The sequence below is a fragment of the Streptomyces sp. NPDC090445 genome, assembly GCF_044769385.1.
Lineage (GTDB): Bacteria > Actinomycetota > Actinomycetes > Streptomycetales > Streptomycetaceae > Streptomyces.
The window spans coordinates 1-57,671 of record NZ_JBIVXV010000038.1 but is presented as its reverse complement, the minus strand read 5'-3'; the positions used below and the strand labels follow the sequence as shown (position 1 = coordinate 57,671).

General features: G+C 72.2%; 41 protein-coding genes and 1 pseudogene (1 of these 42 running past the window's edge). 21 read left to right on the top strand and 21 right to left on the bottom strand.

Annotation, left to right across the window (positions count from 1 at the left end):
- The 3 genes from ACIQUT_RS36590 to ACIQUT_RS36580 form a co-directional block, all read right to left on the bottom strand.
- A protein-coding gene (locus ACIQUT_RS36590) for a DUF1772 domain-containing protein (protein WP_403569568.1) crosses the window boundary here: on the bottom strand, positions 1 to 320 show its 5' portion. The gene continues 172 nt to the left of window position 1, outside the view; only the first 320 of its 492 coding nucleotides appear in the window; the start codon lies at positions 318 to 320; its stop codon lies beyond the left edge, outside the window.
- A gap of 71 nt (positions 321 to 391) precedes the next feature.
- Entirely contained in the window at positions 392 to 1,681 is a 1,290-nt protein-coding gene (locus ACIQUT_RS36585; protein ID WP_403569566.1) for an RNA polymerase sigma factor, read from the bottom strand.
- Positions 1,678 to 2,040, bottom strand: coding sequence for a YciI family protein (locus ACIQUT_RS36580; protein WP_179177064.1), 363 nt, complete (start codon positions 2,038 to 2,040; stop codon positions 1,678 to 1,680). The genes ACIQUT_RS36585 and ACIQUT_RS36580 overlap by 4 nt, the downstream gene beginning before the upstream one ends.
- A gap of 244 nt (positions 2,041 to 2,284) precedes the next feature.
- Between ACIQUT_RS36580 and ACIQUT_RS36575 the strand changes: the two genes are divergently transcribed.
- Positions 2,285 to 3,637, top strand: coding sequence for an AMP-binding protein (locus tag ACIQUT_RS36575; protein ID WP_403569564.1), 1,353 nt, complete (start codon positions 2,285 to 2,287; stop codon positions 3,635 to 3,637).
- A 173-nt stretch (positions 3,638 to 3,810) separates the two neighbouring features.
- On the opposite strand, the gene ACIQUT_RS36570 is transcribed toward ACIQUT_RS36575, so the two are convergent.
- The 4 genes from ACIQUT_RS36570 to ACIQUT_RS36555 form a co-directional block, all read right to left on the bottom strand.
- Positions 3,811 to 4,152, bottom strand: coding sequence for a winged helix-turn-helix domain-containing protein (locus ACIQUT_RS36570; RefSeq protein WP_403569562.1), 342 nt, complete (start codon positions 4,150 to 4,152; stop codon positions 3,811 to 3,813).
- Entirely contained in the window at positions 4,149 to 4,565 is a 417-nt protein-coding gene (locus ACIQUT_RS36565; protein ID WP_403569560.1) for a hypothetical protein, read from the bottom strand. Before ACIQUT_RS36565 ends, ACIQUT_RS36570 begins: the two co-directional genes overlap by 4 nt.
- Positions 4,566 to 4,786: 221 nt before the next feature.
- A complete protein-coding gene (locus ACIQUT_RS36560; protein WP_403569558.1) occupies positions 4,787 to 6,256 on the bottom strand; it encodes a peptidoglycan DD-metalloendopeptidase family protein in 1,470 nt (489 codons plus the stop codon).
- 130 nt (positions 6,257 to 6,386) lie between these two features.
- Positions 6,387 to 7,841: an FG-GAP-like repeat-containing protein gene (locus tag ACIQUT_RS36555; protein WP_403569557.1), complete on the bottom strand. Its 1,455-nt coding sequence runs from the start codon at positions 7,839 to 7,841 to the stop codon at positions 6,387 to 6,389.
- 1,157 nt (positions 7,842 to 8,998) lie between these two features.
- Here ACIQUT_RS36555 and ACIQUT_RS36550 point away from each other — a divergent pair.
- From ACIQUT_RS36550 to ACIQUT_RS36525, 6 genes are all read left to right on the top strand, one after another.
- Complete coding sequence (locus ACIQUT_RS36550) at positions 8,999 to 10,129, top strand: 3-oxoacyl-ACP synthase III family protein (protein WP_403569556.1); 1,131 nt, start codon at positions 8,999 to 9,001, stop codon at positions 10,127 to 10,129.
- Positions 10,130 to 10,135: 6 nt separating this feature from the next.
- Positions 10,136 to 11,029, top strand: a complete 894-nt coding sequence (locus ACIQUT_RS36545; RefSeq protein ID WP_403569554.1) for a hypothetical protein — start codon at positions 10,136 to 10,138, stop codon at positions 11,027 to 11,029.
- Between the two features lie 5 nt (positions 11,030 to 11,034).
- Positions 11,035 to 13,476, top strand: a complete 2,442-nt coding sequence (locus ACIQUT_RS36540) for an AMP-binding protein (protein ID WP_403569553.1) — start codon at positions 11,035 to 11,037, stop codon at positions 13,474 to 13,476.
- The gene (locus ACIQUT_RS36535; RefSeq protein WP_403569551.1) at positions 13,473 to 14,762 is read left to right on the top strand and encodes an NAD-dependent epimerase/dehydratase family protein; all 1,290 of its coding nucleotides are present in this window, start codon (positions 13,473 to 13,475) and stop codon (positions 14,760 to 14,762) included. Before ACIQUT_RS36540 ends, ACIQUT_RS36535 begins: the two co-directional genes overlap by 4 nt.
- A gap of 160 nt (positions 14,763 to 14,922) precedes the next feature.
- Positions 14,923 to 18,267: an amino acid adenylation domain-containing protein gene (locus tag ACIQUT_RS36530; protein WP_403569549.1), complete on the top strand. Its 3,345-nt coding sequence runs from the start codon at positions 14,923 to 14,925 to the stop codon at positions 18,265 to 18,267.
- Complete coding sequence (locus tag ACIQUT_RS36525; protein WP_403569548.1) at positions 18,264 to 18,974, top strand: formyltransferase family protein; 711 nt, start codon at positions 18,264 to 18,266, stop codon at positions 18,972 to 18,974. The genes ACIQUT_RS36530 and ACIQUT_RS36525 overlap by 4 nt, the downstream gene beginning before the upstream one ends.
- Positions 18,975 to 19,036: 62 nt before the next feature.
- Here ACIQUT_RS36525 and ACIQUT_RS36520 read toward each other — a convergent pair whose 3' ends face one another.
- Positions 19,037 to 19,255 carry a hypothetical protein gene (locus ACIQUT_RS36520; protein ID WP_403569546.1) on the bottom strand — a complete coding sequence of 73 codons (219 nt, stop codon included), beginning with the start codon at positions 19,253 to 19,255 and terminating at the stop codon, positions 19,037 to 19,039.
- A 334-nt stretch (positions 19,256 to 19,589) separates the two neighbouring features.
- Between ACIQUT_RS36520 and ACIQUT_RS36515 the strand changes: the two genes are divergently transcribed.
- The gene (locus ACIQUT_RS36515) at positions 19,590 to 23,930 is read left to right on the top strand and encodes a hypothetical protein (protein ID WP_403569544.1); all 4,341 of its coding nucleotides are present in this window, start codon (positions 19,590 to 19,592) and stop codon (positions 23,928 to 23,930) included.
- Positions 23,931 to 24,011: 81 nt separating this feature from the next.
- Here ACIQUT_RS36515 and ACIQUT_RS36510 read toward each other — a convergent pair whose 3' ends face one another.
- The 3 genes from ACIQUT_RS36510 to ACIQUT_RS36500 all read right to left on the bottom strand — a co-directional run bounded on the left by ACIQUT_RS36510 (position 24,012) and on the right by ACIQUT_RS36500 (position 26,879).
- Positions 24,012 to 25,400 carry a serine hydrolase domain-containing protein gene (locus ACIQUT_RS36510; protein ID WP_403569542.1) on the bottom strand — a complete coding sequence of 463 codons (1,389 nt, stop codon included), beginning with the start codon at positions 25,398 to 25,400 and terminating at the stop codon, positions 24,012 to 24,014.
- A 163-nt stretch (positions 25,401 to 25,563) separates the two neighbouring features.
- Positions 25,564 to 26,439 (bottom strand): NAD(P)H-binding protein, encoded by an 876-nt coding sequence (locus ACIQUT_RS36505; protein WP_403569541.1) that lies wholly within the window; start codon positions 26,437 to 26,439, stop codon positions 25,564 to 25,566.
- Entirely contained in the window at positions 26,436 to 26,879 is a 444-nt protein-coding gene (locus tag ACIQUT_RS36500) for a nuclear transport factor 2 family protein (protein ID WP_403569539.1), read from the bottom strand. Before ACIQUT_RS36500 ends, ACIQUT_RS36505 begins: the two co-directional genes overlap by 4 nt.
- Before the next feature lie 87 nt (positions 26,880 to 26,966).
- Here ACIQUT_RS36500 and ACIQUT_RS36495 point away from each other — a divergent pair, with 87 nt between their 5' ends.
- Positions 26,967 to 27,563 (top strand): TetR/AcrR family transcriptional regulator, encoded by a 597-nt coding sequence (locus ACIQUT_RS36495; protein WP_403569537.1) that lies wholly within the window; start codon positions 26,967 to 26,969, stop codon positions 27,561 to 27,563.
- Positions 27,564 to 27,683: 120 nt separating this feature from the next.
- Here ACIQUT_RS36495 and ACIQUT_RS36490 read toward each other — a convergent pair whose 3' ends face one another.
- On the bottom strand, positions 27,684 to 28,151 hold the full coding sequence (locus ACIQUT_RS36490; RefSeq protein WP_403569536.1) for a hypothetical protein: 468 nt from the start codon (positions 28,149 to 28,151) through the stop codon (positions 27,684 to 27,686).
- 167 nt (positions 28,152 to 28,318) lie between these two features.
- On the opposite strand from ACIQUT_RS36490, the gene ACIQUT_RS36485 reads away from it, so the two are divergent.
- The gene (locus ACIQUT_RS36485) at positions 28,319 to 29,002 is read left to right on the top strand and encodes a TetR/AcrR family transcriptional regulator (protein ID WP_403569535.1); all 684 of its coding nucleotides are present in this window, start codon (positions 28,319 to 28,321) and stop codon (positions 29,000 to 29,002) included.
- Positions 28,999 to 29,607, top strand: coding sequence for a DUF2867 domain-containing protein (locus ACIQUT_RS36480; protein ID WP_403569533.1), 609 nt, complete (start codon positions 28,999 to 29,001; stop codon positions 29,605 to 29,607). Before ACIQUT_RS36485 ends, ACIQUT_RS36480 begins: the two co-directional genes overlap by 4 nt.
- Before the next feature lie 44 nt (positions 29,608 to 29,651).
- Here ACIQUT_RS36480 and ACIQUT_RS36475 read toward each other — a convergent pair whose 3' ends face one another.
- On the bottom strand, positions 29,652 to 30,158 hold the full coding sequence (locus tag ACIQUT_RS36475; protein WP_403569578.1) for a carboxymuconolactone decarboxylase family protein: 507 nt from the start codon (positions 30,156 to 30,158) through the stop codon (positions 29,652 to 29,654).
- A 768-nt stretch (positions 30,159 to 30,926) separates the two neighbouring features.
- Between ACIQUT_RS36475 and ACIQUT_RS36470 the strand changes: the two genes are divergently transcribed.
- The 7 genes from ACIQUT_RS36470 (at position 30,927) to ACIQUT_RS36440 (ending at position 36,062) form a co-directional block, all read left to right on the top strand.
- A complete protein-coding gene (locus ACIQUT_RS36470) occupies positions 30,927 to 31,640 on the top strand; it encodes a twin-arginine translocation signal domain-containing protein (protein WP_403569532.1) in 714 nt (237 codons plus the stop codon).
- A gap of 209 nt (positions 31,641 to 31,849) precedes the next feature.
- Positions 31,850 to 32,527 carry a DUF2975 domain-containing protein gene (locus tag ACIQUT_RS36465; protein WP_403569530.1) on the top strand — a complete coding sequence of 226 codons (678 nt, stop codon included), beginning with the start codon at positions 31,850 to 31,852 and terminating at the stop codon, positions 32,525 to 32,527.
- Positions 32,527 to 32,832 carry a helix-turn-helix domain-containing protein gene (locus ACIQUT_RS36460; protein WP_403569529.1) on the top strand — a complete coding sequence of 102 codons (306 nt, stop codon included), beginning with the start codon at positions 32,527 to 32,529 and terminating at the stop codon, positions 32,830 to 32,832. Before ACIQUT_RS36465 ends, ACIQUT_RS36460 begins: the two co-directional genes overlap by 1 nt.
- A gap of 259 nt (positions 32,833 to 33,091) precedes the next feature.
- Positions 33,092 to 33,688 (top strand): helix-turn-helix domain-containing protein, encoded by a 597-nt coding sequence (locus ACIQUT_RS36455; protein WP_403569527.1) that lies wholly within the window; start codon positions 33,092 to 33,094, stop codon positions 33,686 to 33,688.
- A gap of 33 nt (positions 33,689 to 33,721) precedes the next feature.
- On the top strand, positions 33,722 to 34,654 hold the full coding sequence (locus tag ACIQUT_RS36450) for an SDR family oxidoreductase (RefSeq protein ID WP_403569577.1): 933 nt from the start codon (positions 33,722 to 33,724) through the stop codon (positions 34,652 to 34,654).
- Positions 34,655 to 34,857: 203 nt separating this feature from the next.
- Positions 34,858 to 35,232: a VOC family protein gene (locus tag ACIQUT_RS36445; RefSeq protein ID WP_403569525.1), complete on the top strand. Its 375-nt coding sequence runs from the start codon at positions 34,858 to 34,860 to the stop codon at positions 35,230 to 35,232.
- Positions 35,229 to 36,062 (top strand): thioesterase II family protein, encoded by an 834-nt coding sequence (locus ACIQUT_RS36440; protein ID WP_403569524.1) that lies wholly within the window; start codon positions 35,229 to 35,231, stop codon positions 36,060 to 36,062. The genes ACIQUT_RS36445 and ACIQUT_RS36440 overlap by 4 nt, the downstream gene beginning before the upstream one ends.
- Before the next feature lie 130 nt (positions 36,063 to 36,192).
- Here the strand turns inward: ACIQUT_RS36440 and ACIQUT_RS36435 are convergent, their stop codons facing one another.
- The 5 genes from ACIQUT_RS36435 to ACIQUT_RS36415 form a co-directional block, all read right to left on the bottom strand.
- Entirely contained in the window at positions 36,193 to 36,438 is a 246-nt protein-coding gene (locus tag ACIQUT_RS36435) for a hypothetical protein (protein ID WP_403569522.1), read from the bottom strand.
- Positions 36,435 to 37,187: a TNT domain-containing protein gene (locus ACIQUT_RS36430; RefSeq protein WP_403569520.1), complete on the bottom strand. Its 753-nt coding sequence runs from the start codon at positions 37,185 to 37,187 to the stop codon at positions 36,435 to 36,437. Before ACIQUT_RS36430 ends, ACIQUT_RS36435 begins: the two co-directional genes overlap by 4 nt.
- Before the next feature lie 115 nt (positions 37,188 to 37,302).
- The gene (locus ACIQUT_RS36425; RefSeq protein ID WP_403569518.1) at positions 37,303 to 38,499 is read right to left on the bottom strand and encodes a lysostaphin resistance A-like protein; all 1,197 of its coding nucleotides are present in this window, start codon (positions 38,497 to 38,499) and stop codon (positions 37,303 to 37,305) included.
- Between the two features lie 79 nt (positions 38,500 to 38,578).
- The gene (locus ACIQUT_RS36420; RefSeq protein WP_403569516.1) at positions 38,579 to 39,196 is read right to left on the bottom strand and encodes a hypothetical protein; all 618 of its coding nucleotides are present in this window, start codon (positions 39,194 to 39,196) and stop codon (positions 38,579 to 38,581) included.
- Positions 39,197 to 39,333: 137 nt separating this feature from the next.
- Positions 39,334 to 43,434, bottom strand: a complete 4,101-nt coding sequence (locus ACIQUT_RS36415) for a ricin-type beta-trefoil lectin domain protein (protein WP_403569515.1) — start codon at positions 43,432 to 43,434, stop codon at positions 39,334 to 39,336.
- A 996-nt stretch (positions 43,435 to 44,430) separates the two neighbouring features.
- Here ACIQUT_RS36415 and ACIQUT_RS36410 point away from each other — a divergent pair.
- On the top strand, positions 44,431 to 51,351 hold the full coding sequence (locus ACIQUT_RS36410; protein ID WP_403569513.1) for an RHS repeat-associated core domain-containing protein: 6,921 nt from the start codon (positions 44,431 to 44,433) through the stop codon (positions 51,349 to 51,351).
- Between the two features lie 674 nt (positions 51,352 to 52,025).
- On the opposite strand, the gene ACIQUT_RS36405 is transcribed toward ACIQUT_RS36410, so the two are convergent.
- The 3 genes and pseudogenes from ACIQUT_RS36405 to ACIQUT_RS36395 all read right to left on the bottom strand — a co-directional run bounded on the left by ACIQUT_RS36405 (position 52,026) and on the right by ACIQUT_RS36395 (position 55,142).
- On the bottom strand, positions 52,026 to 53,306 hold the full coding sequence (locus ACIQUT_RS36405; RefSeq protein ID WP_403569512.1) for a tyrosine-type recombinase/integrase: 1,281 nt from the start codon (positions 53,304 to 53,306) through the stop codon (positions 52,026 to 52,028).
- Between the two features lie 28 nt (positions 53,307 to 53,334).
- Positions 53,335 to 53,400 (bottom strand): annotated as a pseudogene (locus ACIQUT_RS36400) (DNA-binding protein); the annotation flags it as partial.
- A gap of 35 nt (positions 53,401 to 53,435) precedes the next feature.
- Positions 53,436 to 55,142 carry a replication initiator gene (locus ACIQUT_RS36395; RefSeq protein WP_403569510.1) on the bottom strand — a complete coding sequence of 569 codons (1,707 nt, stop codon included), beginning with the start codon at positions 55,140 to 55,142 and terminating at the stop codon, positions 53,436 to 53,438.
- A gap of 307 nt (positions 55,143 to 55,449) precedes the next feature.
- Between ACIQUT_RS36395 and ACIQUT_RS36390 the strand changes: the two genes are divergently transcribed.
- On the top strand, positions 55,450 to 55,890 hold the full coding sequence (locus tag ACIQUT_RS36390) for a winged helix-turn-helix domain-containing protein (RefSeq protein ID WP_403569508.1): 441 nt from the start codon (positions 55,450 to 55,452) through the stop codon (positions 55,888 to 55,890).
- A 1,174-nt stretch (positions 55,891 to 57,064) separates the two neighbouring features.
- On the top strand, positions 57,065 to 57,277 hold the full coding sequence (locus tag ACIQUT_RS36385; protein ID WP_403569506.1) for a hypothetical protein: 213 nt from the start codon (positions 57,065 to 57,067) through the stop codon (positions 57,275 to 57,277).
- The last annotated feature ends 394 nt before the right edge of the window (positions 57,278 to 57,671 follow it).

Genomic DNA, 57,671 nt, shown 5'->3' with positions numbered 1-57,671 from the left:
ACGCGGGCGGTGACGCCGAGGGCCAGGACGTACGCGACGAGGGCGGCCGTCAGCGGGATGCCCGCCCCGGACCAGCCGCGGCCGTCGGCGAGGTGCAGGGTCAGGGCGAGACCGGTGGACAGCAGGGCGCCGAGGAACACGAGCAGGAACAGGCCGTTGATGATGGCCGTGTTGATGCGCTGCATGACCTGGATCAGGGTCCGGTCGTCCGAGCGTTTCAGGGCGGGCATCACTGCGGTGTCGAAGGCGAAGAACAGGCCCGCCATCAGGCCCGTCGTGACCGTCGCGGCGATGAGCGAGGCGAGTCCTGCGGATTCCACGTTCGCTTCCCCCTGGTGGTGGTCGAATCGTCGGCAGCCGATGACAGCCGATGACAGCCGATCGTTTCACGTCAACCGGCGCCACCGGTACGGTTTTCCGCGCGCCGCGCACGCTCGGTGAGATGGCGGCGCTCGGGGGCGCCGGCGGTGCGGCGGGCCGCGGCGCGGAAGGCGTCCGCGGCGGCCGGGTGCTCGCCCAGCAGTTCCAGCAGGTGGCCGCGGGTCGCGAGCAGCCGGTGGTGGCCCGCCATGCGCTTGTCCTGCTCCAGCCGCGCCAGCAGGTCGAGCCCGGCCGCCGGGCCGTGGACGGCGCCGACGGCGACCGCCCGGTTGAGGGTGACCATCGGGTTCGGGCCGAACCGCTCCAGCAGCTCGTACAGGGCGAGGATCTGCGGCCAGTCGGTCGCGTCGGCGTCCTCGGCCTCGGCGTGCACGGCGGCGATCGCCGCCTGCACCTGGTACGGGCCCGGCTCGCCGCGCGGCAGCGTACGGGCGACCAGGTCCAGGCCCTCGGCGGTCAGGGCACGGTCCCAGCGGCCGCGGTCCTGCTCGGCGAGCGGTACGAGCTCGCCGTGCGGGCCGGTGCGGGCCGGGCGGCGGGCGTCGGTGAGCAGCATCAGGGCGAGCAGGCCGGCCGTCTCGGCGTCGCCGGGCAGCAGGCGGTGCAGCATCCGGGTCAGCCGGATCGCCTCCGCGGACAGCTCCGGGGCCGTCAGCTCGGGGCCGCCGGTCGCCGTGTAGCCCTCGTTGAAGACCAGGTACAGCACGTGCCGCACCTCGGCGAGCCGCTCGGCGCGCTCCGCGCCCTGCGGCAGGACGAGGGCGGTCGCGGACGCCTTGACCGTCTGCTTGGCCCGGCTGATCCTCTGCGCCATCGTCGCCTCGGGCACCAGGAACGCGGCCGCGATCTGCGCGGTGGTCAGGCCGCCCACCGCGCGCAGCGTCAGGGCGATCCGGCTCGCGGGCGACAGGTCGCGGTGGCAGCACAGGAAGAGCAGGGCCAGAGAGTCGTCCCGGTCCGCGACGGGATCGGCGTCGGCGGCGGGCGCGAGCAGGGCCGCCTGCGGGGTGGACAGGGCGAGCGCGTCCTCGCGGCGCCGGCGGGCCGACTCGCTGCGCACCTCGTCCACCAGGCGGCGGGAGGCCACGGTGACCAGCCAGCCGCGCGGGTTGTCCGGCAGGCCGGTCTGCGGCCAGCGCGTGGCCGCGGCGAGCAGCGCCTCCTGCACGGCGTCCTCGCAGGCGTCGAAGGCGCTGCGGCCGTGGCGGCGGACGAGGGCCCCGAGGACCTGCGGCGCCAGCTCGCGCAGCAGGTCCCCGGTCCCGCGGGACAGGTCGGGCCGGTCGGGCAGGCCGGTCACAGGTCTGCCGCGGCCTCGTGCAGGACCGGCCACAGCTCCACCGGCTCCACGTCGGCGAACGGCATGTCCGCGGCGATCCGCTGGGCCTCCTCCAGGCTCTCGCAGTCGAGCAGGTAGAAGCTGGCCACGTACTCCTTGGTCTCCAGGTACGGGCCGTCGGTGACCGCGGGGGCGCCGTTCTCGCGGCGTACGAGCTGCGCGGCGGCCGCGTCCGCGAGGCCGTACGCGCCGATCAGGTGGCCGCTCTCGCGGTACTTCCGGTTGAACGCGTCCTGCTTGGCGATCGCCTCGGGCCAGGCCTCGGCGGGGAAGGAGTCCCACTTGGCCTGGTTGCCGTAGATCATCGCGACGTACTTCATGGTCGGGTGTCCTTCCCGTCGTGCGCGCCCCTTCGGCGTGCTCTCACCCTTCGGTCGGAGCGGGCTGCGGGGCCTCGACATCCGTCGGCGGATTTCTCCGGAGTTTTTTCTGCGGGGCCGCCGGGCCGCCCCGGCAGTGATCAACTTATGGCCGGGAGACGCCCGCGGCCACCCCCGGGCGCCTTAGCCTGGGCTCCTGGACCGCTGGATGAGGGTGACGTGACGTGATCGCAGGAGGCTGGGCGTGCTGACCGCGCTGGACGGGGTGTACGGGGACCGCAAGGACGCGGTGGCCGTCGCGGGGCGGACCGCCTCGTACGAGGAACTGCTCGGCGCGGCCCGGGCGGTGGCCGCCGACGTGGCCGGCGCGCCGGCGTTCGCGGTGACCGCGACGGCATCGCTGGAGACGGTGGCCGCGGTGGTCGGCGGGCTGCTGGCGGGGGTGCCGTTCGTACCGCTGCCGCCGGACGCGGGGCCCGCGGAGCGGGACCACATCCTGCGGGACTCCGGGGCGGTCCCGGTCGACGTGGACTTCGCGCGCCGGTCCTCGGGTTCGGCGGCGCACGCGGGCTCCGGCGGCGCGCCCGGGGATCCGGCGCTCGTGCTGTACACCTCCGGGACCACGGGCGCGCCCAAGGGCGTCGTCCTGACCGGCGAGGCGATCGCCGCCGACCTGGACGCCCTCGCCGAGGCCTGGCAGTGGAGCGGGGAGGACACCCTCGTGCACGGGCTGCCGCTGTTCCACGTGCACGGGCTGGTGCTCGGCGTGCTCGGGGCCCTGCGGACCGGCAGCCGCCTCGTGCACACCGGGCGGCCGACGCCCGAGGCGTACGCGGCGGCCGGCGGGAGCCTGTACTTCGGGGTGCCGACGGTGTGGTCCCGTATCGCGGCCGAACCGCAGGCGGCTGCCGCCCTGTCGGGGGCGCGGCTGCTGGTGTCGGGCAGCGCGGCCCTGCCGGCGCCGGTCTTCCGGGACCTGGAGCGGCTGACCGGGCTGCGGCCCGTGGAACGCTACGGGATGACCGAGACGCTGATCACGGTGAGCGGGCGGGCCGGCGGCGAGGTGCGGCCCGGGACGGTCGGCACGCCGCTGCCGGGCATCCGCACCCGTATCGCGGCCGAGCCGGGCGCGGAGATCGGGGAACTCCAGCTGACCGGGCCGACGTTGTTCCAGGGGTACCTGGGTCGTCCGGAGGCGACGGCGGCGGCGTACACGGAGGACGGCTGGTTCCGTACCGGTGACATCGCGGCCGTCGACGAGGCGGACGGGGTGCACCGGATCGTGGGCCGGGCCTCCATCGACATGATCAAGTCGGGGGGCTACCGGATCGGCGCGGGGGAGATCGAGAACGCGCTGCTGGACCACCCGCGGGTGCGCGAGGCGGCGGTGGTGGGTGTCCCGGACGCGGACCTGGGGCAGCGGATCGTCGCGTTCGTCGTCGCGGAGGGCGTGACGGGGGCCGAGTTGACGGACTTCGTCGCCGCGCACCTGTCCGTCCACAAGCGGCCCCGCGAGGTGCGGTTCGTCGCGTCGCTGCCGCGCAACGCCATGGGCAAGCCGCAGAAGAAGCTGCTGCTGGCGGGGGAGACGGAGTAGGAGGCGGTACCGGGGGCGGGCCGTCCCGCCCCCGGCGCGGGGTCTGCTGCCGGTTCAACCCCGAACGAGGCCGGGCCCAAGCGCTCCGCCGGAAGTCCGGTCGTGGAACCGCGGGCCGGCGGGGGCCGGTCGCGCAGTTTCCCGCGCCCCCGCAGGGGCGCGGTACCGGGCGGTCAGTGCAAGGGGCCCGCGATCGCCGTCAGTGCGGCGATGTGGCGCCGGTACGCGGCCGCGCCGTCCTCGGTCAGACGCAGCCACGTCCGCGGGCGGCGGCCCACATGCCCCTTCTCGACGGCCACCCAGCCGGCTTCCTCCAGGCGCGTGACCTGCTTCGACAGCGCGGAGTCCGTGATCTCCACGAGGTCCCGCACGTAACCGAACTCGGCCTTCTCCACACCGGCGAGAGCCGCGACGATCGACAGGCGCACGGCCGACCCCAGGAGCGGTTCGAGTGCGTGTCGCGGATGGGGGCTCTGCCCTGTGGCCGCCGCCCCCGCCCGGGCTTCCGGAGTCATACGGCTCGTGCCTCCCGCCAGGCCGTCACGGCTGCCGGTGCTGCGCACGCGAGCGCGGCCACGGCAGCGAACGCGACGCTGTCCCTGAAGACGGTGAGACCGGCGGCGAGGACCGAGAGGTAGACGACCGTCCAGACGCCGATCACCTTGAGGTGCCTGCCTCCGAAGCCGTGCGGGACCACGGGCTGCCGCGTGGCGAACACGGACAGCCCCATGACCACGAGCGCGTTCGCCAGCGTGCTGACGACCGTCCCCGTCGGTCCCTGCCACAGCAGCACGGCGGGAACCACGATGAGCTGCCACGCGGCGAATACCCACAAGTAGGCGTTGTACCAGCCGCTGCGGCCCTTCGCCGTCGCCTCGATCCGTGCGATCCCCTGCAACGCCGTTGCCGCGTCGGTCTGTTCGGACATGGCTCCCCCTTACGTGGTCGCCGGGCATCCCTGACCTGCCTGCCCGGCATCTACTTTCCACTTTAGCAAGTACTTCCCGGATGGGTAGAGGGAAACGGCAGTGGCCTGCCCCCGGAGGGACAGGCCACTGCTCACCACTGCTCAGCACGTCTCAGTACTTCTCGGTACCTCTCAGTACTTCTCGGTACTTCTCGGTACTGCTCACGCGGTCGGATCCGCGACTACCAGCCGCCGGTGCCGATCTCCTTGCGCTCGCCCAGGCCCGAGCCGGTGCCCGGGTAGAGGAAGAGCTTGCCGGTGGAGTTCTGGACCGCGACCAGGTCGTCCGACGGGCTGTTGTTGAACAGGTCGCCGCCGATCAGGTCGGACATGCCGTTCCAGCCGCCCGAGCCGATCTCGATGCGCGGGCTCAGGTAGCCCCTGTCGCCGGGGTAGAGGAAGAGCTTGCCGCTCGACTTCTCGACCGCGACGAGGTCCTGGCGGCCGCTGTTGTTCAGGTCCATGCCGGTCAGGTTGGACATGCCGTTCCAGCCGCCGGAGCCGATCTCCTTGCGGGCGCCCAGGCCCGAGCCGGTGCCCGGGTAGAGGAACAGCTTGCCCGTCGACTTCTCCACCGCCGCGAGGTCGGCGACGCCGTCGCCGTTGAGGTTGAGCGCGGTCAGGTTCGACATGCCGTTCCAGCCGCCCGCGCCGATCAGGACGCGCTCGGAGCCGCCCGCGATGGTCGAGTTGTCGTTGCCCTTGTAGAGCCACAGCTTGCCGGTGGACTCCTCGACGGCGACCAGGTCGTCCTTGCCGTCCTTGTTGAAGTCGCCGCCGGTCAGGTTCGACATGCCGTTCCAGCCGGCGGAGCCGATCAGGACGCGGGACGAGCCGCTGGCGATGGTGCCGTTGCCGTTGCCCTTGTACATCCACAGCTTGCCGGTCGCGGTCTCCACCGCGATGACGTCGACGACGTTGTCGCCGTTGAGGTCTGCGGACGCCAGGTCGTTCATGCCCTTGTCGCTGGGCTCCACCGGGTCGCCGGGGCCCTCGGGCTTCTTGTCCGGGGTCGTCGTCGCGCAGTTCTTGCTCTTCAGGCTCCCGTCCGGGGTGAAGCGGGTGCCGTTGAAGGCGGTGCGCTGGTAGTCGCCGTAGTACCGCTGCTCGTAGTGCAGGTGCGGGCCGCTGGATCCGCCGGTGCTGCCCACGATGCCGATCTGCTGGCCGGTGGTCACCCGCTGGCCCTCGCGGACGTTGAAGCCGTTGAGGTGCGCGTACAGGGTGCTCCAGCCGTCGCCGTGGTCGATGACGACGAACTTGCCGTAGCTCCTCGCGCCCTTGTCCTTGATGTGCGCGACGCCGCCGGCGCTGGCCACCACGGGGGAGTTCACCGTGGATCCGCCCTGCGTCCAGTCGATGGCGTGGGGGGAGGGGCTGTGGTACGAACGGGAGTCGCCGTACCAGGTCTCGCCGCACTTGAACGGCATCTGGAACGTGGGACGGCCGAGGGACGCGGCGGCCGCCATCGGCGTGGCGCCGTACTCGCCCGGCAGGCCCATGTCCTCCAGGGTCAGGGCGGGGAGTTCACCGTGCAGGTCCGTCTCGTCCGCGGCGTGCGCGCCGCCCATGGACAGCGTGGTGGCGGCGATGGTGGCGCAGAGCATTCCGGTGGCGATCCGAACGCGCTTCGACATGAACTTCTTGATCATGATGACAGTTCCAAACCGGCACAAGGGTGCCAAAAATGGTCAGTTGAGGTGTGGGGAGGGGAGGGCCAGGAAGGCGGGGAGGGGGCCGGGGGCGGGGGCTTCACGCCCCCGGCACCCCTCCTGCGGGCTGCTACCAGCCGCCCGAGCCGATCACCTTGCGGTCCCCGAGGCCCGACCCCGTGCCGGGGTAGAGGTAGAGCTTGCCGGTGGACTTCTCGACGCCCACCAGGTCGTCGTAGGCGTTGGAGGTGAAGTCGCCGCCGATGAGGTCGTTCATGCCGTTCCAGCCGGCGGAGCCGATCTCCTTGCGGGTCTCCAGCCCGGAGCCGTTGCTCTTGTAGAAGAAGAGCTTTCCGCTGGAGGACTCGGCGCCGACCACGTCCGTCTTGCCGTCGTTGTCGACGTCCATGCCGACCAGGTCGTGCATGCCGTTCCAGCCGCCCGAGCCGATCAGCACACGGGTGCTGCCGCCGCTGATCGCGCCGGTGCCGTTGCCCTTGTAGAGCCACAGCTTGCCGGTGGACTGCTCGACGCCCACCACGTCGGCCTTGCCGTCGCCGGTGAAGTCGCCGCCGATGAGGTCGTGCATGCCGTTCCAGCCGCCGGAGCCGATCTCCTTGCGGGCGCCCAGGCCCGACCCGGTGCCCGGGTAGAGGTAGAGCTTGCCGGTGGACTCCTGGGTGGCGACGATGTCGTCCTTGCCGTCCTTGTTGAAGTCGGCGGCAGCCAGGTTGGACATGCCGTTCCAGCCGCCCGAACCGATCTCGACGCGGGCCGAGCCGGCGGCGATCGTGCCGTTGCTGTTGCCCTTGTAGAGCCACAGCTTGCCGGTGGAGGCCTCCACGCCCACGACGTCGTCGACGGCGTCCCCGTTGATGTTGGCGGCGACCAGGTCCGTCATACCTGCGGACGGCTGCGGCTTGGGCGCCGCGTCGTCGACGATGTTCTTGTAGCGGACCGGGTAGTACGGGCCGTAGCCCGGGTAGTACGGGTAGTCGTAGATCCGGTGGTGCACGCCGCTCGGCGTGAAGTCGAAGCCCCAGTACTTGGTGTGGTCGCCGTTGGCCCACCGCTCGAAGAGGACGACGTGGCCGCCCGCGCCCCCGTCGTTGTCGAGCAGGGCGTCGCCCGCCTTGAGGTCCGACTTGCCGATCCTGTAGACGACGCCGCGCGGCTCGAAGGTGTCCGTGGTCAGCGAGGAGTCCAGGTCCCAGGCCATCGAGACGTAGCCGGAGCAGTCGGTGCGGTAACCGCCGTGACGGCCGCCCCAGTCGTAGTCGAGGCCGATGCCGACCCAGCTCTTGGCCCGCTCGATGACGGTCTCGCGGGATATCTTCGTGGACGCACCGGCCGCCGCGAAGGGCGTTCCCCTCATCTCGGTGCTGACGGGCGCCTCGGCGCCCTGGCCGGTGCTTCCGAAGTCGGGGTTCGGGGCGTCGGTCACGGGGGCGTCGCCCGTCGCGGCCGGGGGCGCCGGGTCGGCGACCGCGGTGCCGTTGACCGCGACGATGGTGCCGCTCGCGGCGGCGATGGCGAGCAGGGCGGCGATTCCGGTGCGGCGGAAGGACTTTCCGTTGCGGGACATGGGTGTACTCCGGTTCGTGGGTGAAGGGTTCGTGGGGCCGGGAGCCGGCAGGGGCTCGACCGGCGGTCACGGATGTCGCGGATGTCGCGGGTGGTGCAGGTGGTTCGGGTGGCGGCGCGGCGGTGTGCCGCGGTCGCGGAGTGTCGGTGTGCTGCGGGCGGTGCCGCGGGCATTCCGGTGGACGTTGCCGTGGACGTTGCCGTGGGCGGACGCGGTCGGACGGCTGCCCTGCAGGTACAGCGGTCCGGGTGACGCGTGGCGCGGTGCGCGGTGCGCCGTGCGTGGCGCGTGAAGCTCGGGCGGCGGTGGGGCTTCGGGCCGCTCCGGATATGAGCGGGTGTCAGCCTGCGGGCGGGGCCGGGGCGTCGGGGGAGGTGGTCCGCGGGGTTCCGGTACGCATGACGGTCGTGGTTCCTTTCGAACAGGTTGTGTCGGCTGTGGCTACCCGTCTGACGTCCGTACGTACGACCGGACTGCCCTGAACACGTCCCGCGGTGACGTCCCAGAAGGCTTCGAGGCGGTGTCTTCGAGGTCTCCCTCGCTGACAGAGATCAGCTTTGTCGCTGCTCAGCGCCCGGGGAAGGGAGATCGGCAGGCCTCAAGCGGCCTTGGACCAACCAGGCCACCCCGACCCGGGGCCGGCCGTACGGGCGCCCGCCGGGGTGCCCCGGACACACGGGCCACACGGAGTGTTCGAACGCCGGTGGGGCCGCGGGCGGCAGGGCGAACGGTGCGGCGAAGCGCAGGGAAGAGTGCGGGGAGCAGCCGTCGGCCGTGGGTGGGGGATGCTGCACGGGAGGCGCGTGGTCAAGACGGACCGGGTGATTCCGGACATCTTTTGCGCGCCTCCTGGGGCGTGCCGGGGCCGCCGTTGCGGTGTGCGGCGGCGGCGCGGACGTCGGCGTACCGACGCCGGACCGGCACACCGCCCCCCAGGCCGGGGCAAAGCCGCCTCCCGTGGCGGTGAATTGGCCCTCCGGGGATTGGCTGATATTCGATCGGATGGCCCGGTTCGGATGGCTCTCCGCCCTTGCCGAGAAAATCCGTACGCTACGGTAACTTCGCTGTCCGTCACCCGTGACGGCCTTCAGCCATTTACCGACCGGCGCCCGCGCATACCGAAAAGCGGGCCCGGCGGATCGCCATGGAGGGCGAATATGAGTACCACCGAGCGTCGCAGCCGAATAGAGGCCCTCGGCGCCTTTCTTCCCGCGGGATCGCAGACCAACGAAGAACTCCGCGCCGAGGCGCCGGGACTCGGCGACGCGGACGTCGAACGGATCACCGGGATCGCCGAGCGGCGCGTCCACGACCCCGACCCGGCCGCCGGGGAGGACTCCTTCGGGATGGCCCTCGCCGCCGCCCGCGACTGTCTGGCCGCCTCCCGCCACCGGGCCGCCGACCTCGACGTCGTCATCAGCGCCTCGATCACCCGGGTCAAGGACGGCAGCCGCTTCCACTTCGAGCCGTCCTTCGCCGGGATGCTGGCCGGCGAGCTCGGCGCCCGGCCCGGCGTCCTGAGCTTCGACGTCTCGAACGCCTGCGCCGGCATGATGACCGGGGTCTGGCTGCTCGACCGCATGATCCGTTCCGGCGCGGTGCGCAGCGGCATGGTCGTCAGCGGCGAGCAGGCCACCCGCGTCGCCCGCACCGCCGCCCGCGAGCTCACCGACTCCTACGACCCGCAGTTCGCCTCCCTCTCGGTCGGCGACTCGGCGGCCGCGGTCATCCTCGACGAATCGTCCGACCCCGCCGACCGCATCCACTACATCGAGCTCATGACCTGCTCGGAATACTCCCACCTGTGCATGGGAATGCCGAGCGACCGCGGGCAGGGAATCGCCCTCTACACCGACAACAAGAAGATGCACGACCGCAACCGGCTCAAACTGTGGCCGCGATTCCACGAGGATTTCCTCGCCAAGCACGGGCACCGTTTCGCCGACGAGGAATTCGACTACGTGATCCACCACCAGGTCGGCACGCGATTCATCGACTACGTCAACCAGACCGCCGAGGCGGAGTTCGGCACTCCGATGCCGGCTTCCCTGCAGGTGGTCGAGCGGTTCGGGAACACCGCCACCACGTCCCACTTCCTCACCCTGCGCGAGCACCTGCGCGGGAACGCGGACCTGCGCGGGAACGCGGACCTGCGCGGGAACGCGGACCTGCGCGGGAACGCGCACCCCGACCAGGCCCGCAGCGGGGCCCGGTACCTGATGGTGCCCGCCGCCTCCGGCGTGGTCACCGGAGCCCTGTCCGCCACGATCACGAATGCGAGGGTGTGAGCCGCCATGGGCATCGTCATCACTGCCGCCGCCACCGCGGCCCCCACGGAGCCGGCCGCCCAGGCCGCCCCGGCCTCCTCCGTCGACCTCGCCGGCCGCGCGGCCCGCCACTGCCTGGACAGCGCCCGCGTCTCCCCCTCCGGGGTCGGGGTCCTCGTCAACGTCGGCGTGTACCGGGAGCACAACACCTTCGAACCGGCCATGTCCGCCCTGGTCCAGAAGGAAGTCGGCATCAACCTCGACTACCTCGCCGACCCCCAGCCGGCCGCGGGCTTCTCCTTCGACCTGATGAACGGGGCCTGCGGCGTGCTCAGCGCCGTCCAGGCCGCACAGGCCCTGCTGGCGACCGGCACCACCGAGCGGCTGCTGATCACCGCCGCCGACGTCCACCCCGGCGGGGACGCCTCCCGCGACCCCGACTACCCGTACGCCGACCTGGCCGGCGCCGTCCTGCTGGAGCGCGCCGCCGACCCCGGCACCGGCTTCGGGCCCGTACGCCACTACGGCGCCGACCGGCCCACCGACGTCGAGGGATACCTCGACCTCGACACCATGGGCAGCGGCGGCCGCTCCGCCATCACGGTGCGCCGCGCTCCCGGCCACGCGACGCGGACCGGCGAACTCGCCGCCGCCGCGGTGGCCTCGTACGCGGAGGAGTTCGGCCTCGACCTCACCCGGACCCTGCTCATCGGGCCCCGGGTGCCGCTCGTTGCCGACGTACGCGGCGCGGGGGAGCCCGACACCCTGGCGGGGGAGCCGCACACCGCCGCCCCGATCCTCGGCTACCTGCGCGCCCTGGAGGGCGGCCTGCGGCCCGCCGACCACGACGGGATCCTGTTCGTGACCGCGGGTGCCGGACCGAGCGCGGCCTGCGCCTCGTACCGGCCGCAGGGGTGGTGACCGGCATGACCTCGGCAACCACCCGGCAGGCCGCGTCGCAGCGGCCGGCCGACGCAGCCGCCGGCCCGGGCGTCGGCTCGGGCGTCGGCGTCGGCATCGGCGTCGGTTCCGGCGCGGGCTCGGGCGCGGGCGACCTCGACGCGCAGAGCCTCGCCGGACTCCTGGAGCGCAACGCCCGCGCCCACCCCGACAAGCCGGCCGTCATCCACCCCGACGGCCCCCGCGGGAACCGCGGACCACTCCCCGCCGGTCCCGCCCGGGGCCCCGCCGGGATCCCCGCGTACGGCACGCTCACGTACGGCGAACTGCAGGAGGCCGTCGAGCAGTTGGCCGCCGGCTTCACCCGGGCCGGGATCACCAAGGGCACCAAGACCGTCCTCATGGCCCCGCCCGGCCCCGAGCTGTTCGCCCTCGTCTTCGCCCTGTTCCGCATCGGCGCCGTGCCCGTCGTCGTCGACCCCGGCATGGGCGTCCGCCGGATGCTGCACTGCTACCGGACCGTGGGCGCCGAGGCGTTCATCGGGCCGCCGCTCGCCCACCTCGTACGGCTGCTGGGCCGCCGCACCTTCGCCGGGATACGGGTCCCCGTCACCCTGGGCCGGCACCGGCTCGGCCGCGCCCGCACCCTGGCCGCGGTGCGCGCCCTCGGCGCCGACAGCGCGCGCCGCGGCGGCACCGCACCGGTGGCGGCCGGCCGCGACGACCTGCTGATGATCGGCTTCACCACCGGAAGCACCGGCCCCGCCAAGGGAGTCGAGTACACCCACCGGATGGCCCTGTCGATCGCCCGCCAGATCGAGACCGTCCACGGCCGCACCAGCGAGGACACCTCGCTGGTCACCCTGCCGTTCTACGGGGTCCTCGACCTCGTCTACGGCTCCACCCTCGTCCTCGCCCCGCTGGCCCCGGCCAGGGTGGCGCAGGCCGACCCCGCGCTCGTGGTCGACGCGCTGGAACGCTTCCGCGTGACCACGATGTTCGCCTCGCCCGCCCTGCTGCGCACCCTCGCCGACCACCTCACCGCCGCCGTCCCGGGCCGCCACGAGCTGCCCGCCCTGCGCTGCATCGTCGGCGGCGGCGCCCCGGTCCCCGACACGACCGTGGCCGCTCTGCGCCGCGTCCTGCACGCCGACGCGCGCATCCACGTCACGTACGGGGCGACGGAGGTGCTGCCGATCACGTCGATCGAGGCCGCGGAACTCCTCGGGGATCCGGCGGCCGATGCGGCTCCGGCGGAACCGGCGGTCGATGCGGCTCCGGCGGAACCGGCGGCCGATGCGGCTCCGGCGGAACCGGCCGCCGGCGGCACCGCGGCGCGGGCCGCCGAGGGCGCCGGGACCTGCGTCGGGCGGCCCGTGCCCGGCACCCGGGTGGCGATCCTGCCCGTCACCGACGGCCCGCTGCCCCGCCTCGGGACCGGGGCCCGTCTGCCGGTGGGGCGGGTCGGCGAGATCGCGGTCCACGGCGCATCCGTCAGCCCGCGCTACCACCGCTCGCCCGACGCCGACCGCCTGCACAAGGTCCTTGACGCCGCGGCCGACGCCACCCCCGACGCCGCTGACGCAGCAGCCGAGACCGGCGCGGCGGCGGTGACGTCGGGCAGCGCACCGCAGCGCACCTGGCACCGCACCGGCGACCTCGGCTACCTCGACGAGGAGGGGCGGCTGTGGTTCTGCGGCCGCGCCGCCCAGCGGGTCCGCGCCGAGCACCGGGACCTGCACACCGTGCGCTGCGAGGGCGTGTTCAACGCCCACCCCCTGGTACGCCGCACCGCCCTCGTCGGCATCACGGACACCACGGACGCCATGGACACCACGGACGCCACCGCCCCCTACGGCACGGGCCCCGCTGCCGGTCCTGCCTCCGGCACCACCGCCGACAGCGGCTGGGGCCGCGGTCGCGGCGGCGCGGGTGGTGCGGGCGGTGCGGGGCAGGGCCCCCGGCGCCCCCAGCGCCCCGTCGTCTGCGTGGAGACCGAGGGGGACCTCGACGCGGAGGCCTGGCACCGCCTCGTCGCCGAACTCCGAGCCCTCGCCTGCGCGCACGCCCCCACCACGGGCCTGGAGCAGGCGGAGTTCCTCCGCCACCCCGGCTTCCCGGTCGACATCCGGCACAACGCCAAGATCGGCCGCGAGGAGCTGGCCCGCTGGGCCGAGCGCCGGCTCGCCCCGCCCACCCCCCTGCTCTCCCGGGACCGCGCCGCACAACTCGTCCCGCTCGCCGGCTGGGCGTACCTCGTCGGCGGGGCCGTCTGGGCCGCGACCGCCGGGGTCCCCGCAGCCCGCCTCCCGCGCGTGCTGTGGTGGACGGACGCCGTCCTGAGCATCGGCGTGCACGCCGCCCAGATCCCGCTCGCCCTGCCGCGCGCCCGCGCCGCCGGCATCGGCCGCCCCGCCGCGGTCGGCCTGACCCTCCTCTACGGTGCGACCTGGTGGCGGAAGCTGTGACGACTCCCACCCGCATCCTGATCACCGGTGCCACCGGGTTCCTCGGCGGCCACCTGGCCGACGCCTGCGTCGCATCCGGCCACCGCGTACGGGCCCTCGTACGGCCCGGCAGCGACACGGCCCGGCTGAGCGCGCTGTCCGGCGTCGAACTCGTCACCGGCGACCTGACACAGCCCGCCACGCTGGAACGGGCCGCCGAGGGCTGCCAGGCCGTCGTGCACAGCGCGGCGCGCGTCGTCGACCACGGCACCCGGGAGCAGTTCCGGGCCGCCAACATCACCGGCACGCTCCGGCTGATGGCGGCGGCCCGGACGGCCGGCGCCCGGCGGTTCGTGTTCGTGTCGAGCCCGAGCGCCCTGATGCACCTGCGCGAGGGCGACCGGCTCGGCATCGACGAGAGCACCCCCTACCCCACCCGCTGGTTCAACCACTACTGCGCGACGAAGGCCATCGCCGAGCAGCACGTCCTGGCGGCCGACGGCCCGGAGTTCACCACCTGCGCGATCCGCCCGCGGGGCATCTGGGGCCCGCGCGACCACGCCGGGTTCCTGCCGCGGCTGGTCGGCGCCCTGCACGCGGGGCGACTGCCCGACCTGTCGGGCGGAAAACGCGTCCTGGTGTCGCTGTGCCACGTCGACAACGCCGTGGACGCCTGCCTGCGGGCCGCCGTCACCGCCCCGGCCGAACGCATCGGCGGCCGCGCGTACTTCGTCGCGGACCGCGAGGTGACGGACCTGTGGCCGTTCCTCGCCGAGGTCGCCGGCCTGCTCGGCTGCGCCCCGCCCCGCCCGCGCATCCCCCTCCCGATGGGCCGCACCCTGGCGGCCGCGGTGGAGACCCTCTGGCGGCTCCGGCCCGACGCGGACACCGGCAGCCCGCCGCTGAGCCGCTACATGATGGCCCTGCTGACCCGCTCGACGACGTACGACACCGGAGCCGCCCACCGCGACCTCGGCTACGACGCCCCCCGCACCCGTGCCGAAGGCCTCCGCGACCTGGCCGACTGGGTCACGGCCCAGGGCGGCATCCCCGCCTGGACCAACCCCCCGGCCCGCACGGTCGCGCCGGAAACCGCCCACGCGACGGCACCACCGGCTGCCGCCCCGTCGGCCGCGGCCGCGTCGGCTGCGGCTGGTTCGGCTGTGGCCGGGGCGACCGTCACTGGGTCGCCCGTCTCCGGTCCGACCGTGTCCGGGTCGGATGTTGCCCCGTCGGCTGCGGCGGAGTCGGCTGCCTCCCGGGCGGCTGCGGATCGTTCGTCGCCGCGCACCACAGACCCCCGATGACCACGCGCGCGGGCAGACCCGCCACACTCGCCCCCGCCCCGGCCATACCGGCTGCCGGGTCGGCCGGGGCCGGTGCGGTCACCGCCCGCGCTGCCGTCGCGGGCCCGCTGCCGCGCACCACAGACCCGGCCGGATCGGCCGCCCGAGGGGATACCCCGCGATGACCACGCACCCGACCACACCAGCCACACCAGCCGCACCCGTTACGCCGCCCACCGTTCCGGCTGCCGCCCGCACCACCGCGGCCGCCCCCTACCGGCGCCCCGTGTCGCCCACCGAGCGGCTCTACCTCGGCGCCGGCCACGCCCGCGGAGCCATGGCCCTGCGGGTCGTCGTCGAGGGCGACGGGCTGCCCGGCCGCGAGGAGCTCCAGGCCGCCGTGGCCCGGGCCGCCGAGGCCTGCCCCGGCTCCCGCCTGGTGCGCCGCGGCCCCCTGTGGGTGGCCGACGGGCCGCCGCCGCGGGTCGTGTACGCCGACCCGTCCGCCGCGGCCTTCGACGCCTCCGCCCCCGCCACCGCCGAGCTGCTCACCGGCCGCTCCGGCCCGGCCGACCCGCCCGGCTGCGAGGTGCTCGCCGTACCCGGCCGGGACGGGACGCCGACCGCGCTCGTCTTCAGCGCCTCGCACGCCCTGATGGACGGTCACGGCGCCCTGACCTGGGTCCGGGAGGTCTTCCGCGCCCTGCGCGGCGAGCCCGCCCGGCCCGCCGCCGACCCGGCGACCGACCACGGCCTGCTGCGTTCCCTGCCCGCCGGACAACGCCGCCGCCGGCCCTCCCCGCTGCCCGGCCGGCCCTCTCCGCTCGGCCCCGCAACGCCCGGAACCCCGCCCCGGACCCTGTGGCTGCGCCGCACCCTCCCCGGCCGGCACCCCGCGCTGACCGCGCGGCTCGCCCAGGCCGTCGCCGACACCGCACGCCGCGACACCCGCGTCATGGTCCCGGTGGACCTGCGCCGCCACCGCCCGCACCTCGCGGCGGCGACCGGCAACCTCACCCTCCCGCTGTTCCTGGACCTGCGTCCCGGCCGGGACTGGGCCCGGGCCCAGTCCCGGCTGCTGGCCGCCCTCGCCGACGGCGCCGAACTCGCCGCCGGGTTCGAGGCGGGCCTCGTCACCCGGATGCCCGAGGCGGCCGTCGCCGCGCTGCTGCGCGCCGCCCAGGCCGCCTCCGTACGCGCCGACCGCCACCTCGCCTCGGCCGTGGTCTCCCACCTCGGCCTGCTGGACCCCGCCGAACTGTCCGGCGGCGGCTTCACCGCCGCCACCGCGTACGCGCTCCCCGTGCACGCACCCCTGGTCCCGCTGTCGTTCGCCGTGGCCGAGACCGCCGCCGCGACCGAGATCACCCTCGGCGTCCGCGGCTGCGACCCCTCCCTCCGGGAGCACGCGTCGGCCTTCCTGGACACCGTCCTCGCCACCGCCGCCCCCGCCCCCGTCGCCGCCGCGGACGTGCCCGCGCCGGACGCGTCCGCCCCTGCGGCCGTGGTGTTGCCCGGGCCGCCTGCCGCCGAGGGGGACGGCTCCGCGGACCCGTCCCCGTCCCCGTCCGCCACCGTCGTGGACCTGTTCCGCGCCCAGGCCGCCCGTACGCCCGCGGCCGTCGCGCTCGACGGGCCCGACGGCCCCGTCACCTACGCCGAACTGGACCGCCGCTCCGACGCGGTCGCCGCCGAGCTGCTGCGGCGCGGGACCGGCCGCGGGAGCCTCGTGGGCCTGGTCGTCGACCGGACCCCGGACGGGGTCTGCGCACTGTGGGGGATCCTCAAGGCCGGGGCCGCCTACGTCCCGCTCGACCCGGGCCACCCCGGCCCGCGGATCCGCGACGTCCTGGAGGCCGGCGGCGTACGCCTGACCCTGACCCGGCGCCACCTCGCCGCGGACCTGGCCGACTTCGTCCCCGGCACCCTGCTCCCGGTCGAAGACGTACCGCCGGCCGACCCGGACCGGGCCCCGGCGCTGCCCGCGGGCCCCGCACCCGGGGATTTGGCGTACGTCATGCACACCTCGGGTTCGACGGGCCGCCCCAAGGGCGTGCTGATCGAACACCGCGGGCTCGTCGCCTTCGTCCACTGGACGACCGCGATGTGCCGCGTCGACGCCGGCACCCGCTTCGGATTCGCCGCCTCCTACGCCTTCGACATCTCCTGCTTCCCGCTCTTCCTGCCGCTCCTCGCCGGCGGCACGACCGTCCTCGCTCCCGGCGCGCCCTCCCCGGCCGTACTGCGCGCCCTCGTCGGCGAACACCGCGCCGACACCCTCGCCCTGACCCCGTCCCACCTCGCCCTCCTCGACGGCGACGGCGGCGGCCGGCTCCGCACCCTGCTCCTCGGCGGGGAGGAGCTCACCCCGGCCGCCGTGCGCTCCGCGCACTCCGCCTTCGGCTCCGACTGCCGGGTGATCAACGGGTACGGGCCCACCGAGGCCACCGTCGCCTGCCTCGCCCACGTCGTCGACGGCACCGAGACGGGCCCCTCCCTGCCGCTCGGCACCGCCGGCCCCGGCGCCCACGTCGACCTGGTCGGCGAGGACGGCGAGGTCATCGGCACCGGCCCGGCGGACACGGGCCGCGTGGGCGAGATCGTCGTACGCGGCCCCCAGGTGGCCCGCGGCTACCTGGAGCCCGGGACCGGGACCGGCGGCGTCGACACCGCCGCCGACGGCACGGCAGCCCGCACAGCCCGCACAGCCCGCACAGCCCGCACAGCCCGCACGGCCGGTCCGGGCGCGGTCCCGTCGCCGTTCTCGACCGGACCCGACGGGATGCGCTCGTACCGTACGGGCGACCTCGGCCGCCGGCTGCCCGGAGGCGCGATCGCGTTCGCCGGGCGGGCCGACGGCCAGTTGAAGATCTCCGGGTACCGGATCGAGCCGGCCGAGGTCACCGCGGCCCTGGAAGCCCACCCGACCGTGGCCCGCGCCGCGGTGACGGCCCGCCGCCGCCCCGGCGCCCGCTCGGCGGTCCTGTGCGCGTACGTCGTCCCGGCCCGGACACCGGACAGCCCCGCCGAACCAGCCGGCCCTGCGGATCCCGCGGGCGCGGGGGCCGGGACCGCCGCCGCGCTGCGGGCGGAGCTGGCCCGGACCCTGCCCCGGCACCTGGTCCCCGCACACGTGATCGCCGTGGCCGCCCTGCCCACCACGATCAGCGGCAAGACCGACTTCGACGCCCTCCCCGACCCCTTCGCCCGGGACACCCCGGCCGGCGGGAACACCGACGGCACGGACAGCACGGACAGCACCGACGACCTCCGGGCCCGCGTCGCCGGCCACTGGGCGGCCATCCTCGGCGTCGACGCCACCGACCTGACCCCCGACTCCGACTTCCAGGCGCTGGGCGGCGACTCCCTCGCCCTCGTCGAGATGCTCACCGCGGTCAGCGCCGACCTGCTCACCCCCGACCAGGCCCGCCGGTTCACCGAAGACCTCGCCTGCCTGGTCCGCGACCTGACGCTCGGCCAGGTCTGCGCCCGCCTCACCACCGTCCGCGAGGAGACCCCCGCATGATCTTCGTCGGAGACGGCGCCCTGCTGCGCCGTGCCGTCGCCCACGCCGCCGCCGGCGGCCACCGCGTCGACCTGGTCTGCTCCGCCGACCCGCTCGACGCCGCGGCCGCCGGCCCGGCCACCCCGCACCTCGTCCCCGCCCCCGACATCAACGCACACGCCGCCGTCCTCGCCGCCGCCTGCACCGACGGCGTCGTCTGGTCCGTCAACAACCGGCAGATCTTCCGCGCCCCGCTGCTCTCCCTCGGACTGCGGATCGTCAACATCCACAACGGCCTGCTGCCGCAGCACCGCGGACTGCCGTCCGCCGCCATCGCGTTCGCCCTGCTGCACGGAGACACCGAGTACGGGGCCACCGTCCACGAGGTCGACGCCGGCATCGACACCGGCCCGGTCCTCGCCGAACAGCGCTTCCCCGTCGGCCCCGAGGACCGCTTCCACCAGGTGATGCTGCGCGGCGTCCGCGCCTGCCAGACCCTGTTCGAGCAGACACTGCCCGGTGTCGCCGACGGAACCCTGGCGGTCCGTACGCCGTCCGCACCGTCCGCCGCGCCGCCGTCCGCGTACTACGGCAGCCGCACCCTGGCCCGCCTCGCGGACTACCGGCACGACCCGGCGTTCGCCCGCGCCACCGACCTCGGCCCGTTCGCGGCCCACGCCCCGGAACTCGCCCGGGCCCTGGACCCCGTCCACGCGGCGCAGCGGTAGGCGCCCGGCAGCGGCTCGCCGATGACGGCGAGCCGCTGCCGGGCGGGCGGGGAGGGACACCGTCAGCGGTTGCGGTTGCGGTTGCGGTTGCGGGTTGCGAGGGCGGTGAGCCGTGTCCAGTGGAGCCGGGCGGCGGTGCTCACCCACAGGCGGGGCGCCTCCCCGGCGGCCAGGTCGCGGATCACCTGGGACAGGAACTGCGCCTCCGGGCTCGGATGCCAGGACAGGAGCTCGCCGCCGGCACGGAGAGCGTGGTCGAGGAGGGAAGGGACATGACGCATCGTGGTGACCTCACCGTTTCTCGAGACGGGTGAGGTGCGGGCCCGCACCCCGGAGTTGCCGGCGTGCGGGTCAAAACTGGCCCGGGGCGGTGCGGACCCCGAACTGTCCTGGGGTCGTCCGTCTTGCCTTTCCTTGCGTCGCAGGTCAGGGCAGGTGTGTGCGTAACTCCCGCGGGGTCTCGGTCGTCGGTGCGAGGCAGGGACGCCGGTGAGTGCCGGTGCCGGTGCCTCGCCGTGCGGGTGGTGGTGGGGTGAACCGGACGCGCGGGACGCGGTGTTGTCCTACGCTGAGCCGCCGGTCGGGCGGTGTGCGGGCGGTGTGCGGGAGGTGGCCATGGCGGCCGAGGAGCTCGTGGGGGCAACGGCGCGGGTGTATCTGGACCAGGCGCTGTCGTTCCTGTACGACAGCGCGGCGGAGAAGGCCCTGCGACGGTCCCGCCCCCGCACCGGCGAGGAGCGTTCGCGCTCGGACGAGCCGCTGTGGCGGCAGGTGCACGCCCGGATCGCCGAGCAGATGCAGCAGGACCGCCGGGCCGGGACCGGTACGGGGCCCGATCGGTTCACGGCGTTCCGCTGGGAGACGTTCCGGCAGCTGCGGGCCGACATCGCCCGAGGCCGGCTGATCACCAGGGAACGGCAGAGCGTTCTCGAGGCCCTGGTCCGCCTCGGCGGGCCGGACCACCGGGCCCTGCCCCTCACCCTCGCCCTCGCCCTGGACGAGGTCGTTCAGGAGTTGCACCGCGTGTCCGGCCGACGGGCAGGCGACGGGGGCAGCCGGCACCGGACGCTGGTCGACGAGGTCAGCGAGCGGGCCCGCCGGGACATGCTCCTCCTGGGCCGCGGCTCGGCGGACGCCCCACCGGTGTCGCTGCGCGACGTGTACGTGCGCCGCGGGACCGAGGAGCGCATGGCGCGCATCGTGCAGCAGCAGGTGCTGGCCGGGCGGCCGGGCCAGCCGGTCCAACTGGTCCTGGGGGAGGCGGGCACCGGCAAGTCGAGCCTGTTGTGGTGCCTGGCGGAGATCGTCGAGGGCCGCAGGGCCGCACCTCCCCGCGAGGCCCTGCGTACCCGGTCGCCGTCGCGCGAGCTGCGCACGGGCACCGAGATCCGGCCGGTGTTCCTCCGCGCCGAGCAGCTGCTCCCCCCGGGGGAGGGCGACCGGCTCCTCGAATCCGTCGCGCGCGGCCTCACCCCCGGCCGTGTCGTGCTGCTCGACACGGCAGACCTGCTCCTGCACGCCGCGGACGGCCGCACGAGGCTGCTCCGGGCGGTTGCCGCCTGCCAGCAGCGGGGCGTGCCGCTCGTCATGACGTGCCGTACGCGCGACAGCGCGTCCCTCCAGCACCTGCTGGGCCGCACCCCTGCCGAAGTGGCCTTCCACGTCGGTGACTTCCAGGGCCGGGAGGAGCTGGAGCGCGCCCTGTCCACGTACTGCCTCCACTACCTCCCCGACCGGACTCCGGCCGCCCGGGCGGAGACGGTGGCGGCCCTGAGGGAGGCCGCGGTGCGCGGTCTGCCGATCCGCGAGGTCGTCGCCAGGCCCCTGACGCTGCGGATGCTGTTCGAGGTGTACGCGCCGCAGTCGCCCACACCCGAGATCGACGCCGCGGGCCTCTACGACCGCTACTGGGAGCGGCGGGTCCGCGAGGACGCCCGCCACGGCGCCGCCGGTGATGCCGCCGTACCCGTGTCGGCGGACCTGTCCTGGCCGGCCCAGGGCCTCGCCCGCCTCATGCTGCACGACGGTGTGGTGGCCCTGCCCGTCGCGGACGCGGCCGAGCGGATGGCCGAGGCGAACCCCGAGGCCGGCGACGCGGATCCCCTGGAGCAGCTGGCGCAGCTCGACCGGCGCAGCGTGGTCGTGGGGACGGACGGCGGCGGCCGGGAGACAGCGCAGGAGGCGGCGCAGGAGACGGCAAGGGAGACGGCAAGGGAGACGGAGCAGGCGTCGGCCGTGGGCTTCTTCCACCAGACGCTCTTCGAGTACGCCGCCGGCCGCTGCCTGGTGCGGCTCGCCGCGGACAAGAAGCAGTCCTACTACCGTGCCCTGGGCCGGCACCTCGCGGCCCACCCGGACGACTTCCTGCGCGCGGTCGTCGCCGAGCAGGCCCTCGTCCAGGGCATGCGCGCGCAGGGCAGGGTGCGAGAGCACGCCGCGGAGCTGCTGGGCGAACTCCTGCGCAGCGAGGACGTCGACCTCCAGGTGATCGCCGTACGGTCCTGCGCCCTGCTCCCGGACGACCTGTACGGCCGTGTCCGCGACCGGTTCCACACGTACCTGCGGGAGTCGCCGCCGCCGGCCATGGTGCGGGAGATGCTGGCCGTCCTGCCGACCCGGAAGCACGGCAACCCCGAACGCGTGGCCAAGGACCTGGGGCTCGTCCTGGAGCACCACCCGCGCATGAAGTGGCGCGTCCTGGACCTGCTGTGCCGGTTCGGCCGGATCGACCGGGCCACCTCGGACGCCGTCCGCGGGCTGCTGCACACCCTGTGCGAGGACCCGGACGGCTGCGTGGAGCGCGCGCCGGACCCGCAGGACGCCGCGCCGACCGGCTGCGGCGGCCGCTCCTGCCTGTGGTCGTGGCTGGTCAACCTGAACGCGAACAGTGCGGGCAGCCACGGCAACCAGGCGGTACGGCTGGTCGACGCCCTGGCTGAGCACTGGAGCGAGTGGGCGGCCGAGCGCCTGCGGCAACTGCTCGCGCTGGCCGAGCAGCACCGCTCGGCCCTCCAGGCCCTGCAGTGCGTGGCGGTGATCCACCGGCGCGCCGGGGACCCGGGCTGGGACGCGCTGTTCCCGGTGGCGGCCGGGATCGCCCAGCGCCTCGGCACCGACAGGGCGGTTCCCCCGAAGGACACCGCCGAGGAGGAGGACGCGCCGGGCGGCAGCGGAGCCTGGGCCGCCCGGACGGCGGCGGAGGAGTGGCAGGAGGCCCAGGCGGCGCTGGACACGTACTGGTTCGCCACCGCACCGGGCAGGACGCCGCAGGACGTGATCCGGGCCCTGGCCGCCGAGGGGAAGAACCCGTTCGACGTCGCGAGGCCCCGGCTGAGGGCGGTCCTGGAACAGGTCGGCACCGGGCTCCGCGAGGCCGGGGCCGGTGTGCCCGAGCTGCTGGACGAGACGGTCGCACTCTGCCGGGGCCGGGACACCGTCGACGACGTCGCCGCCCTCCTCCTGCCGCCCCTGCTCCGTGCTCCGGCCGACGCCCCCGGGACGCGCGCCGCCGCCGAGTGGTGTGTCCGCCGGCTCGGCGCCCTCACCCCCGACAGGAACGGCCGCGGTGCCGGCGGGCGTACCGCGTCATCCGCGTCATCCGCGGCCCTGCGGTTCGCGGTCAGCGGTCTCGCCCCGCTGGCGCCGGCCCGGCTGGCCGAGATCGTGCGCTGGCCGTCCAAGGGCGGCTCGTGGGCCGACACCAGGACGGACGACACGTTCCTCGCGCTCGACGGCGCCACCCGGCTCCTCGTCCCCCTGGCGGCGACCGGCCACGCGCGAGCCGTCCGGGGACTGGAGCGCTGGCGGACCCTGGAGGGGCTCCGGCACGCCCAGCTGGCCCAAGGCCGCAACGCCTGGCCCGAGTTCAGGGACGGCAGGCCCTACCACGGCGGCCGGGTCCGCGACCGGATGAGCGGGCTGGTGCAGGCGGCCCTCGCCGACCACGCCCCCCACGCGCACACCCTCCTCCCGGAGGTGCTGCGCTTCCGCGTGCCGACGGCCGACGTGCCGTGGCTCGCCGCGCTGGCCAAGCGGACGGTGGAGCAGCCCGGCCGGGCCGCCGAGCCGGCGCGCGCGTTGTTCGCCCGGTACGGGCCCGACCTGGCCGAGTGGTGCGCCGAGTTGTGGTTCGAGGGCCCGTGCCCGGACGGGAACGCCAAGGCCGCGGCGCTGCGCCTGTGGGGCGACCTCGTCAGGCTGGGCGCCGCCGACCGGCCGCTGCTCGCCCGGCAGGCCGAGCTGGCCGCGAAGGTGCGCAAGGGGCAGTGGACCACCGCCGCCGGAGTCCTGCGGCACTGGAACGGCCACGACGTCTCCCCGATCGCCGCCGCCGACGGGGAGCCGGGCTGGGAGGAGCTGGACGCCGCCCTGGCCGCGGCCGATGTCCCGGACGGCTCCGCCGGTGAGATCGCCCGGCTGCGCGCGTTCCTGCGCTGCCGCTTCGCACCGCTGTCGGCCCCGCAGGACGCCGCGGAGGCCGTCGCGACGGCCACGGCGCAGGTCGGGGTCTGCGCCGACACGGCCGCGATCCACGACACGGGCGCCGGGTTCCTCGCCGAGCGGCTCTGCGCGGTCGACCCGGGCCAGGCCGTCGGGGTGGCGCTGGGCGTGGCGCGGCGTACGGCCGGATCCGGTGTGACCGACCCGCACCACGTGACCCGCCTGGGCTGGAAGTGGCAGAAGCCGCTGACCCGGATGGCCGTCACCGCCGACCGTGCCGACTGGCTGAGGCTGATCGCGGGCCTGGGCGACGGCCCGCAGTCGATGCTGCAGAAGGCGCTGGACACGGCGGCCGCCCGCCGCCGCGACGAGGACGTACGCGCCGACGCCGCCCGCGAGCTGGCGGCCAGCCCCTACCGGGACGCGGCCATGGCGGGCCTGCGCGACGCCGCGGTCCGGTACCGGAGGACGCCGCTGGAGGAGAGGCAGTGGCCCGAGGTCCTGAAACCGGTCTGAGCGGGCGGGCCGCGAGCGCCCTCGGCCACAGCAGGACGGCGGCGGCGCCCGCCCGCGGGCCCCGGACCACGCGGTGCGGGATCACCGGGTCGCGGGCGTGGCCTGCGTTCGCGTGAACAGTCGGCCGGCCAGGTCGATGCCCGTCACTGCGCCGTTCTCGTCCCGGCTGAAGAAGCCGCGCTCGCCCTGCAGGCCGCCCTCGGTGATGACGTACTCGTCCCCGTCGCCGGGCAGCAGGCCCATGCCGGCCGGGGCGTAGTCCGGCGGCATCTCCGCGTCCGAGGCCGCCCGGATCTCCGGCTTGATCCCGGCCGCGAGGGTGAGCCGGGTCCCGTCGGCGGCGATGTCGATGTTCATGGCGTCGTTCTCGTAGCGTCCGGCGACCTCCCGCGCCCGCGCGTCGTCGTACGGGACCGGCTCGGGCTCCCGCTCGATCACGCCGAGGTAGTGCTCCAGCGCCCAGCGGACGACGGACTGGTTGAACGGGTGTCCGTCCGGGCCGCAGTTGGCGAGGGAGACGACGGCGAAGTTCCGCTCGGGCACGATCAGCAGCTCGGAGAACTGGCCGTTGCCCGACCCGCCGAGCCGGATCGCCCGGACGCCGTCCACCTCCAGCAGGAACCAGCCGATCCCGAAGCCGTCGCCGAGGCTGCTGCCGCGCAGCTCGACCGTCTTTTCCTGCATGTCGCGCAGCGCCTCGGCGGGCAGTACGCCCTCCCCGCCGCCGAGGTGGAACCGGGCCCAGAGCAGCAGGTCGCTCACCGACGAGATACCGCCCCCGCCGGGGTTGTTGCCGCGCGCGCCGCCCCGGTACGCCTTCCACGGCGTCGCCACCCGCAGCCCGCCGTCCTCGCCGCGGTTGTACCCGAGCGCGAACTTCCGGGTGACGATGTCGTCCAGGTCGAAGAAGGTGTCCGACAGCCCCACCGGCTCCAGGAGCAGCGAGGCCACGGCCTTCTCGAACGGCATGCCCGTCACCTTCTCGACGACCCGCCCGGCGAGGTTGTAGGCGGCCTGGCTGTACGAGGCCCGTTCGCCCGGTGCGGCGATCAGCTCCAGCCGGGACAGCTTGGCGACGAACCCGGCCAGGGTCTCGTCCTCGTCGTCGGTGTCGATCACGTTCCAGGACAGGCCCGACGTGTGGTTGAGGAGGTTCAGGACCGTGACCGCGGCCGCGGCCTCCTCGTCGGCGAGCTCCAGCTCGGGCACGTAGCGGCGTACCGGGGCGTCGAGGTCGACCTTTCCTTCGGCGGCCAGGCGCATCAGGGCGGTGGCGGTGAAGGACTTGGTGGCCGAGGCGATGGGGAAGAGCGTCCGCTCGTCCATGGGGAGCGGGTTGTCGAGGCTCGTCACGCCGTGCGAGGCGTAGAACTCCTTGCCGTCCACCAGCACCCCGACGGAGACGCCGGGGATGTCGAACTTCTCGGCTGCGGTCGAGACGAATCCGCTGAGCCTGCTGTCCTGCGCCATGTCGTGTTCCTCTCCGATGCCTTCGTCTTGAACTAAGTGCAAGTAGTGGCTGTGGGCATGACTGTAGGCCCCTCTTGAACAAAGTGCAAGCCCTCTTTCCCCGGGCCTCGCACCGCGGATGACGCCCCGTCACCACCTACATCCGCCCGCACCGCCCCCGCGGCTACGTCGACCGCATCTCCCTTTCCAGGACGGCGCGGAAGGTGCCCGGTGCCCGGCCGGTGAGCCGCCGGACGGTGTCGGTGATCCGGTCCTCCGCGCCCTCGGCGATGGCGCGGTCCATGCCGGCCAGCATGGCGGCGAACCGCGTCGGCACCTGCGCCGTGAGGCGGTCGCGCATCTGCTCGTACGACAGCCGGTGGTGGACCACGGGCCGGCCGGTGACCTCGGTGATGATCGTGGCGACGTCGTCGTGGCTGAGGGCCTGCGGTCCGGTGAGGACGAGATCGGTGTTGGGCGCCTGCCCGTCCGTCAGGGCGCGGACGGCGGTGGCCGCGATGTCCTCGGCGTCGACGAAACCGACCCGGCCGCTCCCGGTGGCGGTCCGGATGACGCCGTCCTCGCGGATGCTCGCGGCGTGCGCGTGCGTGCCGGTGAAGTTCTGCATGAACCAGGAGGGGCGCAGCACCGCCCACTGGTCGAACAGGTCCGGCAGGGCCCGGTGCACCGCGCCCACCCCCGGTCCGCCCTCGGGGATGGCCGAGGAGCTCAGCAGCACCGCGCGGCGCACCCCGGCGGAGCGGGCCCGGCGGAGGAACGGCAGCATCACCGCCGCCGGGTCGGACTCGCCCAGGGGCGGGATGAGGTAGACGCGGTCGGCTCCGCCGAGGGCGGCGGCATGGGTGGCGGGGTCGTACCAGTCGAACGGGACGGGCTCGGCACCGGGGACCGGGGTGGCGCGGCGGCTGGCGGCCTTGACGCGGTGGCCGGCGGTGGTCAGCTGCGCGGCGGTGCGGCCGCCGGTGGTGCCCGTGGCGCCGATGACCAGCGTGGCGCCGACGGGGGGCGTGGCCGCGGTCGCGGTCATGGCCGCGGTCATCGGCTGCTCCCGGCGAAGTCGGTGCCGTCGGTGCCGTCGGTGCCGGGCGTGAGGGCGGCGAGGGGGTTCCAGTAGTCGCGGTAGGAGGTGATGTGCCCGTCCCGAACGGTCACGACGGCGATGTACGTCATGTCGAAGGGCCCGCCGGTCTCCACCAGGCGGCCGACGCCGCGCATCTCGACCACGATGGTCTCCGGGTCGGTGGTCTGGTGGATCGTCAGGGCGGGGAAGTCGTGCAGATCGATGCGGGAGGGGTAGGGGCGCATGTACGCGGCGATGGCCTCCCTGCCCTCCAGGCGCGCGGGCCATCCCGCGGGGGCGAAGGGGAACTCCATGAGGCCGTCCTCGGCCCACAGGGCGACCCACGCGGGAATGTCCTTGTCGAGCAGCAGCCTCAGGCTGTGGCGGAACAGATCCGCCGGAGAAGTCGGTGCGGACATGGGTGTCCTCCAGCTCGTAGAATCCGGACCTCGGGTCCGTTTCGACGATACGGACCCCGGGTCCGCTTTGCAAACGGAGGAAGCAGCATGTCCGAGCACAGGTCTCGCAAGGACGCCGCCCGCAACAGGGAGGCCGTCCTCGCGGCCGCCGACGCCCTCTTCGCCCGCAGCGAGAGTCCCGAGGACGTCACCATGGCCGACGTCGCGACAGCGGCGGGCGTCGGCAAGGGGACGCTCTTCCGGGCCTTCGGCGATCGCGCCGGACTGCTCCGCGCGCTGTACGGGGCGCGGCTCGAACCGATCCGGGAGGCCGTCGAAGCCGGCCCGCCACCGCTCGGCCCGGGCACCCCGCCGCAGGAGCGCGCGCTCGCCCTGCTCGACGCCCTCCTGTGCTTCAAACTCGACAACCGGCGCCTCGCGCTGGCCCTGGAGGGGAGCGGAAGCGGAAGCCCTTACCAGGCGGAGCACTACGAGCAGTGGCACGGCCTGCTCCGGGCCGTACTGGAGCAGATCCCCGGCCTGCCCGACAGCGGCTTCACGGCCCACGCCCTGCTGGCCGCCACCCGGGCCGACCTCGTCGAGCACCTGGCCGGGCAGGAGCGCGAGCCGCGGGACACGATGCGGGCCCGGCTGGCGGACTTCGCCGCCAGGGCGATCCTGGCCTCGGGCCGCGACGGGAGCTGAGGGGCGGCCGACCGCGCCGCCCGGCCGGTCTGACCGGCGCGGAACGGGAACCCGCTCGGCGAGCCGGAACCCGCTCGGCCCGGCTCCGCCGCTGCGGCTCGTCCCGTGGGCCGGGGCGGACTATCGGCTCGGGGGCGACTGCCGGGTCCGGTGCGCGTCGCGCAGCAGGTCGGGCGCCAGTTGGCGGTGCTTCCTGGCCAGCGGGGGCCAGATGAGTGATGCCACGGGGCGGTCGTAGCGGATGAACGTGGCGAGGGAGACGTGTTCGTCGTCGGCCTGGACGACGAGGTGGCCGGTCAGGAACCAGGAGCGGGCCTCAAGCCTGATCCAGTCGGCACCGCGGCCCGCGACCTCCCATCCGGCCACCCGGTGCGCCGATGCCCTGAGCCGCAGGCCGAGGAGCACGCGCCAGACGAACTGCCCTGCTCGGCCTGCCGCGTCCTCGAACAGGGCCTTGGCCCACTGCTCCGGTGACCTGCCCGGAACGCCGCCGACCAGGGTGAAGACGTCGACGTAGCCGGGGTCGGCCATGGTGCTGAGGGCGCGGATCTCCTCGGGAACCGGCTGCTGCCGGTGAACGTGCGGCACAGAGGCCGCCGCCGTCTCCTTCGGCTCCTCCGGATGTTCGCGACGGCCTGATTCCGGCTCGGGGTGCACATGCCCTCCCTGTTTCGGTCGGTCTGCGTAACGGCACAGCAGTGCTAACTTACATACATGCATGTAAGTATGTAAGCGGGAGGGTGGGTGAAGTGATCATGGCAGCGAAACCGGAAGGGGCCCGTCGGGCGCAGGCGGACCGTCGTGCCCGGACCAGGAGTGCTCTGCTGGAGGCTGCGGCGCGGGGCCTGTCCACGTACGGGTACGCGAATCTGGTGCTGGAGCGGGTGGCCGGCGAGGCGGGCTATACGCGCGGCGCCCTGTACCACCTGTTCGCCAACAAGGAGGACTTGGCGCTGGCGGTGGTGAAGTGGGTCGAGGAGACGTGGGATGCCGAAGTGGGCCGTCTCGTCGCCGCGGAAGCCGACCCCGTCGAGGCGCTGCTGGCGCTGGCGCGGGGCCACGCCGTCTACTGCCGCCGTGACGTGGCCAACGTCATGATGACGCTGAGGGTCGAGTTCGCCGGCCAGGACCATCCGGTCGGCCGGGCGATCACGGACATCGTCGACCGGCTCGAAGCCGACTGCGCCGCGCTGATCGCTGCCGGACGCAGCCGGGGCTCGATCCCGCCGGGGCCGCCGCTCGCCGAGACGGCATCGGCGTACCTCGGCATCGTCGAGGCGGTCGGGATCCAGCTCGCCGGACACGCTCCCCACGACGTCGAACTCGCGGTCAGGGCCGTCCGGGGCGTGCTCGGCCTGCCGCCCGTACCGGCACCGGCCGACTCCGCGGGCAGCGAACCGTGCTCGGGCGCGCACACGGCTGCGGAGGCCCGCGCATGAGGCTGCCCAACAGCGCGCACGCAGCGCTCCCCTGGCGCATCCACGAGATCACTCCCGGCTTCACGGTCGAGGACGTGTGGGCGCTGCCGACGCCGGGCGGTCCGGACGAGTTCCCCCGGCTGGTGGCGAGCATGGTCTCGGACGCGGAGGAGGACAGCTTCCCCCAGGGGGCTCCCTTCGTCGTACGCCTCCTGTGGGAGGCCCGATGGAGGATCGGCGCACTGTTCGGGTGGGACGGCAAGGACGCCGGTCTCGGCTCCAGGGTGGCCTCGCTCCGGGACCGGCTGCCGGGCGATCTGCGTGCGATGCCGAGGGGCCCGGACTTCCCTGACGTTCCTTTCACCTCGGTGTACCTGCTCACGGACGAGTGGGCGTCGGAGATGGCCAACCGGACCGTGCACACCGTCATGCACGTCGGCTGGGTTCCCGACGGGGCAGGCGGCCACCGCGGCCAGATGGCCGTTCTGGTCAAGCCGAACGGACGGCTCGGCGCCGCCTACCTGGCCGTCATCAAGCCGTTCCGGTCCCTGCTCGTGACTCCCGCACTCATGAGGAGCATCAAACGCGGGTGGAGGGCCAGCGCGAACGGCGCGGCCCGCGCATAGCCGCGCACGCGGCCCCGACAGGAACCCCTGCGTCCTGCAGCACGTCAGGTCCACTGCTCGGACGGCTTCACGCCCGGCAGCGGCTTGCCGATGACGGCGAGCGGGATGAAGAAGTTGACCTGGCCGATCGCGATGGCGAGTGTGGCGAGGGCCGTGTCGTCGTAGTGCTCGGCCACTCGGGCATAGAGCTCGTCGGAGACGCGCTCGCCGTGCGGGGAGGGCTGGAGGACTGCCTCGACCAGGGCCAGGGCGGCGGCCTCGGCCCCGGTGAGGCAGGGGGCGTCCTGCCAGGAGGCCACGGCGGTGATCCGTTCCTCGGAGACGCCGTCCTTGCGGAGGCTGTCGGTGTGCATGACGGTCAGGTACGTGTTGCCGACGATCTGGCCGGCGCGGAGCTGCATGAGGTCGATGGTGGTCTTGGGCACCGAGCCGTTGCCGGTGGCCTTGAACAGCGCCCCCGAGACGGGGCCGAGCTCGGGGACGAGCCGCGCGGGGTTGGGCAGGCGCGAGCCGTTGCTCTTGCGGACGGCGTTCGGCGTGGGGGCCGGCATGGGGGTCGGCGTGGGGTTCTGCTGGGCGGTCATCGTGGTGTTCCCTTCGGAGGGTTGTCCGTTGCCTTCACTGCACTGACGGATCGCGGCACGGGGATGTGACAGCCCGGCGAAAGTTTCTTCCGGGCCCCGAGACCGGCCCCCCCGCCCCGTCGCCGGAGGCACGGAATTCCGCACGCGCGCCGACCCTGCCAGGTGAAAATCTCCCTCCCATCGTCCTTGGGGGTGGAAACCCTGCCGTGATGTCGCGGAATCACAGCTGGATTTGGCTGCGAGTTTTTCGGGGGAAAGTCGGTGGGATTTGCGGTGGCTTTGTGGCGGGCTTTGTGGCCATCAGGTGATGCGTGCCCGGTGTCGTCCCGCGACGCCGCTTCTGTCCGGTAATGGGAATCCGTGGCCCGGTGTCGTCCGTTCGGCGGCTGTGCGGGTGAAGACGTACTGCAAGCCCGCTTTGACCTGTGCGCACAAGTGGTGTTGAGGGATCCGGTTAGGCTCCCGCCTGCTTCCCATCTGTCCGAAATAAAGGACTTGGGGTCGTATGCGGATCCGGATGCTCAGAGAAACCTCAGAGATCTTTTTATTTCTTGCCCGGGGCTCTCGGCCTGTGTGGAAGTTTCTTCCGAAGCCGCCGCTGACCACGGTGGCCGACTCAAGGGGGCGGTAAGCCGGGGGTGGAAAATATCACTCTTCCCGGACTCGCCTCCCCTGTCCCGCTCCTGCCATTTCCGTGCAGGGGTATCAGGAATCAAATCTGGGGGAAGTTTCTTCATGCGCAACATCACTCGGCGGAGCTTTGTCGGTATGGCCGCGACGGCTGTCGGTGCCATGGCTCTCGCGGGCATGCCCGGCCAGGCGGTGGCGGCGGAGGCCCCGGTCCCGAGCAGCCCGGGCGCGTACGTCTCCTGGCTCCAGCAGAAGGGCGGAGCCGGCTCCGCCGAGACGATCGCCCAGTTCAAGGCGCTGCCCAAGGACAAGCAGGAGAAGTTCCTGGGCTACCTGAACAAGCCGGAGCACTTCAAGGCGTTCATGGACGTCGCCTCCAGCACCACGGAGAAGCAGCGCGTCCTGGCCGACGGCGACATCGTCATCAGCAAGGAGGAGGAGAACTCCAACGCCGAGGCCGCCACCGAGCCGACGCCGACCACGTTCGCGGCCACCCGCGACCGCAGCGCCTGGCACAGCGTCTCGGACACCATCTTCGGCATCAAGGTCACCACCGTGAAGCTCGGAGTGAACTACCGGACCAGTGGCAACCGTGTCACCAAGGTCATCAGCGGCTGGGCGGGCCACACCAACTTCGTCCCGGCCACCACCTTCGACAACTCGCCGATCAAGAACTGGATCTCTGCCAACCCGGGCAACAACGCCCACTCCGAGACGGTCTGGACCGGCAAGTTCGTGGGCTTCGGCGCCTGGTCCTGCCGCCACCGCGTCTGGGCCGACCAGGACGGCTTCAAGGGCGGCTACCTCAAGCGCGTCTGACGCCCGATCCGATCCGGCAGCGGGTCCGGCACAGGGGCCCGCCGCCCTCGCCGTCGGCCCGGTCCCGCGCCACTGCGCGCGGGGGCGGGCCGACGGTCGTCTTTCCGGACGGGGCGGGAGGACGAGGACGGCGAGGGCAAGGGCGGGGGGTTCCCGTGGCGGGCGCCCGCCTGTATCGTTTTTCGATAACATCGATAAACGATATGGAGGTGGCTGCTCCCGTGCCCGAGGACAAGAAGCTGCTGGAACCGCTCTCCACCGTTGTCTCCATGACGCTGCGCCTGCTGGCCGGCCTCCTCCTCGCCGGCTTCGCGCTGAGCGCCCTGAACGGCTCGGTCCCGCTCTGGGGCGGCCCGGGCGCCATGGGCACCGGCGTCTGCGCCACCGCCGACTGGATCTCGACCAACTCCGTCAGCTCCGACAGCTCCGTCGGCTCTGCCGACGCTGCTCTCGGTGCCCGGGACGGGGCGCGCCTCGACGCCGTCGCCCGGTACTGTGCGCAGGACCCGAGCGCCGGACAGCGGACCCTGCACATCCTGGCCGAGGTGCCCTCGTTCGTCCTGCTCCTCGGTGGACTCGCCCTCCTCGACCGGCTGCTGCGGTCGGCCGCCCGGGACGGCATCCACGCCCGCCGCACCGCCGCCGGACTGCGTACGCTCGCCCTCTGGGTGCTCGCCGGCGGCGTGGTCGCCTGCCTCGTCGAGGCCGCCGCCCGCACCGCCCTGCTGTCCACCCTCACCACGCACGTCGCCTTCTCCGCCGGTGCCGTCCTGTATACGCTCACCCCGCCCTACCTGCTGCTCCTCACCGGGCTCGGGCTGCTGGTTTTCGCCCGGATCACCCGTGCGGGCGCGGCAATGCGCGAAGACCTCGAAACGGTCATCTGATGCGAGGCAAGCGAGGTGAGCGAGGCGAGCGAGGTGAGCGCGATGAGCCGGAGGAGCAGCACTGCATCCACGTCCACCTCGACCGGATCCTCGCCGAGCGCGGCATGACGCTGACCGAGCTCGCGGCCCGCGTCGGCGTCACCAACGTCAACCTCTCCATCCTCAAGAACGGCCGCGCGAAGGCCGTCCGCTTCACCACCCTCACCCAGCTCTGCAGGGTCCTCGAATGCCAGCCCGGCGACCTGCTCAGCTACCGGCCCGAAGACACCGAAGACGCCGACCCTCCAAGGAGCGAACGACGATGATCGGAATGATGGACCCCGCAACCAAGATCGTCGCGGTGGTCTCGGCCCTCGCCGTGATAGCCCTCGCCGTAGCCGTCATCCGCCGCGCCACCCGCCGCTGAGCCACCGCCCGGTCCGCAGGCCGGTCCACCGCCCGGTCCGCCGGCCGGGGGAGGGGCCGGGGAGGGGCGTGCGACGGCTCGGAGTTGCCGACAGCCTCCGTATCCCGTTTAATAAATGAACAGGCATTTATTAATGGAGAGGGCAGGAGGCAGCCGGCATGGCACGTCCCCGCGGGGTCGAGGACGCGGTGATCCTCCGCGCAGCCGCCGAGGTCATGGGCCGGACCGGACCCGTCGGGTTCACCCTGGCCGCCGTGGCGGACGAGGTCGGGCTGGTCGCGGGCACCCTCGTCCAGCGCTTCGGCTCCAAACGCGGCCTGCTGCTCGCGCTCGCCGAGCAGTCCGCGCGCGACGCGGACGCCCTGCCCGCACGCGTACGGCAGGCGCACGGAACAGCGCTCGACGCCCTTGAGACGCTGGTGGTCGACCTGACGGACCAGCCGGCCACCCCCGAGTCCTTCGCCCACCACCTGGCCTTCCTGTGCACCGACCTGACGGACCCGGAGCTCCGTCGCCATGCCCTCGTCGTCCACGAGGCCCAGCGGCGTGCCGTCGAAGCCCTGCTCGCCGAGGCCCTGGCCGAGGGCGAACTCCGGCCCGGTACGGACACCGGCGCCCTCGCCGACACCGTCCAGGCCGTCACCGCCGGCACCGGCCTGGTCTGGGCCCTCGACCGCCGGGACGCCCTCGCGGTCCGGCTGCGCCGCGAGCTCGCCGCCGTACTGTCCGCCCACCGCAATCCCCCGGAGGCATGAATGACGACGACGCAAGACGACAACACCGCGGCGATGACGACGACCGCGACCACGACCGCCACCGCACCGCTCCGCGGCAAGGTGGCCCTCGTCGCGGGCGGCACCCGCGGCGGTGGGCGCGGCATCGCCGTCGAGCTCGGCGCCGCCGGAGCGACGGTGTACGTCACGGGGCGCAGCAGCCGCGGCGATGCCGGGCGCTCTGAGCTGGACCGCCCGGAGACCGTAGAGGCGACCGCCGAGCGCGTCACCGCCGCAGGCGGCCTCGGCATCCCGGTCCGCGTGGACCACAGCAGCCCCGACGAGGTCCGTGCGCTCGTCGCCCGGATCGACGCCGAGCAGTCCGGACGGCTCGACGTGCTCGTCAACTGCGTCTGGGGAGGCGACCCGCTCACCGACTGGGACCACCCGCTGTGGGAGCAGGACCTCGACACCGGCCTGCGGCTGCTGCGCCAGGCAGTGGAGACCCATGTGATCACCAGCCGGTTCACGCTCCCGCTGATGGTCGCGCGGGGGAGCGGCCTGGTCGTCGAGGTCACCGACGGCAACACCGCCCGCTACCGCGGCTCCTTCTTCTACGACCTGGCCAAGTCGGCGGTGATCCGCCTCGCCTTCGCGCAGGCCGCCGAACTGCGCGAGCACGGCGTCGCCGCCGTCGCCCTCACCCCGGGCTTCCTGCGCTCGGAGGCCATGCTGGACCACTTCGGCGTCACCGAGGACACCTGGCGCGAGGCCGTCGCGAAGGACCCGAACTTCGCGCACTCCGAGAGCCCCGCCTACCTGGGCCGCGCGGTCGCCGCCCTCGCCGCCGACCCGGCCGTCATGGCCAAGTCCGGGCGTGCGCTGGCGACCTGGTCCCTGTACGGGGAGTACGGCTTCACCGACGCCGACGGCACCCGGCCCGACTTCGCCGCCCACTGGGCCACCACCCTGGAACCCACCCTGGGCCCCCTCGGAGACCCCCTGTAACCACCACCCCAACCCGCACCCGCACCCGTACCCCGCACCACACACCCGGCCCGTATGGCTCGCGGTCCGGGGGACGACCGCTGATCGGCAGCCCGTGCCGACCCCGACCCCGGGGCAGGGCAGCGGTCAGCGCATGCTGTGTGGTGGAGCGGCGATCTGCCGGACCGTCACCATCCGTCCGCACAGGGAGAATCAGAACGGCCATGTACCCGAGCATCCGCACGATCACCTTCGACTGCACCGGCGACCCGTACGACCTCGGGCTGTTCTGGAGCCGCGTACTGGGCCGGCCGCTGGCCGACGACGACAAGCCGGGCGACCCGGAAGCGATCATCAAGGACCCGGCCGGCGGCCCCACGCTGCTGTTCGTGCGCGTCCCGGAGGGCAAGACCGCCAAGAACCGCATCCACCTCGACCTGCAGCCGGAGGGCCGCACCCGGGACGAGGAGGTGCAGCGGGTCCGCGCCCTCGGGGCGCGGGTGATCGCCGACCGGACCCGTCCGGACGGCGGCGGTTGGCTCGTGCTCGCCGACCCGGAAGGCAACGAGTTCTGCGTCGAGCGCGGTGAACTGGGATGACGACAGGCGGCACACAGCGCTGGCTGAAGCGATTCACCACCACCGGCAGCAGTAGCAGTAGCAGTAGGAGCAGTGGCACCGCCGGCGCGGCGCACCCGGCCCGCGCCCGCATCCTCTGCCTCCCGCACGCGGGCGGCGCCGCCACCGCCTACCAGGGCTGGGCCCGCCACCTCCCCCCTGACACCGAGCTGCTGGCCGTGCAGTACCCGGGCCGCCAGGACCGGCTGGCCGAGCCCTGCACCGAGTCGATGGCGGAACTGGCCGACGCGGTCAGCACCGCCCTCGCCGCGCTCCCCCCGCTCCCCACCGCCGTCTTCGGACACAGCATGGGATCGCTGGCCGCGTACGAGACCGTGGTCCGGCTGGCGCGGCGCGCGCCCGCGTCCCTGCCGGTCCACCTGTTCGTCTCCGGGTCCGGGGCGCCCCACCGCGCCCGCAAGGACCTGCCCGCCCTCGACGACGCATCGCTGATCGCCTACACCCGCCGGCAGAACGCCGTCGACCTCGCCGCCGACCAGGACCCCTACGCCATCCCCGAACTGCGGGAACTGCTGCTGCCCTCCCTGCGCGCGGACTTCACCCTGCTGACCGGGTACCGGCCGGCGGAGCCGCCCGTCGCCGTGCCCGTCCCGGTCACCGCGCTCGGCGGCGACCAGGACGCCGGCTGCCCGGTCGGCGCCCTGCCCACCTGGGCGGACCTCACCACCGCGCACTTCGCCTCCCGCGTGTTCCCCGGCGGGCACTTCTACCTCCAGGGACGCGAGGAGGCCGTGGCCTCTCTGGTCGCCTCGGCACTCACCACCGAAGCGACGCCGCACCAGACGGCGTAGCGGCCGCGGCAACGGCAGCCGCACCGGTTCGACGCTCGGGAGCGAGCGGGCGAGCGACCCGGTGCGGCGCGGTGCGGTGCGGCGCGGCGCGGTGCGGTGCGGTGCGGCGCGGTGGGCGGGCCGGGGGTGCTCAGCCGCCGGGCAGGAGGAGGCGCCGCAGGTGCGCGCACGCTTCGCCCTCTGTGGCATGCGCGGCGACCGGCTCGAAGACGCCGCGCTCGTACACACCCGTCTCCCAGCCGCCCTCGGGCCGCGCCCGCAGGAACAGGAAGTCGGGCGGTGTCGGCGCCGGCTCGTGCACGCCCTCGATCCAGTAGTACCCGGCAGGCACCCCGGCCTCCCGGAGCGCCCGTTCGAGCCGTCGGCGTTCGCTCACGACGCCGCCGGCACCAGGTAGCCGTGGTCGAGCAGCCACCTGACGTTCAGCCGCTGCCCCTCACCCGGGTCCAGAAAGGCCGGATCCAGCTTGATCTGCCTGCCGCCGCCCGGCTGCTCGAACCAGGGGGCGATGGCCCCCTCCCACACCGTGAACGGCTTGGCCACCTCGTACACGTGGTAGTCGCAGGGGAAGGCCGCGTCCCGCGTGTTGAGGTTCTGCGGGGGCAGGGCGCGCTTCGCGTACGGGTCCCCGGCCGGGGCGAGGTACGAGCCGTACTCGGAGCCGAAGCGGTCCAGGCGCTCGCCGGGCTCCAGCAGCTCGGGGGCCTTGTCCACGGTGCCGTTGACCTCGGCGAAGCCGTCGTTCGGCGGGTACTTCCAGCCGCCCGCGTCGGCCGGGCCCTCCCAGTACTTCTTCAGGAACTCGGCAGACGTCAGCTTCCCGGTCCGCTGGTAGTGCTTGAGCAGCGGCCCGACCGGCTGCTGCCACCGCTTCGGCAGGTACTGCGGCCCGAGCCGCTTGTCGCCCTCGAACTCCCCGGTGCACGCGGCCGGCGGAGCCGCGACGACAGCAGCAGAGCCGGAAACAGAACCGGAACCGGAAACGGGGCCGGAAACGGGGCCGGAAACGGGGCCGGTGCCGGTGGCGGCCTGGGCGGTGGCGGCCGGCGCGGCGGCGAGGACGACCCCGACGCCCATCGCGGCGAGGACGGCACGGATCCTCAGCTCGGTACGGGTGCGCTCCACACGGATCTCCTTTGACGCGGTCGGACGTGCCCGCGACACCGTAGAAGATCTCTGACGCTCCGTGACCACCGCGTGGCGCGATCCGGCCACCGCCGCGCGGCAGCCCGTACGCCTCTCAGACCGTCCCCGGGCCCGCCGCCGGCACCGGCGCCGGCACCGCTACGGCATCCGGCCCCGAAACCGAGGCGAGACCTCGGGCACCGGCCAGCCGGGCCACCACCAGGCAGTACACCGGCGCGCACACCAGCTCCACGACCAGCGCCTGCCAGGGCGCGTCCGCGGCGGTACCCGCATCCGCCAGCTGCCCGAAGGCGAGGGCGAGCCCGAACGAGAACACGTTGTTGGCGGTGTGCATGGCGATCACGGCCTCCAGCCCGCCCGTGCGGGCCACCAGCCACCCCCACCACAGCGACGAGTAGAGCAGCAGAAAGAAGCCGCTCCAGCCCCCGAACCCGTGCGCGAGGGCGAACAGCACCGAGGCGACGGCCACCCCCGCCCACGGAGAGCGCAGGAACCCGCCGAAGAACTGCGGGAGCCAGCCCCGGAACACGAACTCCTCCGCGCCCGCCTGGAACGGGACCAACACCACGAAGAGCGCCAGGCCGAGCAGCAGCTTCCCCGGCTCCGGGGCGTCCCCCTCGAAGACCGAGTCGCCCTCCGCGAGCCATTCCCACAGCATCAGCACGCCCATCTGCACGGCCATGAAGGGGAAGGCGACGGCGGCGCACAGCCCGAGCCACCTCCACCGCACCCGGCCGGCCACCGAAGCCAGCGTCCCAGCCGGGCGGGAACCGCACCAGCGCACCGCCAGCATCACCACGGGTATGCCGATCGCCAGCACGAGCAGCCCGAGCGCGGTGTCCACCAGCGGGTCCGCGATCAGCACGTCGCCGTCGTCGGGGGCAGGCTCCGCTCCGAGGGCGGTGGCGACCACCAACCCGACACCGGTCACCACGACCATCCCGACGGTCAGCATCGCGACCACCACGAGCAGCTCACCGAGCCGGTGCCACCAGCCCTGCCGCCCGTTGCGCGCCTGCTCGTGGTACCGGGACCCGGCCGGCGCCGCAACCACCTTGGGCACCGTCCCGCCCCCGTACCCCCCGACCCACTGCTGCCCGTCGGCCCACTGGTGCCCGTCGGCCCACTGCTGCGGCGGCGCGGCCCAAGCCTGCGCAGGCGGGTAGGGGGAGTCGGCAGGAGCGGCAATGGGGAAGGGAGACGAGGAGGAGAACGACGACGACCCCCCACCGCCCCCGTCGCCCGTCGGCCCCCGCTCGGCGGTTCCGTCCGCCCCCGATATCTCCGCCACCCGAAGCCCCTTTCCTCCCACACGACCGACGACCGACGGCCCGCGAGCCGCCCCGGCACCCTAATCGATCACCCAAGCGTCAACCGCCGAACCAAACGACCAACCGAACGCCCGCTTCCCCGTGCACCCCGGCAAGGGTGCGCATGACCGCCCAGACAGGCCCCCAGTCGCTGTCGTCCACGACATGCTTCCGCCGCAGTCGGCCGATACGGAGGAGGCGCTCCCCGTCACGCCACTCGGTGCCTTCCGGCCAGCGCAGGCCGGCCCGGTACAGGTCGTGTGGGCCGGAAGGCCCGGCCAGCTCGGCGAACCGGTCCAGGCCCGTGTTGCGGCCGTGGAACTCCCAGGCCCCGTCCGCACGCCGCCGGTACTCGTGCACGCACGCGTCGACCTCGGACGCGGCCTCCTCCCAGTCGGCCGCAGCGATTTCGGCCCACGTGATCCAGGACGCGCTGTGCGCACCACCCCAGTCCGCGTAATCGGCCCGTACCTCCGCGGACGCGTCGGAGGGCAACCCCCGACCCGCGGCAAGCGGCGGGAAGTCACCGCTGCGGACCCCGAAGAGGCACCCGAAGGCCGCGTACGAGCGGCCGTTGTAGAGGTGCGCGAGGTCGACCGCCGAGTGCCAGGAGCGGTCGTCCTCGTCCAGCCACCGGTCCCACCGGCACTCGATGAACCCGTATATGTCCGTCCCCATACCCGAATCCTCCCCGCCCACAGCCCACAGCCCACAGGCGATCGCTCTTCCACGCCACGAAAACGCCCACAACCTACGCGCAGGGGCTGCTCCCTCGCGATGTGCGAGGGAGCAGCCCCTGGTACGCGCGGATGCGCTTAAGAGACGGGGACCGGGACGGGCAGTGGGGCCGTGCTCAGGGTGGGCATGGTCCACCGCTGGGCGGGACTGCGGTTGCAGTCGAACAGCCACAGCTGCTTGCCGGGCGTGGTGTCGAAGTTGCCCAGGTCCAGGCAGCGCCCGGAGGCGGGGTGGTGGATGCTGCCGTCCGCCCGCGGCAGGAACCGCTGGCTCGGTGCGCCGCTGTCGCAGGTCCGGAGTTCGATGAGCGTGGTGTTCGCGATGCCCGCGTTGGCCGCGTTGAGGCACATGCCCTGGGTCCGGATGGTCCCGTCGCCCCGGATCTGGAACTTCTGGGCGCCGGTGCCGTTGCAGGCGGCGATCTGGATCCTGTTGCCGTCCTCGGCCCGGTCGAAGTCGTTGTCGACACAGTTGCCGGCCGACGCCGTCAGGGAGATCGGGCCGGTGGCGCCCGGTGCGGTGGGGGCGGCAGCGTACGGATAGACGGTGAAGTTGCTGATGCCTCCCTGCTTGAGGTGATCGTGGGCGGCTCCGTCCGCCTTGAACCGGCCCAGTACGAGCGGTCCGCTCGGCGCCGGGCTCGCGGCGGCCCGGTGGATGCCGCTGGCCGCGAGTACACCGTTGACGTAGAGGCTCATGCGGCCGGTGCCGGCGTCGTAGACGGCGGTCAGCTGGGTCCAGACGTCGGGCGTGAAGCGGGCCGCGTCGGTGGTGGTGTCGGTGTAGTCGAACGGCCAGCCGCTGTCGTCGGCCGAGGCCAGGGCGAACAGCCAGCGGGCGGAACTGCGGTCGGGGTAGAGGATGAAGCTGCTGGCACGGTTGCCGTCCTGGCTCGCGATGACACCGCCGCCGGCGTCGGCCTTGGCCCAGGTGCTGAGGGTGAAGCTCTGGCGCGTGTCGACAGCCGGTCGGGCGGAGGTGAGCGTCGCGGGCGCCTGCTTGCCGTCGAAGGCCGTGTAGGGCGTGGAACGGCCGCCTATGTGCTCGGCCGCGGCGATCTTGACATTGCCTGCTGCTGTTGCGTGGTTCGTGCCGACCGCGTCAGGGGTGGTGGCGCCGTTCTGGCCGGTAAGCGCCCACCGGCCGGTGGGAGGGTTGAGACTGCCCAGGGCGACGGTGGCCGGGTCGATGCCGGTGACGGTCGGGTGGGGGACGGTAGTGCCGTTGGGCGCGGTGCCCGTGCCGTTGAAGGCGACGAGCTGCTGGTTGGTGTCAACGGCCCACAGGTCCGGGATGCCGTCCCCGTTCAGATCCCCGTCGGAGCCGACCCTCGGGTAGGTCTTCGGATCGACCTTGCCGGAGATCGGGCCGGCGGCCGGGTCGGTGAACCCGGTGAGGTCGGGCGCCTGCTTGGTGCCCTTGACGGAGAAGGCGTGCAGTGTGCCGTCAGCCTTGGACCGCGCCCACAGCGTGGGGAAATCCGTTCCCTGGGCGCGGCCGGGAGTGATCAGGTCGTAGCCGTCCCAGCGGGTGTCATTCGCGGAGAGGAGGATCGCGCGGGCGTCCAGCTGGTTGCCGGATCCTGCCAAGGCCAACCACAGCCTGCCCTTTTCCACGAAGAGCAGAGAGGTGCGGGGCAGGGCGTTCGGCTTGGCGTCGGAGTCCCCTGTGACGGAACCGAGAGCGGCGATCTGGGTGACTTTGGACCAATCCAGGCCGTAGCCGTGGGCCGAGCAATCGATCGGCGCGTTTGCGGCCGTGGCACAGCCGGTCGGCTTCGTCACGGGGACGATGTCCTGGCTGTCGAAGCGGCCTTCGACGCCGTCGTTGCGGTACAAGGAGAGCATCGGGCTCGCCGGCGCATGGGCGAACAGGTCGTCGACGAGGGCCCAGCCAGGACTGCCGCGGTGGCTGAACTGAACGGCGCTCCAGCCGTTCCCGCCGGGCGCAGATTCTATGCCGGCCTTGGGTGCTGTGGCAGGGTCGGCGTCGGACCCGATCACGCGCAGTGCGCCCGAGCTGTCGGGCAGCAGGATGTCGGCCTTCCGGTCGCCCGTGACGTCACCGAAGACGGGTGCCGGGCTGTTCGGGTTGGACGGGACGTAGAAGCTGTAGGCGACGGGCTGCGACAGATTGCCCGCGTTGTCCTGCGTCTGGAAGTAGAGGAAGTTCGTGCCCCACTGCTGCGGGGTGAGCTTGATGGTCGCCTTGCCGTCGGTGAGCTTGGCGATGCCCGTGTCGGTGTCGGTGCACTTCCAGTTGACGGCCGCTGCCTTCACGGGGTCGGTCGTCCAGCGGGCGCAGGCCAGGCCCGAGCTGCGGCCGCCGCCGGGCGGGGCGGGGTCGGTGCCGCCGATGGTGAAGGTGCCTTCCTCGCCCACGCGCTTGGGGTGCGCGTCGATGGTGCCCGAGGCGGGGAAGTCGCTGGAGGCAACGGCTGCGGTCGGCGGGGTGCGGTCGACGCGGAGGAAGCACCACTCCGTGTCGGCGCTGGTCAGCGTGCCGTCCGTGGTGCGGGCCGCCCAGCCGTACTGGTGGCCGTCGACCAGCGGGCCGACGTCGACGGTGACGTCGCCGTAGTCGCTGTTCCAGCCGGTCTCGGCGGCGTACGTCTTGCCGTTGTCGTCGTCGTCCCAGTACACGAAGGCGGTCCACAGCTGGCGTTTGGTGGCCGAGTACGTGGAGGTGGTGAGGGTGATGTTGTTGTTGGCGCCGACCCATCCCGGGTTGTCCCAGGGGTTCGCGGTGCCGGGAGTGCGGCAGTCGGCGTACGAGGCCGTGCTCGCGAAGCCGGGAGTGGGCCGGGTGCGGGGCCACCACACGGTGGGCGTGATGTCGTACTCGACGGTGATGTGCGGGGTGTTCTCGTAGCGCTGCCGGTAGTACTTGTTGTACTCGTCGTCCGGCGCGAGGCCGACGGTGATCGTGGGCCACTGGTACCGGACGGCGCTCTTCACCAGGTCCGTGACGTTGAAGTCGATCTGGCCGGTGCCCGACATGTTGGTCTGGCCGACCTTGTTGCAGCCCTGCATCGTGGAGCGGGTGCCGCAGGGCTGCCGGTTCCAGCTCGTCGGGTTGCCGATGGCGCTGGTGGAGTACAGGCCCATCGGCGTGGCTGTGTTGGGGCTTGAGGAGGAGATCACGGTCGCGGAGAACGTCGCGCCGATGACCTCGGTGTTGTAGAGGCGGGAGTCCACGCCGATCTGGAAGTAGGCACGCGTACGGCCGATGCCCGTGCAGGGCGGATTGCCGACGTTGTAGCCGCAGTAGCCGGTGGCCGGCTTGTCCTGCCCGTGCTCGGTGCCGTTGAACTCGTTCGTGTCCGGGTAGGCCTCCTGGACCTGGGCCCATGCCTGGTTGCCGTTGTCGATCGTGGGGTTCCACCCCGGGTCGATGTACCAGGGGCCGGTGCCCTTGCTCAACAGCTCCGCGTCGGGGACCAGGTCGATGCCCTTGGCGTCGGCGGTCGTCCGGACGGGCTTCACGGTCGCGCCCGTGCCCGGGCCGTCCGCGCTGGACGGGGCGGGCGGTTCTTCGGAGGCGCGCGGGGCCTGCGGGGCGTCGGCGCCGGCCGACTTGCTCAGGCGCTGGGCGGAGCCGGCGGCGGCCGGGCCCGACGCGGCGCCGGCGGAGTCCCACATGAAGGACGTCGGGCTGGTGAAGCGGGTCCGCCCGCTGGTGTCTTTGACCTCCAGGTTGCCCGCGGGGTCGCTGCTGACGGCCAGCCCGTCGGCCTCGACGTCGAGCCGGAGCTTCCGTACGGCCGGGTTGGCGGCGGCCTGCGCCGTGCGCACGATCAGGACCTGGCTCCAGCCGCCCTGCCGGTCGGCAGTCAGCCGCAGGTCCACGTCCGGAAGCACGTTCCGGTAGAGGGCGCTGTCACCGATGAGGGTGGGCTTGGGCAGCGCGAACGGGGCCTTGAACGCCACCTTCTTGCCGTCGGCGGTCGTCATCGCGGCCATGGCGCCTGAACCGCCGCCGGAGAAACTGAGCTTCGAGGAAACCGCGGTGGGGACGACGGTGCCGTCCGCGGCGGCGTGCAGCGTCGCGTCGAGCGTGCGCCACTTCCCGTCCTGGCCCTTGACGCGCTCCGGTACGGCGCTCGTGTCGGTGCTGAGCGTGCCGCTCGGGTTGGCGAAGGTCTGCCGGTCCGCGGTCGTCAGCTCGGCGATCGCCACCCGCTTTCCGCTGCTCCTGGCCTCGGCGAGGGCCTTGGTGACGGCTGTCTCCCGGGCGCTCGGTGCGGGCTTGGGCGGGGGCGCGGGCCAGGCACGCTGCGCTGGTCCGTGACCGCGGGGTCCGTCGTCGGCCGCGGCGGGCGGAGCCGCGATCAGACCCGCGCCGAGCGAGAGAACGGCTGCCCCCGCGAGGGGAAGCAGCGCGATGCGCAGGGCGCCTCGTCTGTGGCCCGGCGGCCGTGGTGTCCGCGGAGTTCGTGGTGCAAGGAATGGCGGCCTCACGTGCATTGCCCCCCTGAGCTGTGAGACGGACAGAAGTCAGCGGCACTTTTCCTTCACGACTGCAATGGTGTCAACGATATTCAAGATGCGGCAGTCCGTTTTGGGTGTAAAGCCTCCTATATGCCCAAGGGGTGACGTGAGTCACTTCGGGGGAATGTAAAACTCCGCTGTCAAATCGAACGCGTGCTCCGTAATGTGCGTTCCCTCTGGGATCCGTCTGCCCGGAGTTCACGTTCTTCTGTGTCCTGTGGGGGGATTCGGTTGTCTCGTAGACGTGGGTTCTTCGTGCGCTCGCGCCCCGGGCGCTCTCGTGTCGCGGTCGTGGCCGCGTTTGCAGTGCTCTTCTCCGGCCTGGGGCTTCCCGTGGTCGAGGCGGCGGAGAAGCCGCCCGAAGTGTGGGTTCCGCCGAATACGCCGCTACCGGATGCAAAACCGGTCAAGGGCTCTGACGCGAAACGTGCGGCCAAGAATTCGCCGTCTGGCCGAAAGTGGACGCCAGATTCGAACAAGAAGCTCCCCTCCGGAGTTTCGACGGTCACCGTTGAATCAAAAGGTGGTGCCCGTGCAGTTCCGGGATCTGGGGCGGTTCAAGCCGGAGAACTGCCTGTCTGGATTACATCCGTAAATGGCGCGAATCGCTCGACGTCCTTTTCCAGTCACGCCATCGGGGGTTCGGCAGCCGATTCCGGCCAGGACACGACGCTGCGTGTCGAGGTGAAGGACCCCACCAAGACCCGTGCGGCCGGCGTGAACGGTGCACTCGTCGCCGTCAGCAGCGCCCCGGGAGCCGCTCCGGCGGACAAGGTCGAGGTCGGTCTCGACATCTCTGCCTGGGCCAAGGCCGCCGGCGCCAACTGGGCCGACCGCGCCGCCTTGGTACAGCTGCCCACCTGCGCCCTGACCACCCCCGGCGCCCCCGGATGCACCACGCGCAAGCCCCTGAACTCGCACCGGGACGCCTCCGGGCGCCTGGTCGCGCAGGTCGACGTGCCCAGAACTCCAGCGGCCTCTGCCCCTGCGGCCAAGGGGCAACCTGGCGGAGCCAAGTCGGCACCGGCGGCTCCGCAGATGCTCGCCCCGCAGGACCTGGCGATCGCCGTCGAGGCGGGCCCCCAGGGTGCCAGCGGTGACTACACGGCCACCCCGCTCCAGCCGTCCGCCTCCTGGCAGGCCGGGGCCAACGCCGCGAACTTCACCTACGGCTACACCGTCGAGGTGCCCAACGGCATCGCCGGCGCCGGACCGGGCATCTCCCTCGGCTACGACTCGTCCTCCATCGACGGACGCACGGCGTCGACAAACGCGCAGGCGGGCCCGATCGGCGAGGGCTGGGACTGGAGCCCCGGCTCCGTCTCCCGCTCGTACAAGCAGTGCAAGGACGCCGGCATCAAGGACTCGGGCGACGAGTGCTGGGCCGGCGACATCCTCTCCCTGAACCTCGCCGGGCACTCCGGGCAGATCGTCCGCGACGACGCCACCTGCGTCTACCGCCTCCAGAACGACGACGGCACGAAGGTCGAGCGGCTGACCGGCCAGCGCAACTCCGCCTGGAAGGGCGAGGCGTTCAAGGTCACCACCACCGACGGCACCCAGTACTACTTCGGCTCCAACCGCCTCCCCGGCGGCGACGGCACCGACCCCGAGGCCAAGTCGGTCTCCACGGTCCCCATCTACTTCAACAGCGGCCGGGACAAGTGCCTCGGCGCCGACACCCCGGCCAACGGCACCCACCAGCAGCTCGGCTGGCAGTGGAACCTCGACTACGTCGTCGACCCGCACCAGAACCTGACCAGCTACCGCTACGAGCAGGAGCACAACCACTACGGGCGCGGCGGCGGCCAGAACAACGGCAACGGCAGCCCGACCCAGTACCAGCGCGGCAGCTACCCGACCTGGATCGGCTACGGCCAGCGCCTGCCCGAGCAGATCGCGGCCAAGGGCGCGGCCAAGCCCGCCGCCCAGATCCTGTTCGAGACTGCGGAGCGCTGCTTCGCAGCCGGCGCCATCACCTGCGACCCTGCCCAGCGCACCAAGGCCAACGCGAAGTCCTGGCCCGACACCCCCGTCGACCAGGAGTGCGCGGCCACCGGCCAGTGCCTGAACCTCTCGCCGACCTACTTCACCACCAAGCGCCTCACGAAGATCAACACGGAGGTGCTGGCGGGCACCGGCTACCGCCGGGTCGACTCCTACGTCCTCAACCAGTCCTTCCAGGACCCGGGCGACGGCTCGTCGCCGACCCTCTGGCTGGACTCGATCGAGCGCCGGGCCTCCAACGGCAAGACGGAACAGAAGCTGCCGCCGGTGACGTTCGAGCCGCTGCAGATTTCCAACCGCGTCGACGGCGTGGTGAAGCGACCGGACGGCACGGAGGCCTCGGCGCCCCGCTACAACCGGCCGCGCATCCAGAAGATCACCACCGAGACCGGCGGCCTGATCAACGTCGTCTACAAGGCGCCCGAGTGCTCCCGCGTCAAGGGCACGATGCCGTCCTCCGAGGACGGCAACACGATGGCCTGCATGCCGGTCAAGTGGTACCTGCCCAAGCAGTCCTACGAAGACCCGGTCAACGACTGGTTCCACAAGGTCGTCGTCCAGTCGGTCACCCAGCAGGACATGGTCGCCGGCCAGGTCACCACCGTGACCGACTACGAGTACGGCGGCGGCATCGCCTGGCACCGCAACGACTCCGAGTTCGCCGACCCCAAGACCCGCACCTGGGACCAGTTCCGCGGCTTCGCCACGGTCACCACCCGCACCGGCAGCAGCAACGCCGCCGAGGCCCCGCGCACCAAGAGCGTGGCCACCTACCTGCGCGGCATGGACGGCGACGCCCTCGCGGGCGGCGGCAAGCGCAGCGTCACCCTCACCGACGCCCACGGCGGCAGCATCAAGGACGAGGAGTTCCTGTCCGGCCGGGTCCTCCAGACCGAGACGTACGACCGCGACGGCGGCACAGTCGTCGCGGACGAGGTCACCACCCCGTGGCTCGGCAAGACCGTCACCGCGACCCGCGCCCAGTCCGGCGGCATGCCCGCCATCACCGCCCGCGCCCAGAACACGGCCAAGGTCACGAGCCGGGCCAAGCTGGCGAACGGCACCTGGCGCACCGGCGAGCGCACCTCCGAGTACGACGACACCCCCTTCTCCCGCCCGCTCCGGGTCGACGACAAGCAGGACCTGTCCCGCCCCGAGCAGCGCCTGTGCACCGAGTTCGAGTACGCCGCCGGCCCCGGAGGCACCCCGACCGAGCTGGTCTCCCGCACCCTCGTCCTCTCGGGCGCCTGCGGCCAGACCCCGACGACGGCGAACACGGTCGGCGACACCATCGCCTACTTCGACAACCAGCCCGCCAAGCAGGCCGGCGCGACCGGCGACCAGACGGGCACGGCGGTCCTGGAGAAGTACGACGACGCGGGCAAGCCGGTCTACCGCCTCAACTCCACCTCCACGTACGACGCGTACGGCCGCGTCACCAGCAACACCAACAAGGTCCGCAAGGACACCGCCCACCCCGACGGCGCGGTGACCACGACCGAGTACAAGCCGGCCACCGGCAGCATGCCCACCGCGGTCACCCACACCAACCCGCTGGGCTGGAAGACGACCACGACCCTCGACCCCGGCCGCTCGCTGCCGCTGAAGACCACGGACGAGAACAAGCACGTCGCCGAACGCGAATACGACGCCTTCGGCCGCGTCACGTCCATCTGGCAGCCCGGCCAGGAGCGTGCGAAGGGTGCACTGCCCGTACGCAAGTACTCGTACGCGATGAACGGCACCAGCGCGCCGTCCAGCGTCCTGAGCCAGGCGCTGATGGGCAACAAGCAGACCTACACCACGAGCTACACGATCTACGACGGCCTCGGCCGGATCCGTCAGACGCAGGCGAACACGGTGTCGGGTGCCAAGGGCCGCCTGGTCACCGACGCCCTGTTCGACTCCCACGGCCGCCAGGTCAAGACGAGCGCCCCGTACTACAACGACGAGGCTGCCCCGTCAGGGGCACTGTTCCTCCCGAACGGCGGCGTCGAGCCCGACAGCAAGATCCCGGCACAGACCATCTCCGTTTTCGACGGCCTGGGCCGGACCACAGCCTCCGTCTTCCAGTCGTACGGCATGGAGCAGTGGCGCACGAAAACCGAGTACCCCGGCGCTGACGAGACCCGCACCATCCCGCCGAACGGCGGCCGCGCGACGGCGACGATCAGCAACGGCACCACGTCGCACCTGCGCCAGTACAAGTCGAACACTCCCACCGGGGCGTACGACGAGACGACGTACGAGCGCAATGCGCAGGGCAAGGAGCTCCGGCGCAAGGACGCCGCCGGCAACGAGTGGACGTTCGCCTACGACCTCCTCGGCCGGGTGGTGAAGACCACCGATCCGGACTCGGGAACCAGCACCACGGTCTACGACGACAGCAAGAACCTCACCACCGTCACCGACGGCAGGGGCAAGAGCGCCACCACCGTCGTCGACCTCCTCGGCCGCTCCGTGGCCAGCTACGAGGGCAAGGCCGTCGACTCGGCCAAGCAGGTGGGCGGCTTCACCTACGACACCAAAGCCCTGGGCAAGCCCGCCACGAGTACCCGCTACGTCGGCGGGGCAGGCGGCAGCGCCTACGTCACGGAAGTCACCGGATACGACGCCGGCTACCGCCCCGTCGGCACCAAGGTGACGATTCCTCCGGTTGAGAAGGGCTTGGCCGGCGTCTACGAGACGAAGAACACCTACGACGCGTACGGACAGCTGGTCCAGTCGGACCTGCCGGCCATCCCGAAGGCAGGGCTCGGTGTCGAGTCCCTGGCCATCGGCACGGACGGATCCGGCAACCTCTCCACGCTTGACGGCACCATCGCAGGGGTCCGGACCCCTTACGTCGCACGCGTGCTCTTCGACGCGTACGGTCAGGCCATTCGCACGACGGTCGGTGAGAGCGGCCTGCAGGTCGTCTCCACGCTCGACTACGACATCGCGACCGGCCGCCCCGTCCGCTCCACGCTCGACAAGCAGACCGCGGCCAGGGCCAGCGTCGACGTCGTCGACTACACCTACAACCAGGTCGGCCAGCTGACCTCGATCGGTAACACGCAGGACGGCGCCAAGCGCGACCTGCAGTGCTTCACCCACGACTACCTGGGCCGACTGACCCAGGCCTGGACCGACACGGGCGCCCAGACCACCGCCCCGCAGCCGAGCGTCCGGGGCATCGGCGGCTGCGCCAACGCGAACGGCCCGGCGGTCGACGCCGCGGGCAAGCCCAGCGTGGGCGGCCCGGCTCCGTACTGGCAGCAGTACGAGTACGACCTGATCGGCAACCGCAAGAAGCTGGTCCGCAAGGACGTCACGGGCGACGCGGCCAAGGACACGACGGTCACCCAGACCTTCGGCGGCCGCCAGAACACCCCCTCCACCGACCCGAAGACGGGCGGCGGCACGGGCGGCCCGCACGCCCTGATGGCCTCGACGGAAACCGGCCCGGCAGGCACCAAGGTCACGTCCTACACGTACGACTCCGGCGGCAACACCGCCTCCGTCACCGACACCCCCGGTACCCGGACCCTGACCTGGAACGACCAGGGCAAGCTCGACAAGATCACCGGAACCGGCGAGAAGGGCAGCACCAGCTACCTCTACGACACGGGCGGCAACCAGCTCATCCGCCGAGACCCGGACAGCACCACCCTCAACCTCGGCACCGACCAGATCACCCTCAACACGACCACCGGCAAGGTCAGCAACGTCCGTACCTACGCGGCCCCCGGCGGCCTGTCCGTCACCCGCACCACCACCGGCGGCCAGTCCGACCTCACCTACCAGAGCTCCGACCACCACGGCACGGGCGGCGTCCAGTTCAAGGCCACCGACCTCGCCCACGTCCGCCGCGCCACGGACCCCTTCGGCAACGACCGCGGCACCCCGCCCGCCCCGGACAGCTGGGCGGGCGACAAGGGCTTCATCGGCGGCACCAAGGAGAAGTCCACCGGCTTCACCCTCCTGGGCGCCCGCGAGTACGACCCGACGACGGGCCGCTTCATCAGCCCCGACCCGATCATCGACGCCGGCGACCCCCAGCAGTGGAACGCGTACGCCTACTCCAACAACGACCCGATCAACAAGTCGGACCCCAGCGGCCTCGCGTACAAGTGCGAGCAGGGCGAGTGCGGCGGAAGCAGCTGGGTCAAGACCCAGACCTTCTCGCACCACGAAGAGACCAGCGACCACAATCACGACGGCAGCAGCGGTTCTGACGATGGTGAGACCGCGCTGAGGAATGCCCACAACAAGCTCAACAAAGCCAAGCAGCGGCGCGACCACCTCATCCACGAGGTCGTCAACCTCATCGGCGACCTGATCGGCTACAACGACGCCCGCGACTGCTTCACCAAGGGCGACGTCATGGCGTGCATCAACACGGCCCTGGGCGCCGTCCCGTGGGGCAAGATCGCCAAAGCCATCAAGGTCGGCATCAAGGCCTTCAAGATCTACAAGGAGCTGAACAAGGCGTACGGCGCCATTCACGAAGCCGAACGCGAGGTTGCCGGCGCGGCTTCCGCCATGACCCGCGCCAAGACGGCAGCCAAGGAAGCCCGCGACGCCGAGGCCAAGGCAGCCCAATCGGCATCGGAGAAGGCCGGCAAAGAGACAGCCACCGACAGCGCCGGAACGGAATCGAGAGCCACACGCGAGACGTCCGATGCGGAAGCCAGCGCCGGCTCCGCCGAATCCCACAGCAGCGGGGGCGCCGAGGTAGATGCCGGAACGGCGTGCAAGGTCAAGCGCAACAGCTTCCCGACCGGTACCCGCGTCCAGTTGGCCGAAGGCACGACCAAGGAGATCCAGGACGTCCGCGTCGGCGACATCGTCCTCGCCACGGACCCGCAGACCGGCGAGACCCGTCCGCAGCAGGTGACGGCCACCATCACGACCCCCGACGACAAGGAGTTCACGGACCTCACCCTCACCGACGATTCCAACCCCCGGGCCCCGCCGGCCGACCTCACCTCGACCTTCCACCACCCGCACTGGAACGAGACCCGCCGCCAGTGGGTCGACGCAGGCGAATTCAACCCGGGCGAGCAACTCCGCCGCCCCGACGGCACCACCCTCACGGTCAAGACCAAGCGCAACTACCCCTACGCAATCACCACCCACAACCTCACCGTCAACGACTTCCACACGTACTATGTGCTGGCGGGGGATACGCCGGTACTCGTTCATAATTGCGGCGGCGCGCTACTTGATAGAGCCCGTGAGCTTTATGCAACGCGGGCAGATGAGGCGTCGACAGTTGCAGTTGCCCGAGTTCAGAACGTGAATACGAACAGAGTCGAAACATGGGTCGCAACTGAACGTACCGGTCTCCCCGATGAATGGAAGGGAGGCAATGCACCCCTCCGTGGCGAGCGCTATATCCCAGGGCAAGGACATGCCGAGGCTACGATCATGAATCGCTTGGGGAGTGACTGGAAGATCGTAGGGATGGCTTCGTCGACTAGGATGTGCCCTGCGTGCTTCGCGCAAGCGACAGGTCCAGGAGTGGGCCTCACACCGAGCCCGATCGGCAAGGGCACCGGAGTGTCGAGCACTGGAAACACACCATGGCGAGTTGTTCTAGGGGGTGGCGGCTGATGGACTTGTGGAGCCTGACCGGAGGGCTGTCTCTCGCCAGGATGCGACCCATCCTTGAGGTTGCCGGGGCCTCGCGCCTGGCAGAGATCGATGACATCGTTGCGGGGTGCAGCGCTCCAGCAGTTCCTGGAGGTGCAGAGAAGATCGCCTTGCTGAGGAGCTGGCGAAGCGAGATCGGCGCCCTGGAGGACTCGTCTGCCCCGTCCTATTTTCAATCGACAGCTGCTGGAGTAGCGATTCTGGTGGCGTCGCAAGAGTTGCCTTCAGGCGATCGCGAATGGCGGATCAGATCCAGCGTGGGGAACTTCTGGGATTCCTGCGATGATCTGTTGCAGGCCGGCGGCGGATACTCAAGGGCTGAGTTTCGGGGAATCAAGACGACTCTGCGAGGAGTTGAGGACATGTGGCGTGATGGTGATTTCCGCTTGCTGTCCGAAGAGGGGGTCGATGTCGCAGAATTGTACGCGGCACGACTCTCTAAGATTCGCTCTAGTTACCCGAAGCGTCGACAGATTGCGCGAGTCGTAGCGGAGTGTGCCGAGTGGAATACTCCGACAATTTCCCCGTGATTTCTGTCTGGGTTATCGGAATCTGGTAGCAGCGCGACGGAGCCCTCATCGACAGTGATGTCGATGAGGGCTCCGTGCCGTTTGACGGCAACGCTGACGGCAACGTCAGCGGACGGCGGCTGCGGTGGGCGGGCCGTCAGGGTCGTCGTCCTGGCCGCCGAGGGCGTGGCCCAAGGCGTCGATGGCGTCACGCTGGAGTCGGAGTCGTACGTGGGCATAGACGCCGGCGGTGACGCCGATGTGGGCGTGGCCGAGGAGTTCCTTGATCACGACGAGGTCGACCCCCTGTTCCAGGAGCAGGGTCGCAGTCGAGTGTCGAAGGTCGTGGAAGCGGATGCGACGGAGCCCGGCCCGTCCGAGGAAGCTGCGGAAGCGGCGGGTGAGGTTGGCCGGGTCGAGAGGCCGCCCTGTGGGCGTGGTGAAGACGAGTCCGCTATCCGTCCAGCCCGTTCCTGCGGCCTGGCGCTCTGCCTGCTGGTGTTCTCGGTGTGTCTTGAGGGAGTGGATGCATTCGGTGGGCAGGGCGATGCGCCGCTCGGAGGCGCGGGTCTTGGTGTGCAGGGTGGTCAGGCCGCCGGTGCGGGTGCGCTGGAGGGAGCGGTGGATGCTGGCCGTGCCGCCGTCGAGGTCGAGGTCTTCCCAGCGCAGGCCGAGGAGTTCGCCCTTGCGGAGTCCGGTGCGCAGAGCGAGTTCGTACAGCGCGTGCAGCCGGTCACCGCTGGCCGCCTGGAGGAACCGTCGGGCCTCGGCCGCCGTAAGGGGCTGGAAGCGCCTCGGGCGGGGAGCGGCGGTCTTCACGTTCCGGGCGACGTTGCGCGGCAGCTCGTCCTCGCGGACGGCGTGTTCCAGGGCGGACTTGAGGACCGAGTGGACGTACGTCACGGTCAGCGGCGACAGCGTCTTGCCGCAGCACTGCCCGATGGCGCAGCAGGAACGCCGGGCCGCGTCCCGTTCCTGGGCGCAGCACTGGCAGGTGGTGCGGAGCCCGTCGAGGAAGGCGCGTACGTCGCGTGCGGTGAGTCGTGCGAGCTTGTTCTTGCCGAGTCCGGGGATGAGGTGGAGGCGGATGCAGGCCGCGTAGCGCGTGTGCGTGTTCTCGCGAAGCTGGTGGACGGCGACGTTGTTCAACCAGTACGTGAGGTAGTCGCCGACGGTGCTGTCGGCCGCGGCGATGGGGAGGCCGCGGTTGCTGGCGGCGATCTTCTCGGTGAGCTTGGTCATCGCGTCTTTGCGGGTGGTGCCGTAGACGCGGACGCGTTTGCGGGTGTTGCTGGGGGCGAGGACGTATCCGGCGGCTTCCCAGCGTCCGTCTTTGCGCTGGTAGACGGTTCCGTCGCCGTTGGCGCGTGTGCGGCGGGAGGCGGGGGTGTCGCGGGGTGTGGGCATCAGGCGGCGGCTTCCTGGTCGAGGCGGGTGAGGCGAGTTGGTGGGTGCGCAGCAGGTCGTAGACGGCGGAGCGGCCGAGCTGGAGGCGGGCCATGACCTGGGGGACGGTGAGGAGTTCGGTGCCGGCGGTCACGCGACGGCTCCCGTCCGGTCAGCGTCGGACGGCTGGCGTCCGGAGTGGCCGGGGCCGTCTGGTCGGCGCCCGTCGGGCCGGGTAGGCCGCTTGGCTTCCAGGAGGTTCGCGAGGTGGGCGAGTTCGGGCAGGAGGCCGGTTCCGGCGTACTGCCAGTGCGAGATGACGAGGGTCGTGTCCGCGTTGCCGCGCTGACCGGCCGTGTCGGCACAGTGACCGGCTCGGTGACCGGCGGTCAGGTCACTGCGGTCATCGCGGTCACCGCGCCGGTCAGTGACCGGCTGCCCGCCGACGGGCAGGTTGCTGTCGGCGGCCGTTTGCTCGGTGCGCGGGCCGACCGGGGCCGGAGCAGCGGCGTCAGCTTGGCGGGTACGCCAGGCGGTGCGTTCGGCTCGGAGGTGGGCGAGGGTGGTGGAGTAGTGGCGGGTGCGGGTGGAGAAGTGGCCTCGGAAGCCGAGCATGTGGGCCCATTGCCGCAGGCGGAGGTGGGCGTGCTCGGGACGGGTGGCGAGGTGCCAGGCGGTGTGGATTATGCGGCGGGCGTGGTCGGTGATGTCGTACTGGGCGAGCTCGGCGAGGAGCCGGAGGCGGCGGTCGAGGGTGCCGATGGTGGTCTCGGCGCCTTTGGTGGCGTACTTGGCGATGTAGGCGGCGACGTTCCGGTCGGTGACCGGTGCGTCGCCGGTGAAATCGGTGCCGCGGATCGGCCGGACGTCGATCTGCCGCCCGAACCGGAACATCAACCGAGGGTCTCGATCAGCGTCTTGGGACCGGGGCGCGTCCCCGGCGGACTGCCGCGGCTGGCCTTCGTGCAGGACGCGGGTGCGTGTGGCGGCGGTGCGTACGGCGTGGTCGAGGAGTTGGCTGGTAGCCCAGGCGGGTGGCGGGCTGGTGGGGCCGGTGGGTCCGTCGAGGCGGATGACGGCGTGGAGGTGGACCTGGCCGCGTTTTTGGTACTCGGCGACCTTGGCGTAGGAGAGGGTGGCGTGATGCCGCAGGGTGCGCTGGGTGAGTCCGGCGGCATTGGCGATCTCGCGGCGTAGGTGGGTGGTGAAGCGTGCCCACAGGGCCGGGGCGTGGGCGTTCCACAGCACCGCGCCCGCGTAGTCGTAGCGGTCGGGATCGAGCGGGGTGCCGAGGAGCGGGTCGTCGTCGGAGTGGGTGTGGCCGCAGTGGCAGCGGCCGGTGTCGGGCTGGTTGTGGACGGGCCCGAAGCCGGGTGCGGTGAGGGTGGCGAAGACGCGGGGGTGGGCGGCGACGCTGGTGGGGACGGTCTTGCCACCGCGAAGTCCCGCGGAAATGAGTTGGTAGGTGTCGTAGCGGTAGACGGTGGAACAGGCGGGGCAGCGGGTGACGCGGCGGTTGCCGCAACGGACCAACAGCTCGCCCGCCGGGAGCCGGCCGGAGTCGAAGTGGTCGAGGACCTCGCCAGTCGCGCTGTCCAGACGGGTTCGGTGCCCGGTGAGGCGGATCGGGTGCGCGCACCCGCCGAGCGTGCTGATCTGTCGTGCGAGGGGTGCGAGGTGTCCGGCGGCGGCGAGCTTCGCCAGCCTGCCGGTCAGCCTGGCGCGGCGCTCCAGCGCCGACCGCCCTGCCGCGGAGGCGGTGACGTCCGCCGAGCCGCTCGGCGTGGTGAACGCTTGCGACGGGCGCGAAGCGGTCGGAACGATTGCGGGGTACGGGAATTGGAGCTGTGAGGGCATGCGGAACAGGGCCTTTCGGCGGGAGTGTGGAAGCAGCGCGACGTGACGCTGGGCAGGCCGAAGTGATCGGCTCACAGGGAACGGGGCGCCTCGAAGTTGGGCGTGGATGCCGGGGCCGGCGGGGCCCAGTCGGCGCTGGCGCGGTGGTGATCACCGGCGGGTGCGTGACGTTAACATCGCCCCACGGGCGCATTCAAGTGCATCCCTCCTCATTCCTTTCTGTGGGGGGCGGGACGCGGGTAGTGTGGGGCCGGTTTCCCGGTTTGGACGGGCCGGATATTGCTGGTAGAGGGCACGGAAAGCGGGGGTGACCGGCGTGGTGGTGGGGCGGCGGGGGCGCAGGCCGGCGGCCAGCGGGGTGCCGTTGACGTTCGAGGTCATCGCCGAGACCCTGCGCGAGCGCATCCGCTCCGGTGGGCTGCGGCCTGGTGACGCGCTGCCGACGCAGGCCGTGCTGATGCGGGAGTTCGGGGCGTCGAGCCTGACCGTGCAGAAGGCCATGGCCCTGCTGAAGCAGGACGGGTGGGCGATCTCCCGCCCCGGCAAGGGCGCCTTCGTCGCCCACCACGACCACGCCGCCGATGACGCTGATGGCCTCGACGACCCGGAGACGATCGCCCCCGCCGGCGGGACGGCGGCCCGCATCGAGGCGCTGGAACGGGCGCTGGCCGAGGCTGTTCAGCAGATCGCCGACCTTCGTGGCCGCGTTGAAGCCCTGGAGTCGGGCGGCGGCAAGCCGGGCCACTGACCCGCCGTACCTGGGGTGGCCCGAGGGCGTGCGTTCAGATTTTCTCTACGAGGTTCAAGGCGGGCCCGCCGCCAAGGCTGGCCGCCGTCGCCGACAAGCCCCGCCGTTTGCTCCCGCGATCAGGCGTTCCTGGAGGCGCCGAGCCGACGCGGCAGCCAGGCTGTGGGAGCGGCAACCGGCCAGGTCGCCGGGATGACAGGAGCCGGGCTCCTCGCAGAGCAAGCTATCGCCTACGACCGTCCTACGGACGGATCGCAGGCGCAGGGCCGACCAGGGGGCCGACCCTCAACACCCGTCGCCTGGGCCACCGAGGGCGGTGGCCGGCGTCGCCGCTGGCGGGGAGCAAAGCTCCCGGCCACCCACAGCACGCCGGCCGAGGGCCGCCCCGGCAACCGACCGCCGAGCCGCTGAGAGGTAACCAGGCGTGCATGGTCGCCAAGCCCGCTGACGGCAGTAGTGACGGCAACAACCACGAACAACCCCGGCCGAACCCGTACCTCAGCGGACCACCGAATACCGCTTGACCTGCGAAAACGCAGGTAGGGAGGGGTCCGCCAGCACACGTACTATGTGCTGGCAGGCGTCACCCCGGTCCTCGTCCACAATTGCGGCGACGGATCGGCAGCTGATGGCGCTGCGCAGCAGGCGAGCAAGTCCGAGGTCAAGCCAATACACCTGGCATTGGGCTTGACATTCGATTCTCGTAGCGGTACTAGTCTGGACACCTTCGCCACTGAACACGGGGCCGTGACATGGAAGGACCAGAGGTTCAGCGATCTTTTCCCGGGTGGGGTTGCATCTGATTCCTCTCTGGAAACGATGATGCAACGAGTGCTCGACAGTGGTGGAAGAATTAGTTTCAACCTGGCAGGTATGCAAAATTTGCCAGGCGTGCTGGAGGGTACCGTGGGGGCGGGGTTGAGGACATCGTTTGAACTACGGCACGTTTGCGGAAATTCGGCAATTAGATCCATCGCCACCTTCCATAATGGGTCGGCGCCGTGTTGAGGGCGGAGGGCGTGCTCCTTGGAACCTGAGAGCGATTGGGTGAGATTGCTTGCCGAATACGCCCCCCCCGCACCCGGAAGGCAGCTGGTTTGAGCCGCTGCTGTGGCCGTTGCTTCAGGCTGCGTCTGACCTTCCTGCCCTCCGTGAGGCGTACCCAAGCCTTGCGATGAACAGTCTCGTGGTGTATCGCAATCAGGAGGTTTGGAAATCTGCCCCGGCGGATCGATGGCCGGCGGTATCCGTCGGTTCCGACGGGGTTTACGCTGTCATCTCGGATGCTTGGTCGGGTGAGGCCAAGGTGTTTCTTGCGACAACTGATCCGATCCTGGCTGCGATTGAATTGGGGAAACTGATCGATGCAATCAGGAAACGTCGATGATGTCTTTCCCTCTTTCCTCTTGGAGTGTCAGATGGCCGGGGAGGGTTGGTGAGCCGGGGGAAGTAGCAGTCACCGCGGTGACTGTCGGGGCGGTGATTCGAGAAGTTGCTCTCTGGCCCGCCGGGAGGGAGGCGGCATCCGACCTGCGCAGAAACTCGGCCTGATTGTGGAATCATCCCGGTATTGCCGCTGAGAGTTTCATGAACGTCGTTGCTCTCGCGATGCAATTCATGCAGTAGCAAACTTGAAGCCCCGTCAGGTGCGTCCTGACGGGGCTTCTGCGTGGGATGACGACAGTGGTTGACGCTGAGGTTGAAAGGGTGGGGTGACAGCGGGCGTTGGCGGTGCTACATCCTCGTCATGAGGTACGCGGATGGCGGCGGACTGACCGCCG

Bases quoted from the DNA above. Each gene is read 5' to 3' on its own strand.
- ACIQUT_RS36455 (WP_403569527.1), top strand. From the start codon at position 33,092: ATGGCACGTCCCCGCGGGGTCGAGGACGCGGTGATCCTCCGCGCAGCC.
- ACIQUT_RS36545 (WP_403569554.1), top strand. From the start codon at position 10,136: ATGGGCATCGTCATCACTGCCGCCGCCACCGCGGCCCCCACGGAGCCG.
- ACIQUT_RS36500 (WP_403569539.1), bottom strand. From the start codon at position 26,879: ATGTCCGCACCGACTTCTCCGGCGGATCTGTTCCGCCACAGCCTGAGG.
- ACIQUT_RS36405 (WP_403569512.1), bottom strand. From the start codon at position 53,306: ATGCCCACACCCCGCGACACCCCCGCCTCCCGCCGCACACGCGCCAAC.
- ACIQUT_RS36460 (WP_403569529.1), top strand. From the start codon at position 32,527: ATGCGAGGCAAGCGAGGTGAGCGAGGCGAGCGAGGTGAGCGCGATGAG.
- ACIQUT_RS36565 (WP_403569560.1), bottom strand. From the start codon at position 4,565: ATGTCCGAACAGACCGACGCGGCAACGGCGTTGCAGGGGATCGCACGG.
- ACIQUT_RS36445 (WP_403569525.1), top strand. From the start codon at position 34,858: ATGTACCCGAGCATCCGCACGATCACCTTCGACTGCACCGGCGACCCG.
- ACIQUT_RS36420 (WP_403569516.1), bottom strand. From the start codon at position 39,196: ATGGGGACGGACATATACGGGTTCATCGAGTGCCGGTGGGACCGGTGG.
- ACIQUT_RS36385 (WP_403569506.1), top strand. From the start codon at position 57,065: ATGAACAGTCTCGTGGTGTATCGCAATCAGGAGGTTTGGAAATCTGCC.
- ACIQUT_RS36515 (WP_403569544.1), top strand. From the start codon at position 19,590: ATGGCGGCCGAGGAGCTCGTGGGGGCAACGGCGCGGGTGTATCTGGAC.
- ACIQUT_RS36570 (WP_403569562.1), bottom strand. From the start codon at position 4,152: ATGACTCCGGAAGCCCGGGCGGGGGCGGCGGCCACAGGGCAGAGCCCC.
- ACIQUT_RS36440 (WP_403569524.1), top strand. From the start codon at position 35,229: ATGACGACAGGCGGCACACAGCGCTGGCTGAAGCGATTCACCACCACC.
- ACIQUT_RS36510 (WP_403569542.1), bottom strand. From the start codon at position 25,400: ATGGCGCAGGACAGCAGGCTCAGCGGATTCGTCTCGACCGCAGCCGAG.
- ACIQUT_RS36540 (WP_403569553.1), top strand. From the start codon at position 11,035: ATGACCTCGGCAACCACCCGGCAGGCCGCGTCGCAGCGGCCGGCCGAC.
- ACIQUT_RS36580 (WP_179177064.1), bottom strand. From the start codon at position 2,040: ATGAAGTACGTCGCGATGATCTACGGCAACCAGGCCAAGTGGGACTCC.
- ACIQUT_RS36505 (WP_403569541.1), bottom strand. From the start codon at position 26,439: ATGACCGCGGCCATGACCGCGACCGCGGCCACGCCCCCCGTCGGCGCC.
- ACIQUT_RS36485 (WP_403569535.1), top strand. From the start codon at position 28,319: ATGGCAGCGAAACCGGAAGGGGCCCGTCGGGCGCAGGCGGACCGTCGT.
- ACIQUT_RS36495 (WP_403569537.1), top strand. From the start codon at position 26,967: ATGTCCGAGCACAGGTCTCGCAAGGACGCCGCCCGCAACAGGGAGGCC.
- ACIQUT_RS36475 (WP_403569578.1), bottom strand. From the start codon at position 30,158: ATGCCGGCCCCCACGCCGAACGCCGTCCGCAAGAGCAACGGCTCGCGC.
- ACIQUT_RS36450 (WP_403569577.1), top strand. From the start codon at position 33,722: ATGACGACGACCGCGACCACGACCGCCACCGCACCGCTCCGCGGCAAG.
- ACIQUT_RS36555 (WP_403569557.1), bottom strand. From the start codon at position 7,841: ATGTCCCGCAACGGAAAGTCCTTCCGCCGCACCGGAATCGCCGCCCTG.
- ACIQUT_RS36530 (WP_403569549.1), top strand. From the start codon at position 14,923: ATGACCACGCACCCGACCACACCAGCCACACCAGCCGCACCCGTTACG.
- ACIQUT_RS36520 (WP_403569546.1), bottom strand. From the start codon at position 19,255: ATGCGTCATGTCCCTTCCCTCCTCGACCACGCTCTCCGTGCCGGCGGC.
- ACIQUT_RS36480 (WP_403569533.1), top strand. From the start codon at position 28,999: ATGAGGCTGCCCAACAGCGCGCACGCAGCGCTCCCCTGGCGCATCCAC.
- ACIQUT_RS36470 (WP_403569532.1), top strand. From the start codon at position 30,927: ATGCGCAACATCACTCGGCGGAGCTTTGTCGGTATGGCCGCGACGGCT.
- ACIQUT_RS36525 (WP_403569548.1), top strand. From the start codon at position 18,264: ATGATCTTCGTCGGAGACGGCGCCCTGCTGCGCCGTGCCGTCGCCCAC.
- ACIQUT_RS36395 (WP_403569510.1), bottom strand. From the start codon at position 55,142: ATGCCCTCACAGCTCCAATTCCCGTACCCCGCAATCGTTCCGACCGCT.
- ACIQUT_RS36560 (WP_403569558.1), bottom strand. From the start codon at position 6,256: ATGATCAAGAAGTTCATGTCGAAGCGCGTTCGGATCGCCACCGGAATG.
- ACIQUT_RS36550 (WP_403569556.1), top strand. From the start codon at position 8,999: ATGAGTACCACCGAGCGTCGCAGCCGAATAGAGGCCCTCGGCGCCTTT.